This window comes from Rathayibacter sp. PhB1, from assembly GCF_004362935.1.
Taxonomy (GTDB): domain Bacteria; phylum Actinomycetota; class Actinomycetes; order Actinomycetales; family Microbacteriaceae; genus Rathayibacter; species Rathayibacter festucae.
The window spans coordinates 395736-452289 of the sequence record NZ_SNYD01000004.1 but is presented as its reverse complement, the minus strand read 5'-3'; the positions used below and the strand labels follow the sequence as shown (position 1 = coordinate 452289).

The window sequence follows — 56554 nt, the reverse complement described above, 5'->3', positions numbered from 1 at the left end:
CGCGGTCCGCGCGGTCTCCATCGAGGTCTCCGCGCAGGCGCTCACCCGCCACCGGATCGACGGCCTCGTCTTCGACGTCGTCGGCTTCACCAACCTGACGCACGACCACCTCGACGACTACACCGACATGGCGCACTACTTCGAGGCGAAGGCCGACCTGTTCGGTCCGGACCGCGCGCGCCGCGGCGTGGTGACCGTCGACAGCAGCTGGGGCCGCGAGCTCGTCGAGCGCAGCCGCATCCCCGTGACGACGCTCGCCAGCTCGCCCGTCGTCGGAGTCGCTCCGAGCACGCCGGCCGACTGGTCGATGACCGTCGTCGAGGGCACCGCCGACGGCACGACCTTCCGCCTCGAAGGGCCCGAGAACCGCTCGGTCGTCGTGAGCATCCCGCTGATCGGCTGGTACATGGCGGCCAACGCGGCGCTCGCGATCGTCATGCTCGTCGAGTCCGGCTTCGACCTCGAGGCGATCGCGCACACCCTCGAGGAGGGCGTGCTCGACGTCTACATCCCGGGGCGGGCCGAGCGCGTCTCCGGCGACCGCGGCCCCCGCGTCTACGTCGACTACGGCCACACCCCGGACGCGTTCTCGAACGCGCTCGAGGCGCTGCGGGCGCTGACGCCCGGCCGGCTGATCATGGTCTTCGGCGCCGACGGCGACCGCGACACCACGAAGCGCGCCGACATGGGGCGCATCGCCGCCGAGCTGTCCGACGTCGTGATCGTGACCGACTTCCACCCGCGCTGGGAGGACCCGGCGGCGATCCGCGCCGTCCTTCTCGCCGCGGCGACCGAGGCCGCGCCCGGCCGGGAGATCCACGAGATCCCCGACCCGCGGGCCGCCGTGCGGGCGGCCGTCGCCCTCGCGGACGAGGGCGATGCGATCCTCTACGCCGGACCCGGCCACGAGGACTATCAGGAGATTGCAGGAGTGCACATGCCGTATTCGGCCAGAGACGACGTCCGGCAGGCCCTGCGCGAGGCGGGCTGGCTCTAGATGATCGCCCTGACCCTCACCGAGATCGCCGCGGCCGTCTCCGGCCGGCTGCACCTCGCCGGCTCCTCCGCGAACGCGAGCACCGTCGTCGACGGCGCGACCGAGACCGATTCGCGCGAGATCGCGCCCGGCGGCATCTTCGTCGCCAAGCGCGGCGAGCACACCGACGGCCACCTCTTCGCTCCCGTCGCCGTCGAGCGCGGCGCCGCCCTGCTGATCGTCGAGCGGCCGCTCGACCTCGACGTGCCGCAGGTGCTCGTCGACGACTCCGTCGAGGCGCTGGGCGCCCTGGCGACCGAGGTCGTCCGCCGCGTGCGCGCGCTCGGAAACCTCACCGTCCTCGCGGTCACCGGCTCCAACGGCAAGACGACCACCAAGAACCTCCTCCGCACGATCCTCGAGCGCGAGGGCGAGACCGTCGCCCCGCAGGGCTCGTTCAACAACGAGGTCGGCGCGCCGATCACGATGCTGAAGGTGTCGCCCTCGACGCGCTTCCTGGTGGCCGAGATGGGCGCGAGCGCGGTCGGCGAGATCCGCCGCCTCGTCCGGATGGCGAAGCCCGACGTCGGGATCGTCCTCGCGGTGGGCCTCGCCCACGCCGGTGAGTTCGGCGGCATCGAGCGCACCCTCGAGGCGAAGACCGAGATGGTCGCCGACCTGACGGCCGACGACGTCGCGGTGCTCAACGCCGACGACGGCCGCGTCGCCTCGATGCAGGCGAGGACCGCCGCCCGGGTGCTGTGGTTCGGCCACGGCGAGCAGGCCGACGTCCGCGCCGTCGACATCGAGCCGACGGCCGAGGGCACGCGCTTCACCGTCGAGATCAGCGCGGGGGAGGGTCGCGAGGCCGCCCGCGCCGAGCTCTTCCTCCGCGTCCTCGGCGAGCACCACGTGATGAACGCGCTGGCGGCCACCGCGGCCGCGCTCTCCGTCGGCGTCCCGCTCGACGCGATCGTCGACGCGCTCGGCACCGTCACGCTCGCCGAGCGCTGGCGCATGCAGGTGCTCGGCGGCGCCGACGTCACGGTCGTCAACGACGCGTACAACGCCAGCCCCGACTCCACCGCCGCCGCCCTGCGGACCCTCGCCCAGATCGCGAAGCCGGAGGGGCGCACCGTCGCGGTCCTCGGCGAGATGAGCGAGCTGGGGGAGTGGGCCGACGAGGAGCACGACCGCGTGGGCCTGCTCGCCGTCCGGCTCAACATCGCGCAGATCGTGGTGGTCGGCGCGAAGGCGCGACGGATCCACGTCGCCGCCGAGCGCGAGGGCTCGTGGAGCGGCGAGTCCGTCTTCGTCGAGACCGCCGACGAGGCCTACGACCTGCTCGACGGCTATCTTCGGAGCGGCGACACCGTCCTGGTGAAGTCGTCCAACTCCGCCGGGCTGCGATTCCTCGGCGACCGACTGGGAGAGCGCCACCGATGAGAGCACTCCTTCTGGCCGGAGCCTTCTCCGGCGCCTTCACGCTGCTGCTGACGCCCCTGTTCATCCGGCTGTTCCACCGCCTGCAGTGGGGCCAGTTCATCCGCGAGGACGGACCAAAGTCGCACCACGTCAAGCACGGCACGGCGACGATGGGCGGCATCGTCATCATCATCGCCACCGTGGCGGGCTACTTCCTCGGCTCGCTCTTCGGCAACCGGGCGCTCGCGCCGTCGGCGCTGCTGGTGCTGTTCATGATGGTCGGGCTCGGCTTCGTCGGCTTCATCGACGACTTCCTGAAGACCCGCAATCAGCGCAGCCTCGGGCTCGGCGGCTGGGCCAAGATCGCCGGGCAGATCATCGTCGCGGCGGCGTTCGCGGTCATCGCGATCATGGTGCGCGACTCCAACGGACTGACGCCGGCCTCGACGTCGATCTCGTTCATCCGCGACCTGCCCTTCGACTTCGCCGCGCTCGGCTGGATCGGCATCGGGCTGTTCGTGCTCTGGATCTGCGTGATCGTGACCAGCACGTCCAACGGCGTCAACGTCGCGGACGGCCTCGACGGCCTCGCGACCGGCTCGTCGATCCTCGCGATCGGCTCCTACGTCATCATCGGCTTCTGGCAGTCCAACCAGTGGTGCTTCGATGCGCAGCTCAACCCCGAGGTGGCCGACAAGTGCTACCAGGTGAGCGATCCGTTCGACCTCGCGATCATCGCCGCGGCGATCTCCGGCGCGCTCGTGGGCTTCCTCTGGTGGAACACCTCGCCCGCGCAGATCTTCATGGGCGACACCGGCTCGCTGGGCCTCGGCGGCGCCCTCGCGGCTCTCGCGATCCTCACCCGCACCGAGCTGCTCGTCATCCTGATCGGCGGCCTGTTTGTCATCGTCACCGGCTCGGTGATCGTGCAGCGGATCTACTTCAAGCTCACCCGGGGCAAGCGCATCTTCCTGATGAGCCCGCTCCATCACCACTTCGAGCTCAAGGGCTGGGCCGAGATCACGGTGGTGGTCCGCTTCTGGATCATCGCCGGCATCTTCGTCGCGGCCGGCGTCGGGCTCTTCTACCTCGAATGGCTCTCCCTGGCATGACCGCTCCCGCCTCGTCCGCCCGCCCCGAGTCGCTGACCAGCTGGCACGCCGACTGGCGCGGCCTTCGCGTCGCCGTGCTCGGCCTCGGGGTCACCGGCTTCTCCGTCGCCGACACGCTGACCGAGCTGGGCGCCGAGGTGCTCGTCCTGGCCGACCGCGCCGACGAGGAGCGCGAGCGCCTGCTCGAGGTGATCGGGGCGCGCCTGCATCGGGCCGAGCGGCTCGACCGCGTCCCGGAGGAGCTGGCGTCGTTCGACCCCGAGCTCGTCGTCGTCTCGCCCGGCTTCGCGCCGACGCATCCGATCGTCGCGTGGGCGGGGGAGTCGGGCATCGCACTCTGGGGCGACGTCGAGCTCGCCTGGCGTGTGCGCGACAAGGTCGTCCGCGCCGACGGCAGCCCGGCCGACTGGGTGCTGGTCACCGGCACGAACGGCAAGACGACGACCGTGCAGCTCACCGCGACGATGCTCGTCGCCGGCGGGCTGCGCGCGGCCCCCTGCGGCAACATCGGCATCCCGGTGCTCGACGCGGTCCGCGACCCGCAGGGCTTCGACGTGCTGGTCGTCGAGCTCTCCAGCTACCAGCTGCACTACCTCGGTCGGATCGAGCCGCTCGCGAGCACCTGCCTGAACATCGCCGACGACCACCTCGACTGGCACGGCACCTTCGAGGCCTATCGCGCCGCGAAGGCGAAGGTGTACGCGAACACCCGGGTCGCCTGCGTCTACAACCGCGCCGACGCCGCCACCGAGCAGATGGTGGTCGACGCCGAGGTGATCGAGGGCGCGCGCGCGATCGGCTTCGGCCTCGGGGTCCCCGGGCCGAGCGACTTCGGCGTCGTCGACGGCATCCTCTGCGACCGCGCCTTCCTCGAGGACCGCGCGACGAGCGCGATCGAGATCGCGACCGTCGACGAGCTCGCCGCCCGCGGACTCGCCGCCCCGCACATCGTGCAGAACGTGCTGGCGGCCGCCGCGCTCTCGCGGGCCTGCGGCATCGAGCCCGCCGCCGTCCGCCGCGCCCTCGCGACCTTCGAGCTCGACGCGCACCGCATCCAGGTGGTCGCGGAGAGCTCCGGCGTGGTCTGGGTGAACGACTCCAAGGCCACCAATCCGCACGCCGCCGACGCCTCGCTCCGGGCCTACCCGTCCGTCGTCTGGCTCGTCGGCGGGCTGCTGAAGGGCGTCGACATCGACGCTCTCGTGGGCGCCCACGTCGGCCGCCTGCGCGGCGCCGTGGTCATCGGCGCGGACCGCGCGGAGGTCCTCGAGGCATTCCGGCGACACGCGCCCGCCCTCCCCGTGACCGAGGTGGTCCCGGATGACACTGGGGCGGTGATGCAGGCGGCCGTCGAGGCCGCCGCGGTGCTCGCCCGCACGGGCGACGTCGTCCTGCTCGCACCTGCTGCGGCGTCGATGGACCAGTTCCGCGACTACGCGGAGCGGGGCCGCTTCTTCGCGGCCGCCGTGGCGACGTATCTGGGAGGGGGAGCCGATGACCGCTCCGACGACGAACCGCAGCCCGGGCCGCTCGCGCACTGACCGCTCGCGCGCCGAGGCGACCGAGGGCGAACAGCACAGGGAGCGCGGCGGACTGCGCACCGCGCGGATCGTGCTCGCCCGCGTCCTCGCCTCGGGATCGCCGAACTTCTTCCTGCTCTTCGGCACGACGCTCTTCCTCGTGCTCTTCGGGCTGACGATGGTGCTCTCCTCCTCGTCGGTCACCTCCTACGTCCGGAGCGACGACTCCTTCGGCGGCTTCTTCCGCCAGGGCGGCTTCGCCCTGCTCGGCGTGCCGCTGATGCTCGTGGTGTCGCGGGTGCCGATCCGCTTCTGGAAGAAGGCCACACCGCTCCTGCTCGGGGCCGGCTGCGTCCTGCAGCTGCTCGTGCTGTTCTCGCCGCTCGGCTGGGAGGTCGGCGGCAACCGCAACTGGCTGCGGATCGGCGGCTTCACGATGCAGCCGTCCGAGATCATCAAGCTCGCGCTCGCGCTCTGGCTCGGCCTGCTGCTCGCCCGCCGCTACCGCGGCCCCAAGGACTGGAAGGACGCGCTGATGCCCGTCCTGATCGTCGCGGGCGGCTCGATCGGCCTCGTCCTCGGCGGCGGCGACCTCGGCACCGTCCTGATCCTCGCCGGCATCGTCCTGGCCGCGCTCTTCTACGCGAACGTGCAGATGAAGGTGCTGATCCCGATCGTGCTCGTCGGCGCGGTCGGCGCCGTGCTCTTCGCCGTCTCGAGCGAGAACCGGCTGACCCGGATCATGTCCTTCCTCGGCGACTGCTCGGGCTCGGAGCAGTACGAGACCTCCTGCTGGCAGCCCGTGCACGGCACCTGGGCGATGGCCTCCGGCGGCATCTTCGGCGTCGGCCTCGGCAACTCCAAGGCCAAGTGGTCCTGGCTGCCCGCGGCCGACAACGACTACATCTTCGCGATCATCGGCGAGGAGCTCGGCCTGATCGGGGCGATCGTGGTACTCGCGCTCTTCGTCGTCCTCGCGATCGCGTTCTTCCGCATCATCCACGCGTCCACCGACCCGTTCGTCCGCATCACCACGGGCGCGGTCATGGTCTGGCTGATCGGCCAGGCGTTCGTCAACATCGGGGTGGTGCTCGGGGTGCTCCCGGTGCTCGGAGTGCCGCTGCCGCTGATCTCCTCCGGAGGCACCGCCCTGCTCAGCTCGCTCCTCGCCATCGGCGTCGTGCTCTCCTTCGCACGCCACCAGACCTCGCCGAGCGACGGCGCCGCCGCGCGCGCCGCCAAGAAGGCCGCCGCCCGATGACCCGCTTCCTGCTCGCCGGCGGCGGCACCGCCGGCCACGTCAATCCGCTGCTCGCGACCGCGGACGAGATCCGCGCGCGGAACGCGGACGACGAGGTCCTCGTCCTCGGAACGGCCGAGGGACTCGAGGCCCGACTGGTCCCGCTCCGCGGCTACGAGCTGTCGGTGATCCCGCGCCTGCCGTTCCCGCGCCGTCCCAATCGCGCCGCCCTGCGCTTTCCGTCGGCCTTCCGCGCGACGATCGACGGCATCGTCCGCACCCTCCGCGAGCGCCGGATCGACGCGGTCGTCGGCTTCGGCGGCTACGCGGCCGCACCCGCCTACCTCGCCGCCCGGCGCGCCGGGATCCCGTTCGTGGTGCACGAGGCCAACGCCCGGCCGGGGCTCGCCAACCGGCTCGGCGCCCGTTTCACGCCGTACGTCGGCGTCGCCTTCGAGGGGACGCCGCTGCGGAACGCGCAGGTCGTCGGCATGCCGCTGCGCCGCGAGATCGCGCAGCTGGACCGCGCGGCCGTGCGCGACGAGGCGATGGCCGCCTTCGGTCTCGATCCCGCGCGCCGCACCCTTCTCGTCACCGGCGGCTCGCTCGGCGCCCGGCGGATCAACGCGACCGTGCACGCGAGTGCCGCCGCGCTCGTCGCGACCGGGTTCCAGGTGCTGCACATCACCGGCGACCGCGCCGAGATCACCGACCCCGGCGTCGCGGGGTACCACCTGCTGGCCTACTGCGACCGGATGGACCTCGCTCTCGCCGCCGCGGACGTCGCGGTCTCCCGCGCCGGAGCGGCCACCGTGAGCGAGCTCAGCGCGCTCGGCCTGCCCGCGGTGTACGTGCCCTACCCGGTCGGCAACGGCGAGCAGCGCTTCAACGCGCGCGGTGTCGTCGACGCGGGCGGCGCGCTCCTCGTCGAGGACGCGGCGTTCACCCCGGCGTGGGTCTCGAGCGACCTTGTGCCGCTCCTGCACGACGCTCCGCGCCTCGCCGAGACGGGCCGCCGTGCCGCGTCCGTCGGCGTGCGCGACGGCTCCGGCCGGCTGGTCGACCTCATCGGGTCCGGTCTCCGTCCGCACTGATCGCTCCGCGGTTAAACTGATCCCTTCGCCCGGCTTGCGGCACCCCGCACGCCGAGCCGACCACCCGAAAGCGAGAGCCCCGTGATCAAGCCCGACCTCGGCATCACCGTCCCCGACGAGCTCGGCTCGGTCCACTTCATCGGCATCGGCGGCTCGGGGATGAGCGGGATCGCGCGGCTGTTCCACCGCGCCGGTCACCGCGTCACCGGCTCCGACGTGCGCGAGTCGCACCCGATCGAGCAGCTCCGCGAGCTCGGCATCCCGGTCGCCATCGGGCACGACGCCGCGCACCTCGGCGATGCCGAGGCCGTCGTCGTCACGTCGGCACTCTGGCCGGACAACCCCGAGTACCTGCTGGCGAAGGAGCGCGGCCTGCCCGTCCTGCACCGCTCGCAGGCGCTCGCCTGGCTCGTCCGCGGCAAGCGCCTGGTCGCCGTCGCCGGCGCACACGGGAAGACCACCTCGACCGGCATGATCGTCACCGGTCTGCTCGGTCTCGACGCCGACCCCAGCTTCGTCAACGGCGGCATCATCGAGGGCCTCGGCACCTCCTCCGCGGCCGGCTCCGGCGAGGTCTTCGTCGTCGAGGCGGACGAGTCGGACGGCAGCTTCCTGCTCTACGACACCGCGGTGTCGCTCGTCACCAACGTCGACCCCGACCACCTCGACCACTACGGCTCGCTCGAGGCGTTCGAGGAGGCGTTCGTCACCTTCACCTCGAGCGCCCGGGAGCTGGTGGTCATCTCCTCCGACGACCCCGGCGCCGTCAGCGTCACCCGCCGCATCGACGGACCGAAGGTCCTGACCTTCGGCGAGGCGGAGGGCTCGAACGTCCGCGTCGTCGACCTCGAGCTGGTCGGCCCGGTCGGCTTCACCGTCGAGTACGAGGGCCGCCGCTACACGACGCGACTGCGCATCCCGGGCCGCCACAACGCGATCAACGCGGCGGGCGCCTTCGCCGTGCTCGTCGGCCTCGGCTTCGAACCGGCTCCGGCCCTCGCCGCGATCTCCGGGTTCGGCGGCACGGAGCGCCGCTTCGAGCTGCACGGCGCCGTGCGCGGCGTGAGCGTCTACGACGACTACGCGCACCACCCCACCGAGGTCGCCGCCGCCCTGTCGGCCGCGAGGACCGTCGTCGGCTCCGGCCGGATCATCGCCGTGCACCAGCCGCACCTCTACAGCCGCACCCGGCTCTTCGCCCGCGAGTTCGCCGAGGCGCTGGAGACCTACGCCGACGAGACGATCGTCCTCGACGTCTACGGCGCTCGCGAGGACCCCGAGCCCGGCGTCACCGGCGCGCTGGTGAGCGAGAAGTTCGCCGATCCCTCGCACGTCTCGTTCCTCGCCGACTGGCAGGAGGCGTCCCGTCGCACCGCGGAGATCGCGCGCGAGGGCGACTTCGTGATCACCCTCGGCTGCGGCGACGTCTACCGGATCATCCCGCAGCTGCTCGAGTCGCTCGGCGCGAGCGAGGTCGCGCCGGTCGCGCGATGAAGCGGCCGGACGGCGTGCGGCCGCCGAGCGGAGTGCGCTCAGCCCCCGCTCGTCCGGCGAGCCCTCCGCCGGTGGAGCCGCGTCCGTCCAGTCACGACGAGCACCCCACCGAGCCGATCCGGCTGACGACGCCGGCGTCGCTGCGGGTGCCGTCCGCTCCCCGGAGTGCGGCAGGGAAGCTGCAGGCCGAGCGGCTGAAGGCGGAGAAGGCGGCGGAGGCCGGGAGATCGGCGAAGGCGGCGATCGCCGCGCCCACGAAGTTCGCACCCACGGAGTCCGCACCCACGAAGTCCGCTTCCGCGGAGGCGAAGCCGGAGAAGGCGGGACCCGCGAAGGCGGAGCCCACCACGGCCGAGTCGGAGAGGACTCCGCCCGACACGGCGGCCGAGTCGCGGAGGACGCCGCTGTCCCGGCTCCGAGGACTCCCATTGCCCGGGTCGGAGGGCCGCGCGCTCGCGAAGGCGGCTCGGGAGCGCCGGCGCTTCGAGCGCGGCGAGGTCCGCCGCTTCACCAAGCGCGCGCGCCGCCGCCGCACCATCGCGCTGGTCACGGCCGGCTCGCTCGTCCTCCTCGCGCTGGTCGTCGCCGCGGCGGCCTACTCGCCGCTGATGGCCGTGAAGACGATCGAGATCACCGGCACCCAGCGCGTCAGCGCCCAGGACATCCAGGACTCGCTCGCCGACCAGGTCGGGGTGCCGCTCACGCTGGTGGACCGCGCCGCCGTCGGGCGGGTGCTCGGCAGCTACCCCCTGGTGCGCAGCTACTCCGTGCAGACGCGACCGCCGAGCACGCTGATCGTCAGCGTCGTCGAGCGGACCCCGGTCGGCGTGATCGCCGACGGTGCCGAGTTCGACCTCGTCGACCCGGCGGGCGTGGTGATCGAGACGGCGCCCGCCGCGCAGGAGGGCTACCCGCTGCTCAGCACGCCGACCGGCTCCGCCTCGGGAGCGGCGTTCCGCGCGACCGCACGGGTGCTGCTCACCCTGCCGGAGTCGCTCGAGAGCCAGGTCGCCTCGGCGGCCGCGACCACGGGGGACGACGTCTCCCTGACCCTCGCGGACGGCGCCGTCGTCTTCTGGGGCGGGTCGGACGACTCCGCGCTCAAGGCCGTCGTCCTGGAGAAGCTGATGGCGGCGACGGATCCCGCGGCGGTCGCCTCCTACGACGTCTCCTCGCCCGAGGCCGCCGTCGTCGCCCGGCGGTGAGCGGCGCGCCGGACGGATCCACACGGCTCTTTTCCGATTGCGGGCGTGTCTGTCGCAGCGCGGCGCGCACTCCGCCTACCGTCGAGCCCACACCCCAAATGCATACTCAGCATAACTTTAAGCCTCAACTACAGGTTTAAGGTTCAGCCCGGAGGCCGGACACGTGACTTCAAACCAGAACTACCTCGCCGTGATCAAGGTCGTCGGCATCGGCGGTGGCGGCGTCAACGCCGTCAACCGCATGATCGAGCTCGGCCTCCGCGGCGTCGAGTTCATCGCGATCAACACCGACGCGCAGGCGCTGCTGCTCAGCGACGCGGACGTCAAGCTCGACGTCGGCCGCGAGTTGACCCGCGGACTCGGCGCCGGCGCCGACCCCGAGGTCGGCCGCCGCGCCGCCGAGGACCACGCGGAGGAGATCGAGGAGGTGCTCGCGGGCGCCGACATGGTCTTCGTCACCGCGGGCGAGGGCGGCGGCACCGGCACCGGCGGCGCGCCCGTCGTGGCGCGCATCGCGAAGTCGATCGGCGCGCTCACCATCGGTGTCGTCACGAAGCCCTTCGGCTTCGAGGGCCGCCGCCGCCAGACCCAGGCCGAGGCGGGTGTCGCGACCCTGAAGAACGAGGTCGACACCCTCATCGTCGTCCCGAACGACCGCCTGCTCGAGATCAGCGACCGCGGCATCTCGATGCTCGAGGCCTTCGCCACGGCCGACCAGGTGCTGCTCGCCGGTGTCCAGGGCATCACCGACCTGATCACCACCCCCGGTCTGATCAACCTCGACTTCGCCGACGTCAAGTCGGTCATGCAGGGCGCCGGCTCCGCGCTGATGGGCATCGGCTCGTCGCGCGGGGCGGACCGGGCGATCAAGGCGGCCGAGCTGGCCGTCGCGTCCCCGCTGCTCGAGGCGAGCATCGACGGCGCGCACGGCGTGCTGCTCTCCATCCAGGGCGGATCGAACCTCGGCATCTTCGAGATCAACGACGCGGCGCGCCTGGTCCAGGAGGCCGTGCACCCCGAGGCGAACATCATCTTCGGCGCCGTGATCGACGACACCCTCGGCGACGAGGTGCGCGTCACCGTGATCGCGGCGGGCTTCGACGGCGGTGAGCCCGGCGCGACCGGTCCCGCGGCCGTCGCCGCGCCGCGCCCGCAGCAGAGCCTGCCCGTGGAGGCGTCGTCCGAGCCCGCCCCGGCCCCCGCCGCCGCTCCGTCGGCCGGGTCGATCTGGTCGAGCACCCCCGTCGCCGCGCCGGCTCCCGTCGCCGACCCGTCGTTCGACGACGACGAGAGCGACCTCGACATCCCCGACTTCCTCAAGTAGTCGCCGCCGTGGTGGATCGCGAGCTGGCCGAGCGCTGGGCCTCGGTGACCGAGCAGGTCGCCGACGCCGCCCGCTCGGCCGGTCGCGACCCGTCGGAGCTGACCACGATCGTGGTCACCAAGTACCACCCCGTCTCCCTCCTGCGTGACCTCCTCGAGCTCGGCGTCGCCGACTTCGGCGAGAACCGCCACCAGGAGGCGCAGGAGAAGGCGGCCGAGCTCGCCGGCACGCCCGCGCGCTGGCACTACATCGGCCAGCTGCAGAGCAAGAAGGCGCGGCAGGTGAAGCGCTACGCGAGCTCGATCCACTCGGTCGACCGGCTCGCCCTGGTGCCTCTCCTCGACGCCGGCCCGCCCGAGCCCGGGCAGGCGCCGCTCGACGTGTTCCTGCAGGTGAACCTGACCGACGACCCCGACCGCGGGGGAGCGGCAGCCGACGAGGTCGAGCCGCTCGCGGAGGCCCTCGCGGCCGCCCCGGGGCTGGCCCTGCGCGGCGTGATGGCCGTCGCTCCGCTGGGCGAGGAGCCCCGCCCGGCCTTCGCGCGGCTGCGCGCGATCTCGGAGCGCGTGCGGTCGATCGACCCCGGAGCGACCGACATCTCCGCCGGCATGTCGAACGACTTCGCCGAGGCGATCGCCGAGGGTGCGACACACCTGCGAATCGGGTCGGCAATCACCGGCAATCGGCCCGCCCGCCCGTAGCCTCGTCGTGACCCAGCTGTGGGTGCGACGACAACACGGAGGACACTGATGGCCAACCCGCTGAAGAAGACGATGGTGTACCTCGGACTCGCCGACGAAGAGGTCGAGTACGAGCGTGCCGAGACCGTCGAGGCGGCCCCCGCGACAGCGCACCGCGCCCCGGTCTCCCCGGTCCAGCCGGTTCCGCCGGTCGAGCCGACCCCGCAGCAGCCCCGCGCGACGGTCACCCCGCTCCGCAAGCCCACCCCCCAGACCCCGAAGGCGACGGCACACGCTGAGATGAACGAGATCCTCACCGTCCACCCCAAGCAGTACCGCGACGCTCAGGTGATCGCGGAGAACTTCCGCGACGGCATCCCCGTCATCATCAACCTCTCGCAGATGAGCGACGCCGACGCGCGCCGCCTGATCGACTTCGCCAGCGGCCTCTCGCAGGGCCTCTACGGCCGCATCGAGCGCGTCACGAGCAAGGTGTTCCTCCTCTCCCCGTCGCACATCACGGTCGCGGGCGATTCGGCCTCCGCCGAGAGCGACGCCGACGCGTCGTTCTTCGCGAAGTCCTGATCCCGGGAGCCCTGTCGTTCGGTGAGCTCCGTCATCTCGCTCTTCGCGAGCGTCCTCTACTTCGCGCTCCTGCTGTACTTCTTCGCCATGTGGGCGCGGTTCGTCCTGGATCTCGTCCGGGTGATCCGCCGCGAATGGCGCCCCCGCGGCGTGGGACTCGTGGCGGCCGAGACCGTCTACACGGTCACGGATCCGCCGATCTCCTTCTTCCGCCGCGTGATCAAGCCGGTCTCGATCGGCCCGATCGCCCTCGACTTCGGCTGGAGCCTCACCATGCTCTGCGTCATCGTGGGCATGTACATCGCCACCTGGCTCCAGCGCGTCTGAGGCCCGGCGGTGCACGGGTCGCCCGCGTCCCCTGTATCGTTGGCGTCGATCGGACGTGCTCCGCTGTGCCCGCACTGCGCCGCGCGCTCCCAGTTGCTAGCTTTAGTCGTTGCTAGCTCCAGCCGAACGTTCTTGAACGTGTACCTACTTGAAATCGAAGGTGGAAAGCCATGGCGCTCACTCCCGAAGATGTTGTCAACAAGCGGTTCCAGCCGACGAAGTTCCGCGAGGGATACGACCAGGACGAGGTCGACGACTTCCTCGACGAGGTCGTCGTGGAGCTCCGCCGCCTGAACCAGGAGAACGAGGAGCTGCGCCAGCGCCTCTCCTCCGGTGACTCGCGGCCGATGGACGCCCCCGTCGCGTCCACGCCGGCCCCCGCTCCCGTGGTCGACGAGACCCCGGCTCCCGAGCCGGAGCCCGAGCCCGAGCCGGAGCCCACCCCGGCTCCCGCCCAGGCCGCTCCCGCCGCCTCGCAGTCGGCTCCGGTCGACGAGGCCGAGAGCTCCAGCGGACTCCTGCAGCTCGCGCGCCGTCTCCACGAGGAGCACGTCCGCGAGGGTGCCGACAAGCGCGACGCTCTCGTCGCCGAGGGCCGTGCCACCGCCGCGCGCATCGTCGCCGAGGCCGAGGCCAAGCAGCGTGCCCAGGTCGCGAAGCTCGAGGAGGAGCGCGCGACGGTCGAGCACCGCATCGACGAGCTCCGCACCTTCGAGCGCGAGTACCGCCAGAAGCTGAAGAGCTACATCGAGGGCCAGCTCCGCGACCTCGACACCCAGCCGGTGTCGGCCGAGTCGTCCTCGTTCCCCGGCTTTGGGGCGTAGCACCACCGCAGCGAACGTCAGGCCGAGGGTGCTCGTCACCCTCGGCCTCGTTGCGCTCGCGGTGTTCGCGATCGACCAGACCGCGAAGCACCTCGTCAGCACCGGGCTCACGCTCGGTGAGGACGTGCACGTCCTCGGCGACGTGCTGATCCTGCACTACGTGAAGAACCCCGGAGCCGCGTTCTCGCTCGCGAGCGGCTCCACCTGGATCTTCTCGATCATCGCCGCGTGCGTGGTCGTCGCCGTGATCTGGTTCTCCCGGCGCATCCGCTCGACGGCGTGGGCGCTGTTCTTCGGGCTGCTGCTCGGCGGCACGCTCGGCAACCTGTTCGACCGGCTCTTCCGCGAGCCGTCGTTCGGTCTCGGCCACGTGGTCGACTTCCTCTACACGCCGTGGCTGCTGCCGGCGATCTACAACGTCGCCGACATCGCGATCTGCACGGCGATGGGGCTCTTCGTGATCCTCAGCCTGCGCGGCGTGAACCTCGACGGCACGCGCACCTCGCGCAAGGCCGAGCAGGCCGCCGCGGAGGACGGTGCGGACACCGACAGCACCGCGGCGATCGACTCCGAGCCACGCGGCGGCGCCTGATGGTGCAGTCCCGCGCGCTGCCCGTCCCCGACGGACTCGCCGGCCTCCGCGCCGACGCGGCCGTCGGCAAGCTCCTCGGCTTCTCGCGCACCTTCGCCGCCGAGGTCATCGACGCCGGCGGCGTCACCGCCGACGGCCGGGTCCTCGACAAGAGCGACCGCGTCGCCGCGGGTGCCTGGCTGAGCGTCGAGTGGAGTCCCCGCGAGGAGCCGCGCATCGTCCCGATCGCGGTCCCCGACCTGGGGATCGTCCACGACGACGATGACATCGTGGTGATCGACAAGCCCGTCGGGGTCGCGGCGCACCCGGCCGTCGGCTGGGAGGGCCCGACCGTGCTCGGCGCCCTCGCCGCGGCCGGCTTCACGATCTCGACCTCCGGCGCCGCTGAGCGGGCGGGCATCGTGCACCGGCTCGACGCCGGCACGAGCGGCCTGATGGTCGTCGCGAAGTCCGAGCGCGCGTACACCCACCTCAAGCGCGTCTTCCACGACCGGCTGGTCGAGAAGATCTACCACGCCGTCGTGCAGGGGCACCCCGATCCGCTGACCGGCACGATCGACGCGCCGCTCGGGCGTCACCCCTCCTCGGACTGGAAGTTCGCGATCCGCGCCGACGGCAAGCCCTCGGTCACGCACTACGAGACGATCGAGGCGTTCCCCTTCGCCTCGCTCCTCGAGATCCGGCTCGAGACCGGACGGACGCACCAGATCCGGGTGCACATGGCGGCCCAGCGCCACCCCTGCGTGGGCGACGCGATGTACGGCGCCGACCCCACGCTCTCCAAGCGCCTCGGCCTCACCCGGCAGTGGCTGGACGCCGTGCGGCTGGCCTTCACCCACCCGGGCACGGGGGAGTGGGTGCAGTTCGAGGCGACCTACCCGGACGACCTCGCGCACGCGCTGGACGTCCTCCGCGGGGAGTGACGCGGGTAGACTTTCGGTCTCCCTACCCGCAGTCCGTCGGAGGCGCATCCTTTGCCGAGTAACGATTCCTTCGTCCACCTGCACGTGCACAGCGAGTACTCGATGCTCGACGGTGCCGCCCGGGTCAAGCCGCTGATCGACGCGGCGGTGGAGGAGGGCATGCCGGCGATCGCCGTCACCGACCACGGCAACGTGTTCGGCGCCTTCGACTTCTGGCGCACCGCGACCGCGGCGGGGATCAAGCCGATCATCGGCACCGAGGCGTACATCACCCCCGGGACGCACCGCTCGGACAAGACCCGGATCCGCTGGGGCGACGGCAGCGGAGACGACGTCTCCGGCTCGGGCGCCTACACGCACATGACGCTGCTGAGCTCGACGACGACCGGCATGCACAACCTCTTCCGGCTGTCCTCGCGCGCCTCGATCGAGGGCTACTACTTCAAGCCCCGGATGGACCGGGAGATCCTCGCCGAGCACTCCGAGGGCCTCATCGCGACCACCGGCTGCCCGAGCGGCGAGGTGCAGACGCGCCTGCGCCTCGGGCAGTACAAGGAGGCGCGCCAGGCGGCCGCGGACTACCGCGACATCTTCGGCAAGGAGAACTACTTCGCCGAGATCATGGACCACGGCCTCGAGATCGAGCGCCGCGTCATCGGCGACGTGATCCGGCTGGCGAAGGACCTCGATCTGCCGCTGGTCGCCACGAACGACCTGCACTACACCCACGCGCACGACGCCACCTCGCACGCGGCGCTGCTCTGCGTGCAGTCCGGCACCACACTCGACGACCCCAAGCGCTTCAAGTTCGACGCGGACGAGTTCTACCTCAAGTCCCCGCGCGAGATGCGCCAGGTCTTCCGCGACCATCCCGAGGCCTGCGACAACACGCTGCTGATCGCCGAGCGCTGCGACGTGCAGTTCGACACCTCCGCGAACTACATGCCGCGCTTCCCCGTCCCCGAGGGCGAGACCGAGGACACCTGGTTCGTGAAGGAGGTCGAGGCCGGGCTGAACGAGCGCTATCCGGACGGGATCTCCCAGGAGGTGCGCGACCGCGCGGACTACGAGACCCGCGTCATCCTGCAGATGGGCTTCCCGGGCTACTTCCTCGTCGTCGCCGACTTCATCAACTGGTCCAAGCGCAACGGCATCCGCGTCGGCCCGGGCCGCGGCTCCGGAGCCGGCTCGATGGCCGCCTACGCGATGAAGATCACCGACCTCGATCCGCTGAAGCACGGCCTGATCTTCGAGCGCTTCCTCAACCCCGACCGCGTCTCGATGCCCGACTTCGACGTCGACTTCGACGACCGTCGCCGCGGCGAGGTCATCCGCTACGTCACCGACAAGTACGGCGACGAGCGCGTCGCGCAGATCGTCACCTACGGCACCATCAAGGCGAAGCAGGCGCTCAAGGACGCCTCGCGCGTGCTCGGCTTCCCGTTCGGGATGGGCGAGAAGCTCACCAAGGCGATGCCGCCCGCGATCATGGGCAAGGACATCCCGCTGACCGGGATCAACGACCCCGAGCACCCGCGCTATAAGGAGGCGCTCGACGTCCGGAACGTCATCGCCGAGGACCCGCAGGCCAAGCTCGTCTTCGAGACGGCCCTGGGCCTGGAGAACCTCAAGCGCCAGTGGGGCGTGCACGCGGCCGGCGTGATCATGTCGAGCGATCCGCTCAAGGACATCATCCCGATCATGAAGCGGGAGCAGGACGGCCAGATCGTCACGCAGTTCGACTACCCCGCGTGCGAGTCGCTCGGCCTGATCAAGATGGACTTCCTGGGGCTGCGGAACCTCACGATCATCGACGACGCGCTCGACAACATCCGCGCCAACCGCGGTCAGGACCTCGTCCTCGAGGACCTCGCGCTCGACGACCCGGCCGCCTACGAGCTGCTGGCCCGCGGCGACACGCTCGGCGTCTTCCAGCTCGACGGCGGGCCGATGCGCGGGCTCCTGCGCCTGATGAAGCCCGACAACTTCGAGGACATCTCCGCGGTCCTCGCGCTCTACCGGCCGGGCCCGATGGGCGCCGACTCGCACACCAACTACGCACTGCGGAAGAACGGCGTCCAGGAGATCACGCCGATCCACCCGGAGCTCGAGGAGCCGCTCGCCGAGGTGCTCGGCGGCACCTACGGGCTGATCGTCTACCAGGAGCAGGTGATGTCGATCGCGCAGAAGCTCGCGGGCTTCACGCTGGCGCAGGCCGACCTGCTCCGCCGCGCGATGGGCAAGAAGAAGAAGTCCGAGCTGGACAAGCAGTTCGAGGGCTTCTCCGGCGGCATGGCCGACAACGGCTACTCGATGGCCGCGGTGAAGACCCTCTGGGACATCCTGCTGCCCTTCTCCGACTACGCGTTCAACAAGGCGCACTCGGCCGCGTACGGCGTCATCTCCTACTGGACCGCCTACCTCAAGGCGCACTTCCCCGCGGAGTACATGGCGGCGCTGCTCACGAGCGTCGGCGACTCCAAGGACAAGATGGCCGCCTATCTCAACGAGTGCCGGCGGATGGGCATCAAGGTGCTGCCGCCGGACGTCAACGAGTCGATCGGCTTCTTCACCGCAGTGGGGCCCGACATCCGCTTCGGCCTCGGTGCCGTCCGCAACGTCGGCACCAATGTCGTCGAGGGCATCCGGGTCGCCCGGGAGGAGAAGGGGCGTTTCGAGTCGTTCCACGACTTCCTCCGCAAGGTGCCGCTCCCGGTCGCGAACAAGCGCACCATCGAGTCGCTGATCAAGGCGGGCGCGTTCGACTCGCTCGGCTCGACCCGGCGCGCGCTCGTCGAGGTGCACGAGGACGCGGTCGAGGCCGCCGTCGGCGAGAAGCGCAACGAGGCCAACGGCCAGGTCGGCTTCGACTTCGACAGCCTCTGGGACGAGCCGCAGGCCGCGATCCAGGTACCGACCCGGCCGGAGTGGGCCAAGCGGGACAAGCTCGCCTTCGAGCGCGACATGCTCGGCCTCTACGTCTCCGACCACCCGCTCGCCGGGCTCGAGACGGAGCTGGCCAAGCACTACAGCACGACGATCGCCGACCTCCTGGTCTCGGAGTCGATCGGCGACGGCGAGACGGTGGTCGTCGCCGGACTCGTCACGAGCGTGCAGCACCGGATGGCGAAGGCCTCCGGCAACCAGTACGGGATGATCCAGGTCGAGGACTTCGGCGGCGAGATCACCTGCATGTTCATGGGCAAGGCGTACCAGGAGTTCGCTCCGGCGCTGACGAACGACTCCATCGTCGTCGTGCGCGGCCGCGTCAGCATGCGCGACGACGGGATGAACCTGCACGCGTTCAGCCTCTTCGCCCCCGAGATGAGCCAGGACGGCGACTCCGGCCCGCTGACCGTCTCGATGCCGGAGTCGCGCGCGACGACCGACACCGTCTCGCAGCTCAGCGACGTGCTCATCCGCCACTCCGGCCGCACCGAGGTCCGCCTCAAGCTGATCAAGGGCGACACGGCCCGCGTCTTCGAGGTGCCCTTCCCGGTCAGGATCACGCCGGACCTCTTCGGCGAGCTGAAGTCCTTGCTGGGCCCCAACTGCCTGTACTAGGCCGCGCCGCACATGCTGGTCGAGCAGCCGCGGAGCAGCGTATCGAGACCCGGTGACCGGCGTGCGGGCGGTGGTGGATCTCGATACGCCCGCTGCGCGGGCTACTCGATCAGCATGAGCGCCATGCTGGTCGAGTAGCCGCGCAGCGGCGTATCGAGACCCGGCGTCGGCGGCGCGGGAGGCGCCCGCGGGGGAGCGGCGCGAGCGCGGCCGGTAGGCTGGGGCGGCCATGATTCAGACTCTCGATCTGCGGGGGCGACGTCCGTCCGCCGCCGAGCTCCTCGCCCTCGTTCCGCGCAATCCGGGCACCTCCGCCGCCGTCGGGCCCGTCGTCGCCGAGCTGATCGCCGACGTCCGCGCGCGCGGCGCCGAGGCGCTGCTCGAGCAGGCGGAGCGCCTCGACGGCGTCCGCCCGCCGCACCTGCGCGTGCCCGCCGAGGAGATCGCCGCGGCGGTCCGCGACCTCGACCCCGCGATCCGCGCGGCCCTCGAGGAGGCGATCGTCCGCGTCCGCAAGGCCAGCGCCGCGCAGATCCCGCCGGCCCGCACCACGGTGCTCGACGACGGCGCCACGGTCACCCAGCGCTGGCAGCCGGTCGGCCGCGCCGGCCTCTACGTCCCCGGCGGCAAGGCCGTCTACCCCTCCAGCGTGATCATGAACGCCGTGCCCGCCCAGGCCGCCGGCGTCGGCTCCGTCGCGATCGCCTCGCCGCCGCAGAAGGCGTTCGGCGGCTCCGTGCACCCGACGATCCTCGCCGCCGCCGGCCTCCTCGGCGTCGACGAGGTGTACGCGATGGGCGGCGCGGGAGCGGTCGCCGCCCTCGCCTACGGCGTCGACTCCCTCGGCCTCGACCCGGTCAGCATCATCACGGGCCCCGGCAACGTCTGGGTCACCACCGCCAAGCGCCAGGTGCTGGGCCAGGTCGGCATCGACTCCGAGGCCGGACCCACCGAGATCCTCGTCATCGCCGACTCCAGCGCCGACCCGCGCCTGATCGCCGCCGATCTGGTCAGCCAGGCCGAGCACGACGAGGCCGCCTCCGCCGTGCTCGTCACCGACGACCCGGCCCTCGCCGAGGCCGTCGGCCGCGAGATCGTCGAGCAGGCCGCGCGCACCCACCACTCCGAGCGCGTCGGCATCGCGCTCTCCGGTCCGCAGTCGGCCCTCGTGATCGTCGACGACCTCGAGATCGCCTGCGCCTTCAGCGACGCCTACGGCCCCGAGCACCTCGAGCTGCACACCGTCGATCCCGAGGCCACCGCCGAGCGGATCCACGACGCCGGCGCCGTCTTCCTCGGCCCGACCACCCCGGTCAGCCTCGGCGACTACCTGGCCGGCTCCAACCACGTGCTGCCGACCCTCGGGCAGGCGCGCTTCTCCTCCGGGCTCGGCGCGCACACCTTCCTCCGCCCGCAGCAGCTCGTCTCCTACGACCGCGCCGCCCTGCAGCGGGTCGCCCCGCACATCCGCGCGCTGAGCGACGCCGAGGCGCTCCCCGCGCACGGCGACGCCGTCGACGCCCGTTTCGCCTGACCTCGAGAGGCACCCGAGATGTTCTGCCCCTTCTGCCGGCACCCCGACTCCCGCGTGATCGACTCGCGCACCAGCGACGACGGCCTCTCCATCCGCCGCCGCCGCCAGTGCCCGTCCTGCGGCCGCCGCTTCTCCACCACCGAGACGGCGAGCCTCGTCGTGATCAAGCGCAGCGGAGTCGTGGAGCCGTTCAGCCGCGAGAAGATCGTCAGCGGAGTCCGGAAGGCCTGCCAGGGCCGCCCGGTGACCGACACCGACCTCGCCGTGCTCGCCCAGCGGGTCGAGGAGAACCTCCGCTCCACCGGCGCCTCGCAGATCGACGCGAACGACATCGGGCTCGCCATCCTCGTCCCCCTCCGCGAGCTGGACGAGGTCGCCTACCTGCGCTTCGCGAGCGTCTACCAGGCGTTCGACTCCCTCGACGACTTCGAGTCGGCGATCGCCCTGCTGCGCGCCGAGCGCCCCGCCGCCCTGCACACCGCCGACGAGCTGTGAGGGCCGCCGTGTACCCGCTGCTGTTCTCCACCGTGCTCAAGCGCCTCGATCCCGAGCGGGCGCACCACCTCGCCTTCCCGGTGATCCAGGCGCTCGGCCCGGTCGCCCCGCTCGTCCGCCGGCTCACCGTGCCGCGCACCGACCTCTCGGTCGAGGCGCTCGGCCTGCGCTTCCGGACGCCGTTCGGCGTGGCCGCCGGCTTCGACAAGGACGCGACCGCCGTGCTCGGTCTCGGCGCGCTCGGCTTCGGCCACGTCGAGGTGGGCACGCTGACCGCCCGCGCCCAGCCCGGCAACGACCGCCCGCGGCTCTTCCGGCTGATCGCCGACCGCGCGCTGGTCAACCGGATGGGCTTCAACAACCACGGCGCCCGCGCGGCGGCCGGTCGCCTCGCCCGCCTGCGCAGTGCCCGGGGCCGCCCCGTGATCGGCGTCAACATCGGCAAGAGCCGGGTGGTCGACGTCGACGACGCGGTCGAGGACTACCTGGTCAGCGCCCGGATGCTCGCGCCGCTCGCCGACTACCTGGTCGTCAACGTCAGCTCGCCGAACACCCCGGGCCTGCGCGGCCTGCAGGAGATCGACAAGCTCGAGCCGCTGCTCGCCGCGGTCGCCGAGGCGGCCGACACGACGCCACTGCTGGTCAAGATCGCTCCGGACCTCTCCGACGAGGAGGTCGTCCGCGTCGCCGAGCTCGCGGTGCGACTCGGCCTCGCCGGTGTCATCGCCACGAACACCACCCTGTCCCGCGGGGGGCTGCGCACCGACCGCGCCGTCGTCGAGCGTGCGGGGGCGGGCGGGCTCTCCGGCGCTCCGCTCGCCGCGCGCGCACTCGAGGTGCTGCGGGTCATCCGCGGCGTCGTCCCCGAAGAGTTCTGCGTCGTCTCCGTCGGGGGAGTGGACACCGCGGAGGACGTGCAGGAGCGGCTCGACGCCGGCGCGACGCTGGTGCAGGGCTACTCGGCGTTCGTCTTCCGCGGCCCGCTCTGGGGCCGTCGGATCAACCGCGGGCTCGCCAGGCTGCGCGCCGCGTAGTCCGACGCCGCCGGACCGGTCCGGCCTCTGCCGGCCCGGTTCGCGCCGCCGGGTCAGGCCGGGAACGCGCCGCGCTTGACCTGAGGCTTGGGCAGGCGCATCACGCGCAGCTGCAGGGCGCGCATCGCGGCGTACCACGGGATGCCCTTCTCGACCTTGTCGGCGCCGCCGAAGCGCTCGGCGAGCTTCTTCTTCAGGCGGCGGCCCAGCAGGATGCAGTCGAGGACGGCGAGCAGGAAGAACGCCCACAGGATGATCAGCGTGAGCGAGGCGAGCTCGGGCTGCGGGAAGAAGCTGATCAGCAGCACGACGACCATCACCGGGATGAGGAACTCGCCGAAGCTGAAGCGCGCGTCGACGTAGTCGCGGACGTACTTGCGCTGCGGGCCCTTGTCGCGGACCGGCAGGTAGCGCTGGTCGCCGGCGGCCATGCCGACGCGGGCCTGCTCGCGCAGCTCCGCGGTCTTCACGCGGGCGTCCCGCGCGGCCTGCTTGCGGTCGGTCACGACCAGCGGACGCTTGCGGGCGAGCTCCTGCTCGCGGCGCGTCGGGGTCGGCCGGCCCTTCCCGATGGCCGTCACGTCGGCGTCGTCGGGGGTGTCGGGTGCGATCGGGTGCTTGGCCACAGGGGAACGTCCTTGGAATCGAGGGTCTCTTAAGATTACCTCCATGGCTCACGACGCTCCGACTCCGTCCTCCACCCTGTCCGCCGCCGAGGAGGAGGTGCTCGCCGCCGTGCGCGACGACCTGCCCCGCTCGCTCGGCGAGCTGGGCCGGCTCGTCCGGATCCCCTCCGTCTCCTGGGACGGCTTCGACGCCACCCGCGTCGCCGCCAGCGCCGAGGCGATCGCCGAGCTCGCCCGGGAGACGGGTGTCTTCGACGAGGTCTCGATCCGCAGCTCCACCATCTACGACTCCGACCTCCTCGGTCAGCCCGCCGTCCTCGCGACGCGGGCCGCCCGCAACGGCGCACCCACCGTCCTGCTCTACGCCCACCACGACGTCCAGCCGCAGGGGGCGGAGGAGGCGTGGGAGACGCCGCCGTTCGAGCCGACGGTGCGCGGCGACCGCCTCTACGGCCGCGGTGCCGCGGACGACAAGGCGGGCGTGGTCTCGCACCTCGCCGCGGTCCGGGCCCTGCGCCGGGTGGCCGGAGACGACCACGACCTCGGCCTCGTGCTCTTCATCGAGGGCGAGGAGGAGTTCGGCTCCCGCTCGTTCCCGACCTTCCTCCGCGAGCACCACGACGCGCTGCGGGCCGACGTGATCGTGGTCGCCGACAGCGACAACTGGGACATCGACACCCCCTCGCTCACCGTGGGCCTGCGCGGCAACGTCACGCTGACCCTCACCGTCCGCACCCTCGACCACGCCTCGCACTCCGGCATGCTCGGCGGCGCGGTGCCCGACGCGATGCTCGCGACGATCCGCCTCCTCGACACGCTCTGGAACGAGGACGGCTCGGTCGCGGTCGCCGGGCTCACCGAGCACGACGGTGTGGTCCCCGAGACCACCGAGGAGGACCTGCGCCGCGACTCCGGCCTCCTCGACGGGGTCTCGCCGATCGGCTCCGGTCCCCTCCTCTCCCGGATCTGGTCGAAGCCGTCGATCACGGTCACCGGCATCGACGCACCCAGCGTGGTGGACGCCTCCAACACCCTCAGCCCGTCCGTGCGGGTCAAGATCAGCGCCCGCATCGCTCCCGGCCAGGAGGCGCAGGAGGGCTTCACCGCCCTCGAGCGGCACCTGCGGGCGCACGCTCCGTTCGGCGCCCACCTCGAGATCGCCGACGTCGACACGGGGGAGCCCTTCCTGGTCGACACCTCGGGCTGGGCCGTCGGCCTGGTCGAGCAGGCGATGGCCGACGCCTGGGGCCGCGCGCCGCTGGAGACCAGCGTCGGCGGCAGCATCCCCTTCATCGCCGACCTCGTGCGCGAGTTCCCGGACGCGCAGATCCTGGTCACCGGCGTCGAGGACCCGGACTCGCGCGCGCACAGCCCGAACGAGTCCCTCCACCTCGGCGTCTTCCAGCGCGCGGCGCAGACGGAGGCGCTGTTCCTGCTGCGCGCCGCCGAGCACCGGGCCTGAGCGATTCGGAATAGCCCGGCCCGCGCCCGGGTTGCCACCGTAGAATCGTCGGCAGCACGCCGTCCGATCCCGCCAGCTCTGTTCCCGCTCGGCTCCGTTCCGACCGATCCCACCGAGGAGTGACATGTCCGACACGACACTGACCGCCAGCACCACCACCGCGGCGCACGGCGTCTCGATGACCCCCGTCGCCGCCGCGAAGGTGAAGAGCCTCCTCGAGCAGGAGGGCCGCGACGACCTGCGCCTGCGCGTCGCCGTCCAGCCCGGCGGCTGCTCCGGCCTGATCTACCAGCTCTACTTCGACGAGCGCACGCTCGACGGCGACGCGGCGGTCGAGTTCGAGGGCGTCGGCCTCGTCGTCGACAAGATGAGCGTCCCCTACCTCGACGGCGCCTCGATCGACTTCGAGGACACCATCCAGAAGCAGGGCTTCACCATCGACAACCCCAACGCCGGCGGCAGCTGCGCCTGCGGCGACAGCTTCCACTGATCGACCGCGGCGACACGCCGCACGGCCCGCTCGAACGGCGCCCGACTCCTCGCTCCGGCGGGCGGCCGGGCGCCGTTCGCCGTTGCAGCACCACTTCGGCGAGAGGTCAAGAGCGGGTGCCGGTGCACTCCCTGCCGACGACGGCGGGTAGGCTAGGGCCGGTCTAATACAGTTTCGTGTGAACTGGTCCCCAGTCTTCCGAAAGGTCACCGGTGCGCTTCAATCGCCGTCTCCGCCGATGGGTCGCAGTACCCGTCGCAGGAGCTCTCGCCCTCGTCCTCGCGGGCTGCACGCAGGAGCAGCTGCAGGGCTGGCTCCCCACTGAACCCGGCACGACGAACCACGTCGACCGGGTCATCGGACTCTGGGTCACCTCCTGGATCGTCCTGCTCGCCGTGGGTGTCATCACCTGGGGCCTGACGATCTGGGCGGTCGTCGTCTACCGCCGCCGGAAGGGCCAGACCGGCCTCCCGGTGCAGCTGCGCTACAACATGCCGATCGAGATCTTCTACACGATCGTGCCGCTGATCCTCGTGATCGGCTTCTTCGCCTTCACCGCGCGCGACCAGGCCGCCATCGAGCAGGCCTACGACGACCCGGACGAGACCATCCAGGTGTACGGCAAGCAGTGGGCGTGGGACTTCAACTACGTCGACGAGGACGTCTACTCCGCGGGCATCCAGGGCCAGTACGAGGACAGCGCCGACGGCGCCGGCTCGCTGGTCGAGTCCGAGGTCCCGACGCTCTACCTGCCGGTGAACCAGAAGATCAAGATCCAGCTCGACGCCCGCGACGTCATCCACTCCTTCTGGGTCGTCGACTTCCTTTACAAGAAGGACATGATCCCCGGCAAGACGAACTACATGTACGTCACGCCGCTCAAGGAGGGGACCTACGCCGGCAAGTGCGCCGAGCTCTGCGGCGAGTACCACTCCGCGATGCTCTTCAACGTGAAGGTCGTCTCGCAGGGCGAGTACGACGACTACATCCAGTCGCTGCGCGACGCGGGCCAGACCGGCCAGCTCGGTGCCGAGTACGACCGCAACAGCAACCTGCCAGGCACCGGCGCGCCGGCCCGCACCGAGAACGAGGAGTAGAGGGAGCATGAGCACCGCCACAGCACCCGCCCCGTCCCGCTCATTCGGCACACCGCCGGTCGAGCGCAAGGCGAACGTCCTCGTTCGCTGGATGACGTCCACCGATCACAAGGTCATCGGGTACATGTACCTGATCACCTCGTTCATCTACTTCTGCATCGCGGGCGTGATGGCCCTGGTCATCCGCGCCCAGCTCTTCGAGCCCGGCCTCGCCGTGGTCGAGACCCGCGAGCAGTACAACCAGCTCTTCACCATGCACGGCACGATCATGCTGCTGATGTTCGCGACGCCGCTCTTCGCGGGCTTCGCCAACGTCCTCATGCCGCTGCAGATCGGCGCTCCGGACGTCGCGTTCCCGCGGCTCAACGCGTTCGCCTACTGGCTCTACAGCTTCGGCTCGCTGATCGCGGTCGCCGGCTTCATCACCCCGCAGGGCGCCGCGTCCTTCGGCTGGTTCGCCTACGCGCCACTCTCGAGCACGACGTTCTCGCCAGGGCTCGGTGGCAATCTCTGGGTCTTCGGCCTGGCGCTGTCCGGCTTCGGCACGATCCTCGGTGCGGTGAACTTCATCACCACGATCATCACGATGCGCGCCCCCGGCATGACGATGTTCCGCATGCCGATCTTCACCTGGAACATCCTGGTGACGTCGATCCTCGTGCTGCTGGCCTTCCCGGTCCTCGCCGCCGCGATGTTCGCCCTCGGCGCCGACCGCGTGTTCGACGCGCACATCTACGACGCGGCCAACGGCGGCGTGCTGCTCTGGCAGCACCTGTTCTGGTTCTTCGGCCACCCCGAGGTGTACATCATCGCGCTGCCGTTCTTCGGCATCGTCTCCGAGGTCTTCCCGGTCTTCAGCCGCAAGCCGATCTTCGGCTACAAGACGCTGATCTACGCGACCATCGCGATCGCCGCCCTGTCCGTGACCGTGTGGGCGCACCACATGTACGTCACCGGCTCGGTCCTGCTGCCGTTCTTCTCGCTGATGACGATGCTCATCGCGGTCCCGACCGGCGTGAAGATCTTCAACTGGATCGGCACCATGTGGCGTGGATCGGTGACGTTCGAGACCCCGATGATCTGGGCGATCGGCTTCCTGATCACCTTCACCTTCGGTGGCCTCACCGGCGTCATCCTCGCCTCGCCGCCGCTGGACTTCCACGTGTCCGACTCGTACTTCGTCGTGGCGCACTTCCACTACGTGGTGTTCGGCACCGTCGTGTTCGCGATGTTCTCGGGCTTCTACTTCTGGTGGCCCAAGTGGACCGGCAAGATGCTGAACGAGACCCTGGGCAAGTGGCACTTCTGGCTGCTGTTCATCGGCTTCCACACCACCTTCCTCATCCAGCACTGGCTCGGAGTCGTGGGCATGCCCCGCCGCTACGCGAGCTACCTGCCCGAGGACGGCTTCACCTGGATGAACCAGCTGTCGACGATCGGCGCGATGATCCTCGCGGTCTCGCTGATCCCGTTCTTCCTCAACGTGTACATCACGGCCCGCAAGGCGCCGAAGGTCACCGTGAACGACCCGTGGGGCTTCTCCCGCTCGCTCGAGTGGGCGACCTCCTGCCCGCCGCCCCGGCACAACTTCACCTCCATCCCGCGCATCCGCAGCGAGGCTCCGGCCTTCGACCTCAACCACCCCGAGGCCGGCATCCCCGTCGGCATCGGTCCGGCGAAGGACGCTCCGGACGCCCCCACGTACGACAAGTCCGAAGGCACGGTGAAGTAGGGCCATGCGCGCCAACGTCAATCTGTTCTGGCTGCTCGCCGGGTTCTTCCTCCTCGCGGACGTCACCTACATCCTCTGGTCGCTGATCGACACCGGCCAGGTCGAGTGGGTCGGCACCGTGGGCATCGCGCTCTCGTCGGTGCTGGGCGGCTTCATCGCCTTCTACGTCGGCCGGGTGCACAAGGCCCAGGGCGCCGAGCTGCCCGAGGACCGCCTCGACGCCGACATCGACGACGGCGACCCCGAGCTGGGCTTCTTCAGCCCGTGGAGCTGGTGGCCGCTGATCCTGGGCGGCTCCGCCGCACTGGCCTTCCTCGGCCTCGCGGTCGGCTTCTGGATCACCTACATCGCGGTCGGCCTCTTCCTGGTCGCCATCGCCGGCTGGGTGTACGAGTACTACCGCGGGTACTTCGCCCGCTAGGCGGACGGCACGGCTCCGAGGGCCGGGTGCAGGAGGTTTCGACCTCCGGCACCCGGCCCTTTCGCATGGGGCGGGTGAGCCTGCAGGGCGGGCGTACCCGCAGGAACGGAAGCCGGCCGCGAGCGGACGCTGTGTGGGCTCTGAGGGGCGTCCTGAGGCTGATCCAGGTCCGCTCGAGCCGGCGCTGGGTCACGAGTGGGCCCGCAACGGCCCTCAGGCGGCGGCCTGCGTCCTCTCCGGTGGAATCCGGAGGGGGAAGCTCTCTTCATGCTGGTCGAGTAGCCCCGCAGGGGCGTATCGAGACCTGGCTTCCTCAGCGGGGCGGGTCTGCAGGCTTGTGCTCTGAGCGTGGTGGATCTCGATACGCCCGCTTCTCGGGCTACTCGATCAGCATCATCGACTCCACGCGACGAGGGCGTTCGACAGAGGCACGCTGACGCGGTGGTCCAGTAGTCCCGCAGCGGCGGTTCGAGACCCGTCTCTCTCCGCAGTGCGGGTCTGCGGACTGAGTCTTCTGGCGTGGGTTGATCTCGATACGCGACCTGCGGTCGCTACTCGATCAGCATGAGCGTGGCGGTGCTGTTCTTGCTGGTCGAGTAGCCCCAGAGGGGCGTATCGAGACCCGGCGTCCTCAGGAAGGCGGGTCTGCAGAGTCGTGTTCTGACGGTGGTGGTTCTCGATACGCGACCTGCGGTCGCTACTCGATCAGCATGAGGGCGGCTGTGCTGTCCGTGCTGGTCGAGTAGCCCCAGAGGGGCGTATCGAGACCCGCCGTCCTGAGGAGGGCGGGTCTGCAGAGTCGTGTTCTGACGGTGGTGGATCTCGATACGCCCGCGGCGCGGGCTACTCGATCAGCATGAGCGCGGCGGTGCTGTTCTTGCTGGTCGAGGAGCCCCGCAGGGGCGTATCGAGACCCGGCGTCCTCAAGAGGGCGGGTCTGTGGAGTCGTGTTCTGACGGTGGTGGATCTCGATACGCCCGATGCACGGGCTACTCGATCAGCATGAGCGCGGCGGTGCTGTTCTTGCTGGTCGAGTAGCCCCGCAGGGGCGTATCGAGACCCGGCGTCCTCAAGAGGGCGGGTCTGTGGAGTCGTGTTCGAACAGTGGTGGATCTCGATACGCCCGCTGCGCGGGCTACTCGATCAGCATGAGGGCGGCCGTGCTGTCCATGCTGGTCGAGTAGCCCCGCAGGGGCGTATCGAGACCCGGGGTCCTCAGGAGGGCGGGTCTGCAGGCTCGTGTCCTGACGGTGGTGGATCTCGATACGCCCGCTGTCGCGGGCTACTCGATCAGCATGGAGGGGTGCCTCCGCTGTGTGAGGGCGCCGCTGGATCAGCGGGGGTCCGTGCTTCGGGAGGGATGGTCGAACAGGGGACGACGAAGGGCCCGGACGCTGTGTGTCCGGGCCCTTCGGGGGAGGAGTCAGTGCTCGCTGTGCGAGCTCTCGAGCTCCTTCTGGGTGACGGGGGTGATCCGGTCCTCGAAGAACCAGCGGGAGAGGCCGGCGCGCACGCGCTCCGGGGCGGTGATGCGGCCGCGGGAGTCCGGGCGGATCATGAGGGGCTCGTACTCCTCCTGGCCGACCAGCTTCCAGCGCTCGTACGCGTCGAGCTGCTGGTGCACCTCGATGAACTCGCCGCCGGGGAGGCGGACGATGCGGCCGGACTCGAAGCCGTGCAGGGCGATCTCGCGGTCCTTCTTCTGCAGGGCCAGGCAGATGCGCTTCGTGACGAAGTACGCGATGACCGGACCGGCGAAGAGGAGGAACTGCAGGGCGTGGATGACGCCCTCCATCGTGAGGTGGAAGTGCGTCGCGATGATGTCGGAGGACGCCGCAGCCCAGAGGACGGCGTAGAACGTGACTCCGGCGGCACCGATCGCGGTGCGGGTGGCGGCGTTGCGCGGGCGGTCGAGCAGGTGGTGCTCGCGCTTGTCACCGGTGATCCAGGCCTCGAGGAACGGGTAGAGCAGGACGACGACGATGAACAGACCGACCACGGAGAGCGGCAGGAGGATGTTGAACGAGATCGTGCCCAGGCCCGGGATCGCCCACTCGAGTCCCGGCGGGACCAGACGCAGGGCACCGTCGGCGAAGCCGATGTACCAGTCGGGCTGGGTGCCGGCGGAGACGGGGGAGGGGTCGTACGGGCCGTAGTTCCAGATCGGGTTGATCGTGAACAGCGAGGCGATGAGGACGACGACACCGAAGACGATGAAGAAGAATCCACCGGCCTTGGCCGCGTAGACCGGGAGCACCGGGTAGCCGACGACGTTCTGCTCGGTCTTGCCCGCACCGGGGAACTGGGTGTGCTTGTGGACGACCACGAACACGAGGTGCAGGGCGATGAACGCGAGCACCAGCGCCGGCAGCAGCAGGATGTGCAGCGTGTAGAGGCGGCCGACGATGTCGGTGCCGGGGAACTCGCCGCCGAAGAGGAGGAACGAGACCCAGGTGCCGACGATCGGGATGCCCTTGACCATGCCGTCGATGATGCGGAGGCCGTTGCCCGAGAGCAGGTCGTCCGGGAGGGAGTAGCCGGTGAAGCCCTCGGCCATCGCGAGGATGAAGAGGACGAAGCCGATGACCCAGTTGATCTCGCGCGGCTTGCGGAACGCACCGGTGAAGAAGATGCGGAGCATGTGCAGGCCGATCGAGGCCACGAACAGCAGGGCCGCCCAGTGGTGGATCTGGCGCATCAGCAGGCCGCCACGGATGTCGAACGAGATGTCGAGCGACGAGGCCATCGCCGCGGACATCTCGATGCCCTTGAGCGGCAGGTAGCTGCCCTCGTAGTGCGTCTCGACCATGGAGGCCTGGTAGAAGAAGGTGAGGAAGGTGCCCGAGAGCAGGATGATCACGAAGCTGTAGAGCGCGACCTCGCCGAGGAGGAACGACCAGTGGTCCGGGAAGATCTTGCGGCCGAACTCCTTGACGACCGCCGAGATGCTCGTGCGCTCGTCGATGTAGTTGGAGGCCTTGCCGACGTATCCCTTCTGCAGCTTGCCGCTGCCGAGGATGACGCCGTCGCCGGGCTCCGCGGGCGATGCCGCGGGGCGGGAAGGTGTGGTGGTGGACATGTGTGTCATCGCTCCCAGAAGGATGGTCCGACCGGCTCCGTGAAGTCGCTGCGGGCGACCAGGTATCCGTCGGCGTCGATGGTGATGGGGAGCTGCGGAAGCGGGCGCTTCGCAGGACCGAAGATGACCTCGGCCTCGCGCTTGATGTCGAACTGCGACTGGTGGCACGGGCACAGGAGGTGGTGGGTCTGCTGCTCGTACAGCGCCACGGGGCAGCCGACGTGCGTGCAGATCTTGGAGTAGGCGACGATGCCGTCGTAGTTCCAGGTCTCGCGACCCTCGCTGACGGTCAGGTCCTCGGGCTTCAGGCGCATCAGGAGGACGGCGGCCTTGGCCTTCTCCTCCAGCTTGCCCTCGACCTCGTCGAGTCCCTCGGGGATGACGTGGAAGGCGGAGCCCAGCGTGACGTCCGATGCGAGGATCGGCGCTCCGGAGGGGTCCAGGGTGAGCCGCGTGCCCTCGCGCCACATCGTGGTCTTGAGGAGGGCGACGGGGTTCTGGTCCTGCGGTCCGAGGCCTCGGAACAGGATCACGGCGGGCAGGGGGAAGACGATCAGCGAGCCGATGAGGCTGTTGCGGATCAGCGAGCGCCGGCCGAAGCCGGACTCCTTGTCGGACTGGTCGAAGATCTCGAGCGCGCGGGCACGGGTGTCCTCCGCGCTGCGGACGGGGTGGCGGATGTCGATGCCCTCGTGGTCGGACATCAGCTGCTTGCCCCAGTGGACGGCGGCGATGCCGATGCCCAGGAGCGCCAGCGACATGCCGAGGCCGATGAACAGCGTGTTCAGCCGGACCGACTCGATGCTCTCCGTGATCGGGAACGCCATGTAGGCGGCCACCGCGAAGATCGAGCCCGCGAAGGAGAGGTAGAAGAGCGTGTAGACCGTGCGCTCGGCCCGCTTCGCGACCTTGGGGTCGACGTCGGTCATCCGGGGGCGGTGCGGCGGGAGGCCCGGGTCCTGGACGCGGTCCCGCGTCACGACCGCGGTGCCGGCCGGAGCACTCCCGTGCCCGGTGGCCGACGAGGTGGCGAGGTCGGTGCCACCCTCATCGTGCTCTGCCATGGTTCTCCTTTTCACGCCGTGTCGACGCCGCTCGGCGTCGTGGGGGTCGAGCGCCCGCCAGGGCGCCGGTGTCTGCTAGTTGGATCGTGCGGTGATCCACACCGTCAGGGCGACGATGGAACCGAGTCCGAAGATCCAGAGGAAGAGGCCTTCGGCGACGGGGCCGAGGGAGCCCAGGGCGAATCCGCCCGGGGAGGGGTTGGCCTCGATGTACTTGAGGTAGGAGATGATGTCGCGCTTGTCTTCCGGCGAGATGTTGAGGTCGTTGAAGACCGGCATGTTCTGCGGGCCGGTGACCATCGCCTCGTAGATGTGCGCCTCGGTGACGCCGCCCAGCGGGGGAGCGAACTTGCCCTCGGTCAGCGCGCCGCCGGCTCCGGCGACGTTGTGGCACATCGCGCAGTTGATTCGGAAGAGCTCGGCGCCGTTGGCCGAGTCGCCCTGGGCGTCGAGGACCTCGCCGGTGGGGATGGCGGGGCCGGGCGCCAGCGAGGCGACGTAGGCCGCCAGCTCGGCGACCTGGTCATCGGTGAACTGCACCGGCTTCTCGAGGGCCTGCGGGCCGTGCATCTGCATCGGCATGCGGCCGGTGCCGACCTGGAAGTCGACCGAGGCGGCGCCGACGCCGATCAGCGACGGGGCGTTGTCGGTGCCCGCGGCGTCGAGGCCGTGGCAGGTGGCGCAGTTGGCGGCGAAGAGCTTCGAGCCCTCGTCGATCGTCTGCTGGCTGGTGGCCGAGGTCTCCGCGGAGGCGGAGGTCGCGACGCCGACGGCCGCGTAGGTGCCGCCGGTGAGGCCGAGGCCGATCGCGATCAGGGCCAGCGTGGCCAGGGGGTGACGGCGACCCTTCTTGGCGCGGCTCTTCGTCTTCGGGGAGGCCATCGAGGCAACCTTCCTGCGGGGTTCGGGAGTGTGGTGGGGCATGGAGGCGGCTGGCCTCACTTCAGGAAGTAGATGACGACGAAGAGGCCGACCCAGACGACGTCGACGAAGTGCCAGTAGTAGGACACGACGATCGCGCTGGTCGCCTCCTTGTGGCCGAAGTTCTTGACGGCGAAGGCGCGGCCGATGACGAGCAGGAAGGCGATGAGCCCGCCGGTCACGTGCAGGGCGTGGAAGCCGGTGGTGAGGTAGAACGCGGAGCCGTAGGCGTTGCTCGAGAGCGTGACGCCCTCCGAGACGAGGGTCGCGTACTCGAGGACCTGGCCGCAGACGAAGACAGCGCCGAGGGCGTAGGTGAGGAAGAACCACTCGACCATGCCCCACTTGAACGGGCTGAGCCCGGTGGACCGGGGCTGCAGGCGCTCGGCGGCGAAGACGCCGAACTGGCAGGTGAACGACGAGGCGACCAGGATCACCGTGTTGACGCTCGCGTAGGGGACGTTCAGGATGCTGGTCTCGGCCGACCACAGCTCCGGTGAGGTGCTGCGGAGGGTGAAGTAGATCGCGAACAGGCCCGCGAAGAACATGACCTCGCTGCCCAGCCAGACGATCGTTCCGACCGCGACCGGGTTGGGTCGGTTCACTGCGGGCACGGTGGCCGTGGGGGAGAGAGAGGTGCTCGTCACACAGACCATTATGGACGATCGCAAGGGGGGGAACTCGCACTTCCCGTGGGGCCTTCGTAGTCGCATAATCTGAGAGCCATGTCGGAAACCCTGTCCTGGCCGCTCATTCTCGGCTCCCTCCTCGACTCCTCCGATCTCTCGGTGTCGGAGGCGACCTGGGCCATGGAGCGGGTGATGCAGGGCGAGGCCACGCCGGCGCAGCTCGCGGGCCTGCTGATCGCGCTGCGCGCCAAGGGCGAGACGGTCGACGAGATCGTCGGCTTCCGCGACGCGATCCTCGAGCACGCGGTGCCGCTGGACGTGGATCCGATGGCCCTCGACATCGTCGGGACCGGCGGGGACCGCTTCGGCACGGTCAACATCTCCTCCACCGCGTCCATCATCGCGGCGGCCGCGGGCACGCCGGTCGTCAAGCACGGGAATCGTGCGGCGTCCTCCTCCTCGGGCTCCTCGGACGTGCTCGCGGCGCTCGGCGTCGATCTGACGCTCTCCGCCGACCGGGTGGCCGAGGTGTTCCGCCGGACGGGGATCGCCTTCGTCTTCGCCGCGATGTTCCACCCCGGCTTCCGCCACGCGGGGCCCGTGCGGGCCGAGCTCGGCGTGCCGACCGTCTTCAACTTCCTCGGGCCGCTCTGCAATCCGGCGCGGCCGGAGGCGTCCGCCGTCGGGGTCGCGCACCTGGACCGGGTCCCGCTCTTCGTCGGGGTGTTCCAGACCCGCGGCGCGACCGCGCTGGTCTTCCGCGGCGACGACGGGCTCGACGAGCTGACGACCACCGGTCACAGCCACATCTGGGAGGTCTCGCGCGGCTCGGTCGTCGAGCACGACCTCGACCCGCGCGACCTCGGCCTGCGCCGCGCGAGCATCGACCAGCTCCGCGGGCGCGACGCCGCCTACAACGCGCAGGTCGTCCGCTCGGTCCTGGCCGGCGAGGAGGGGCCGGTGCGGGACATCGTGCTGCTGAACGCGGCGGCGGGACTGATCGCGTTCGATCTGGCGCGCGACCCGGGGCTGATCCGGACGGCGATCCTCGACCGCCTCCGCTCGGCGCTCGACCGCGCCGCGCAGGCGGTCGACTCGGGTGCCGCGACGGCGAAGCTGGACCAGTGGGTCGAGGAGACCCGGCGCGGCGCCTGAGCCGCGCGGCCGGGCCTGCGCGAGCCGGGACGGCGGGCGTAACGTGGAGCCGCTGTCCGCGACGGAGCGGAGCGCCCTGGAGGAGACCTCGATGAAGAAGCTCATCAACGACCCGAAGAACGTCGTCGCGGAGTCCGTGGCCGGATTCGGCCTCGCGCACGCCGACCTGGTGCGGGTCGAGCCCGATCCGCTGTTCGTGGTGCGCGTCGACGCTCCTCGGCAGGGGAAGGTCGGCATCGTCAGCGGCGGCGGCAGCGGGCACGAGCCCCTGCACGCCGGCTTCGTCGGCGTCGGCATGCTCGATGCCGCGGTGCCCGGGCCGGTGTTCACCTCGCCCACTCCCGATCCCATCGTCGCCGCCACGAAGGCGGTCGACGGCGGTGCGGGCGTCCTGCACATCGTGAAGAACTACACCGGCGACGTGCTCAACTTCGAGACGGCGGCCGATCTGGCCCTCGCCGACGACGTGGAGGTCCGCTCGGTGATCGTCGACGACGACGTGGCCGTCAAGGACTCCCTCTACACGGCGGGGCGCCGCGGGGTGGCCGGGACGGTGATGGTGGAGAAGATCGCCGGAGCGGCCGCCGAGCGCGGCGACTCGCTGGACGAGGTGGCGGCGATCGCCGAGACGGTCGTCGCGAACGTCCGCTCGATGGGCGTCGCGCTGCGGCCCTGCACGGTGCCGCACGCGGGGGAGCCGAGCTTCGAGCTGGCCGAGGACGAGATCGAGATCGGCATCGGCATCCACGGCGAGCCCGGCCGCGAGCGGATCCCGCTCGAGCCGGCCGACCGGATCGTCGACCGCCTGCTCGCGCCGATCCTCGAGGACCTGCCCCTCTCCTCCGGCGACGACGTGCTCCTCTTCGTGAACGGACTGGGCGGCACCCCGCAGGTCGAGCTCTACCTCGTCTACCGGCGCGCCGCGGAGGTGCTGGCCGAGAAGGGCGTGACGGTGCGGCGCAGCCTGGTCGGCAGCTACGTCACCTCGCTGGAGATGCAGGGGGTCTCGATCACGCTGCTGAAGCTGGACGACGCGCTGACGGAGCTCTGGGACGCACCGGTGCAGACCGCGGCGCTGCGCTGGGGACGCTGAGCGGCCCCGAGCAGAGGGCGGGCGCCCGGCCCGGACAGCGGCGCGCACACGACGACACGACCGCACGACGACACGACGGTCGCAGAGGCGACACAGGAAAGAGGACGGATCGATGCAGGACGGACAGGGAGCACTGGGGCTCGACGCGGCATGGGCTGTGGCGTGGATCCGGGCCGCGGCGCAGGCGGTCTCGGAGCACCGGGTGGAGCTGATCACGCTCGACCGCGCGATCGGCGACGGCGACCACGGCGAGAACATGGACCGCGGCTTCCAGGCCGTGGTCGCGAAGCTCGACGCAGCTGCCGAGCTCGCGACTCCGGCCGAGGTGCTCAAGCTGGTGGCGACCACGCTGATCTCGACGGTGGGCGGAGCCTCCGGTCCGCTGTTCGGCACCGCGTTCCTCAAGGCGTCCGGCGCGGTCACCGGGCAGGAGTCGCTCGACGGTGCCGCGGTCGCGGCACTGCTCGCGGCGGCGCGCGACGGGATCGTGCTGCGCGGCAAGGCCGAGGTCGGCGACAAGACGATGGTGGACGCCTGGACGCCGGCGGTCGAGGCCGCGCAGGCCGCCTCGGCCGACGGCTCCTCGGCGGCCGCCGTGCTCGCCGCGGCAGCGGATGCGGCACAGGGCGGAGCGGAGTCGACCGACCCGCTCGTCGCGCGGAAGGGCCGAGCGAGCTACCTGGGCGAGCGGGCCGTCGGGCATCGCGATCCGGGCAGCGTGTCGAGTGTCCTGCTGCTGCGCGCCGCGGCCGAGGCGGCGGCGTGAGCGTCGGGCTCGTCCTCGTCTCGCACAGCGCGCGACTGGCCGAGGGACTCGTGGAGCTGGCGGCGCAGATGGCGCCCGACGTCGCGCTGGTCGCCGCGGGCGGCACGGACGACGGCGGGATCGGGACGAGCTTCGAGCGGATCACCGCGGCGCTGGCCGAGGCGGACTCCGGCGAAGGCGCCGTGGTGCTCTGCGACCTCGGCTCGGCGATCATGACAGCGGAGACCGCGGTGGAGTTCCTGGACGACGAGGCGCGGGAGCGGGTCCGGATCGCGGACGCGCCGCTCGTGGAGGGTGCCGTGGCGGCGGCCGTGGCGGCGGGCGCCGGTGCCGCGCTGGCGGACGTGCTCGCGGCGGCGGAGTCGGCGCGGGGCGCACTCCTCGCCGAGTCGCCCGCGGCGCCCGCCGAGTCGGCGAGCGTGCGGCGGACGGTGCGGCTGATCAACCCGAACGGGCTGCACGCCCGGCCGGCGGCCGACTTCGTCACCCTCGCCACCCGCTTCGACGCGCGGATCGACGTGAACGGCAAGGACGCGACGAGCCTGCTCGGCGTGATGTCGCTCGGGCTCGATCGCGGCGACGAGGTCGCGATCTCGGCGACCGGCGCCGAGGCGGAGGAGGCCGTGGGGCGGCTCGCCGACCTGGTCGAGTCGGGGTTCGGCGAGGTCTAGCCGCCCAGGGCTCAGGGAGTCGCGGAAGGCGCCTCCTACCCTGGAGGCATGCCTCTGCGCGGAACCCGACCCCCGTCCGTCCTGCTCCGGCGCGTCCTCGCCGTGCCGCGCGCCGTGCGCCGGGCCGATGCCCGCGCCGCCCGGAAGCTCAACGCGCGCCGTGCGGTGCCGCTCGTGGACGGAGCGCTGGTCGGGCTCTCGCGCGCCGCCGATCACGGGGTGCTCTGGTTCGGGCTCGGGGCGCTGCTGCTCCTGGCCGGCCGGCCCCGCGAGGCCGCACGGGGTGCGGCCTCCCTGGCGGTGGCGAGCGCCGCGGCGAATCTCGTCGGCAAGCAGCTCTTCGGCGGCGTCCGGCCGCTCGTGGTGGACGTGCCGGTGGGGCGGCGGCTCGCCCACGTGCCCACCTCGCCGAGCTTCCCCTCCGGGCACGCGGCGAGCGCCGCCGCCTTCGCCGCCGGGGTCGCGCTCGAGAACCCGCGGGTGGGACTGGCCGTCGCGCCGCTCGCCGCGGCCGTCTCCTTCTCGCGCCTGCACGTCGGGGTGCACTGGCTCTCCGACGTGGTCGGCGGAGCGGCGCTCGGCGCGGCCGTCGCGGGCCTCGGGAAGGTGCTGGTGCCGGCGCGCCCGCGGCACGTCCCCGTCTCGGAGCGGACGAGCCGGCCGCCGGTCGACGTGCGTCCGCTCGGCGACGGAGCCGGGCTGCTGGTGGTGCTCAACCCGAGCGCCGGGCGCGACTCGCACCGGCCGGATCCGGAGCCGCTGATCCTGCAGCGCTTCCCCGCGGCGCGGGTGCACCGGCTGAGCGAGGGCGAGGACCTGGGCGACGTGCTGCGTGCGGCGCGCGCCGGCGGCGCCCCGCCCGAGGTGCTGGGCGTCTACGGCGGCGACGGGACGATGGCGGTCGGCGCGGGGCTCGCGCGGGCCGAGGGGATGACGCTCCTGGTGCTGCCGGGCGGGACGATGAACCACTTCGCCAAGGCGCTGGGCCTGGTGACGATCCAGGACGCGCTCGACGCGGCGGCGCACGGCGAGCGCCGCGACGTCGACGTGGCCGAGGTGACGGCCGGGGAGGCCGAGCCGGTCACGGTGCTGAACACCGTCTCGATCGGGCTGTACCCGGAGTTCGTGGCCGCGCGGGAGAAGCGCGAGAAGGTGATCGGCAAGCCGCTCGCCGCGGTCCTCGCCGCCTTCGAGGTGGTGCGCTCGACCGATCCGTTCGAGCTGCGGCGCGACGGGCGGACGGAGCTGGTCTGGTCGTACTTCGTCGGGGTGAACCGGGAGCACCCGCGCACCGCGACGCCGCTCGCCCGCCGGCGCCTGGACGACGGGCAGCTCGACATCCGCGTGCTGCACTCGGGCCGGACGCCCCGGACCCGCGGCGCGGTGTCGCTGGCGCTCGGGCGGGGCGCGACGCCGGTGGTCGGGCGGGTGCCCGGCTGGCGCGCGCCGGTGGTCGAGTCGGCCAGCACCGCGGGCGTCGTGGTCGGCGCGCGGCGACCGGCCGGCGTGGACCCGGAGTGGGCGCACGACGGCGAGAGCGAGGTGTTCGACGGCGAGCCGGAGGGCTTCCACGAGGCGAGGGTCCGGATCGTGCCGCTGGCCCTGCGGGTCTACTCGGCGGCCGACGACCGCGGGCACGGCGAGGGCGGGGCCGGGAAGTAAAGCCCCCGGCGGATGTCCGCCGATCAGCCTGCGCGCCGCGGAGCGCGTGCCACCCTGGGGAGGGAGCCGGCCGGGCTCTCCTGCAGCCGGCCGCTCCGCCGACTGAAGGAGTCCGCCGTGCGACGCATCCACTACGCCGAGGGGAGCGTCCTCACCGGGGACGACATCGCGGACGCGGTGCTCGAGTACGCCCGGATGCTCGCCTCGACGGCGACCGCCGCCACGGTGGAGATCCCCGTCCGGCGCGGCGAGGGCGTGCTGACGGCCCGGCTGCTGCTCGGGCCGTCGAGCCAGATGCTGGTCGAGGACGAGCCCGAGGACGCCGCGGAGATCGTCGACGAGGCGCTGGTCGCGGACCTGGCCGACCGCGCCCGCCGGCTCGGACGGCCCGTGCCGATGGCGACCGACGACGACCTGGCGATCCCGCTGGACGTCCTCGACTACTGAGCGGAGTCCCGCGCTTCCGGGCGCCGGGCCGCCGGTCGGTTCGCGGCGGTCAGGGCCCGCTCGAGATCGTCGAGGGCGGGCACCTGGCCGGCGGTGATCTCCTCGCGGGCGCGCTCGAGCGGCAGCCACTCCGCGCGCTCGATCTCCGGGTAGGCGCGGAGCACTCCGGAGCCGCGCGGCCACTCGAGCTCGAAGGTGTTGCTCGCGACGAAGGCGATCTCGTCGGCGCACTCGGCGGCGAAGACGGTGACGGTCTTCCCGGAGCGCTGGCGGTAGGCGCCGAGGAGCGCGTAGTCGAGGACAGGGGCGGCGACGCCGATCTCCTCCTCGAACTCGCGCCGGGCGGCGTCGAGCGGCGCCTCCTCGGGCGTGTGCAGGCCCTTGGGGATCGACCAGGCCCGCGGGCGGCTCGTCCACAGCGGGCCGCCCATCCGGCCGAGGAACACCTCGCGCTCGCCGCCCCGCAGCCGGTGCAGGAGGATGCCCGCGCTCGTAAGTTCCGTCATCGCTGCGCTCATCCGCCCATCCTGCCGCCTGCCCGGGCCGCCGTGGAAGGATCGAGGGGCCGACCCGCGATCCGCCCGGAGTGACCCGCATGAGCAGCACCGAGACCAGCCGCACCGAGACCAGCCGCACCGAGACCAGCGGCGCCGTGACCAGCGGCGCCGAGACCGTCCGCACCGGGACCGGCATCGGAACGAGCACCGGGACGACCGGCCGTGCGCTCGTCCTCCGGAGGCTGCGCGAGGAGCTCGGCGCCCCGGTGACGACCGAGGGGCCGGACTTCGAGTCCGCGCACACCGACAAGTCCGGCTGGACCGCCGGCGGTCGCGCGCTCGCGCTGGTCCGCGCGCGCTCGGTCGCCGACGTGCAGGCGACGCTCCGGATCGCCACCGAGCACCGGGTGCCGGTCGTCCCGCGCGGCGCGGGGACGGGGCTCGCCGCGGGCGCCGTCGGCCGGGACGGCGCGATCGTCCTCTCGACGGCGGCCATGAACCGCATCCTCGAGATCTCGCTCGAGGACGAGCTCGCGGTCGTGGAGCCGGGCGTGCTCAATCAGGCGCTGTCCGACGCGGTCGCCGCGGACGGGCTGATCTTCTCGCCCGACCCGGCGAGCAAGGCGATCTCGAGCATCGGCGGCAACATCGCCACCAACGCGGGCGGGCTGCTCTGCGCGAAGTACGGGGTCACCCGCGAGGCGGTGCTCGGTCTGGCCGTCGTGCTGGCCGACGGGCGCCTGGTGCGGACCGGGCGGCGCAGCGTGAAGGGCGTCGCCGGCTACGACCTCACGGCGCTGCTCACCGGCTCGGAGGGGACGCTCGGCGTGATCGTCGAGGCGACGGTGAAGCTGCGGCCGATCCCCGCGGGCCGCGTGGTCACCGTCGGCGCGTACTTCCCGAGCGTCGTGGCGGCGGCGGCCGCCTCCGCCGCGATCACCGCCGCCCGCCTCCGACCGGCGGTGATGGAGCTGATGGACGAGGGAGCGCTCGCCGCGATCGGCCGCTACACGGGCGCGTCGCTCGACCGCGGCGCCGCCTACCTGCTCGTGCAGACGGACGGCGGGGGAGCGGAGGACGAGGCGCGCCGGATCCTCGCGATCGTCACCGGGGCCGGCGGGGACGCCGAGTCGACGGACGACCCGGTGGCGGGTGAGGCGCTGCTCGCGGTGCGGCGGGCCTTCCATCCCGCGCTCGAGGCCGAGGGCGAGGTGCTGATCGAGGACGTCTGCGTGCCGCGCTCGGCGCTGCCCGCGATGTTCGCCGCGATCCGCGGGATCGAGGAGCGCACCGGGCTGAGCATCCCGACCGTGGCCCACGCGGGCGACGGCAACCTGCACCCGAACTTCGTCGTGCCAGCAGGGTCCGACGGGGTCGGCGAGGAGGTCTGGGCGGCCGCGGGCGAGCTGTTCCGCACGGCGCTCGCGCTCGGCGGCACTCTCACGGGCGAGCACGGGGTGGGGCTGCTGAAGCGGCGCTGGCTCGCGGAGGAGCTCGGCGAGGACTCGATGGCGCTGCAGCGCGGGATCAAGGCGGTGTTCGATCCGCTGGGGATCATGAACCCGGGGGCGGTGTACTGAGGGCTCCCGCCCGGGGTCAGAGGAGCTCCTCGGCGAGCAGCCAGGCCGTCAGCACGATCGTGGCGGCCGACATCAGCCAGTAGAGGATCGTCTCGCGCCAGGAGCCGGCCGAGCCGAGCACGGGGATCGCGGCGTAGCCGCCGGACGTCCAGAGCCGCCGCAGCACGGGCGTGCGGCGCACCCAGCGCGGAGAGCGGATCCGCAGCGGCCAGAGCCAGTTGATCCCCTCGGTGGTGAGGGCGTCGCCGGCGACGTGCACGAGGTAGCCGAGGGTCGCGGCGACCTGCAGCCAAGCCCAGGTGCCGTCGGCGAGGGTGACCAGGAGGACGGTCACGACGAGCGCTCCGGCCCAGGCGATCGGCCAGGAGGGCGCCGCCCTGACCGCCTTCGCGGCGAAGGCGATCGCCGGCAGGGTGAGCACGGCGGCCAGCGAGACCGGGCCGACCAGCGGCACGGGGAAGCGCAGGGCGACCAGGAGCGGGATCAGGTACCAGACGACGGCGACGGCGAGCAGGGAGTGCATCCCGTGCCGGTGGCCGCCGCTGATGCGACCGGCGGTCGCGGTGAGGAGGGACGCACCGGGTGCCGAGCGCGAGATCGTCGCCCGGGCGTGGTCGGCGTCCGGGACGAGCGCCCAGCCGGCGGCGACGCCGAGGCCGACCAGCCGGAGGTCGAGCGGGAGGCCGGCGAGACCGAGCGGTGCGGCGAGGTCCGGGACGGCCGTGACGACGGACCAGGCGAGCGCGCCGGAGACGGCGTGGGAGCGACCCATCACGAGAGTGCCTCCGCTGCGGGCGAGTGCTCGGTCTCCGGTCGACACAGCGGGGGCCTCAGGCAGCGAATGCCGCCGATCACAGGGTGAAGCCGATGGGACCCAGGTCGCCGCTCTCGCGTCGGAAGTCGCTCAGCATCCCGGCAGTGCCCGCGATGCCGATGTCGGAGAAGAGGCAGCGCTCGAAGACGCTGTTCTCGAAGACCGTGACCCCGACGATCGACGTGCCGGGCGGACGTTCGTAGAGCATCGACTCCCGCTGCTCTCCGTACTCCCAGAACGGACTGTGGAGCGCGGTCCGGCCGAGGAAGGTGACGACGGCCGGCCCGAGGAACCGAACATCCGTCGCGTGGACGTTGCGAAGAACACTCGCGCCGTGCGCGAACTCCATCAGATGGAGCGTCCCGCCGACGATGGTCGTCCTGTCCTCGTCGATGAAGACGCGGCTGTCCGCCGCGAGCGCGTGCACCTCCAACCACTCCACGACCTGCTCGACGCTGAGCAGACTCACCGCGGCCCCGAGGACCAGCACCTCCCTCGCCACCACTTCCATCGGCTTCAGCGGCGCACCGTTGAGCTCGAGCAGCAGTGTCGCGGCGACGAACGCCGTCCGCTTGTTGCCGTCAGCGAAGTACTGCGTGCTCGCGATGCCGTGCAGGAGCGAGGCGGCCTTGAGCCAGATCGTCGGGAGGAGATCGAGTCCGCCGAAGGTCGACGACGCGCGTCCGACGGCGGCGTCGATGCCGGCCGGGTCGTCGCACCTGGCCTGACTGCCCTTGATCGTCGCGTTGATCGCGACGACCTGCTCGCTGGTGAGGTAGACGGTCACTCGCCGGCGAGACGCTCGAGGAGCTCGCTCTCTCGTGCGATGATCCGGGCGGCCAGTGCTGCCGCGACCTCGTCGGGCACGACCGTCTTGCCGTCCGCTTCGACGGTCGGAAGGTCCCGCAGGACCAGGGGCTGCTTCACTTCTTCCGCCGCACGCATGAGGGACAGTCTAGATCGGCGCTCCGCGACGGTGGTGGGAAGGCGCGTCCGGGGGCGCACGGTGCCTCCGGCACGGCCGTGACATGCTTCGCGATCGACATCGCCTCAAACGCGGGAACCCCCGGCGGACCGGGGGTTCTGGTGGTGGGCGATACCGGACTCGAACCGATGACCTCTTCCGTGTGAAGGAAGCGCGCTACCAACTGCGCCAATCGCCCTGACGGCCGTCTTGTGGACGACCCGAGAAACGATCGTAGCGGATCCGCGGCGCTCGGATGCACCGGGAACGGCGCGCCACGCCCGGGTGAACAGCGCATTGCGGGGCGGTTTCGCGCGGAAAGACGCGGGTCCGGCGTCGCGGTGCGCGAATCGGGCCGCCGTCGATTTGGAAGTTCGCGCGGCGTTCGGATACAGTCTTCTAGGTCGAGCCGGGCAGCGAAAGCGCCGGGGAGACAGGCAAGACAAGCAAGTGGCAGCAAGACCGTGTGGTAACACACACATCATGCGGATGTGGCGCAGTGGTAGCGCATCACCTTGCCAAGGTGAGGGTCGCGAGTTCGAATCTCGTCATCCGCTCGAAGAACCGGCCCCCGGGCCGGTTTTTCACCTGGTCGGCCCGAGGAGCTCACGCTCCGAGGGGCCGCCGACACCGAATCCCGTACACGGTGGATTGGCCGAGAGGCGAGGCAGCGGCCTGCAAAGCCGTATACACGGGTTCGAATCCCGTATCCACCTCGATCGTTCACCGAGCGAGGCGCTCCTCCGGGAGCAGCGGGCGATTGGCGCAGCGGTAGCGCGCTTCCCTGACACGGAAGAGGTCACTGGTTCGATCCCAGTATCGCCCACCACGACTACACCCCCGGCTCCGGCCGGGGGTGTCGTGCGTTAACGGGGCGGATCGTCGAGGACCACGTGCGTCGGCGGGTCCGCTCGGTCTAGCCTCGCAGGGTGTCAGCCTCGATCGCCGTCGGCCACGGCACCGTCCTCCGCCTGGTCACCCGGGAGGACGGTCCCGCGCTCGCCGAGGCGTACCGCCGAAACCGGCGCCGCCTCGCCCCCTGGGAGCCGCTGCGGTCGGCGCGGTTCTTCGAGTCAGGCGGGCAGACCGACGCGATCGCCGACGCGCTGCACGGGCACCGGTCCGGAGCGCTCCTCCCACTGGTGCTCGAGCGCGGCGACGAGCTCGTCGGGCGGGTGACCCTCTCGAACGTGGTGCGCGGCGCCTTCGACAGCGCGGATCTCGGCTACTGGGTCGACGCGGAGCTGGAGGGGCGCGGGGTGATGACCCGGGCGGTCGGGGCGACCCTCGGGCTCGCGCGCGACCAGCTGCGCCTGCACCGGGTTCAGGCGGGGACGCTGCTGCACAACGTCGGCTCGCAGACGGTGCTCGAGCGCAACGGCTTCGAGCGGATCGGCGTGGCCCGCCGCTACCTGCGGATCGCGGGGCAATGGCAGGACCACCTGCTCTTCCAGGTGCTGCTGGAGGACGGCGGGCCGACACCGCTCGTGCCGCCGCAGCCGTCGCCGATGCGGCTCGTCTAGGGTGAGCGCGCCGACGCTCGCTCGGCGCGGGCAGCCGGAGGGACGACGGACGATGAAGCGCACGATCGGCGGACGCGGGTTCGACTTCGAGCGGGAGGTCGCGGTGATGGCGGTCGTGAACCGCACGCCCGACTCCTTCTACGACAAGGGCTCCACCTTCGCGCTCGACCGCGCCGTCGACGCCGCGGTGCGAGCCGCCGAGCAGGGCGCCGACTGGGTCGACATCGGCGGCGTGCCGTTCGGCCGCGGGCCCGCCGTCTCGCTCCAGGAGGAGCTGGACCGGGTGGTGCCGGTGGTCGCAACCATCCACGGGCGCAGCGACGTGGTGATCTCCGTCGATACGACCCGCGCCGAGGTGGCCCGGGCGAGCATCGCCGAGGGCGCCTCCGTCGTCAACGACACCAGCGGGCTGCACGATCCCGGGATGCTCGCGGTGCTCGCGAGCTCCTCCGCCCAGCTCGTCGTCACCCACAGCGTCGGGGCGCCGCGCAGCGAGCCCGCGGCGCCGCAGTACGACGACGTCGTGGCGGAGGTGATCGAGCACCTGCGCGTGCGCGTGGAGCGCGCGCGGGCGGCGGGGATCCCCGACGAGAGGCTGATCGTGGACCCGGGGCACGACCTCAACAAGAACACGCTGCACACGCTGGAGCTGACGCGGCGGCTGGGCGAGCTGTCGGTCCTCGGGCTGCCGGTGCTCGCGGCGGTGTCGAACAAGGACTTCATCGGCGAGACCCTCGACCGGCCGCAGGGCGAGCGGCTCGAGGGGTCGCTGGCGGCGGCGGTGATCTGCATCCTGAACGGCGCGCGGATCGTGCGGATGCACGACGTGCGGCAGGCGGTGGACGCGGTGCGGCTGACGGAGGCGGTGCTCGGCTGGCGGCAGCCGGCGTATCTGCGGCACAACATCGCGGCCGACGAGACGGCGGATCGCGCGTGAGCACGGCGATCGACCGGCTCCGGCCAGCGCCCGCCCAGGACCTCGACGACGAGCAGCTGCTCGCGGCCTATGCGGACGGCGCGGGTGACGCGTGGCTGCGGGTGAACTTCGTCTCGAGCATCGACGGCGCGGTGACGCGCGAGGGCGTCTCGGGGGTGCTGGGCGGCGAGGCGGATCTGCGGGTCTTCGATCTGCTGCGGCGCCTGGCCGACGTGGTGCTGGTCGCGGCGGGCACGGTGCGGACCGAGGGCTACGGGCCGATGGTGCTCGGCGACGAGGCCGCGGCGGCGCGGACGGCGGCCGGGCTGCCTCCGCATCCGGTGTTCGCGATCGTGTCGGGGTCGCTGGACCTCGATCCCGGGTCGCGGATCTTCACCGAGGCGCCGGTGCGGCCGATCGTGGTGACGACCGGGGCGTCGCCGGAGCGGCGGCGCGCGGAGCTGGCCGAGGTCGCGGACGTGCTGGTCTGCGGCGAGGACGCGCTGGACGCGGGACGGATGCGCGCGGCACTCGTCGAGCGCGGGCTCGGCCGGATCCACTGCGAGGGCGGACCGGGCCTCCTCGGCACACTGCTGGCCGCGGACGCCCTCGACGAGCTGTGCCTGACGATCAGCCCGTCCCTCGAGTCGGGCGACGCCGGCCGCATCGCCCGGGGCGTCGCGACTCCGCGCGACCTGCGCCTGGCTCACGTGCTGGCTGCCGGCGACACCCTCCTCCTCCGCTACCTGCGCTGACCGTTCGCGAGATGCCACTTGTGCACGCGACACGCCGAGGAGAGCGTGCACACGTGGCATCTCGCGGGAGGGTGGAGGGATGAGCGGGCCGGATCTGAGCAGGCAGACGTCGATGGCGGGGGTGCGGGTGCCCGAGGTGGCGAGCGCGCTCAACGGGGGAGTCGCGCCGGAGCTGGTGTGGCGGAACCAGCTGGACGGTCTGACCTTCCGGGTGCGGGACGGGTACCTGAAGTGGAATCCGCGGGCGAGCGGCGTCGATCTCGGGCGGGAGGCGGCGCGGCTCAAGTGGCTCGCCGGACGGCATCCGGTGCCGCGGATCCTCGAGCGCGGCGAGGACGCCGAGGCGCAGTGGCTGCTGACGGCGCCGCTCGACGGCGCGAGCGCTGTCGCTCCGGAGTGGATCGCGCGGCCGGAGGAGGCGGTGCGGGCGATCGCGGCGGGACTGCGGGCGGTGCACGCGCTGCCCGTGGCCGAGGTGCCCGCGGCGCTGCGCGGGGACTCGTGGTTCGACCGGCGACCCGCGGCGCTCGGCGCGGCTCCGGCGATGGACGAGCCCGTCGTCGTGCACGGGGACGCCTGCGCGCCGAACACCCTGATCGGTGTCGACGGGCGCTGGTGCGCCTCCGTCGACGTCGGCGATCTCGGCGTGGGCGACCGCTGGGCCGACCTCGCGGTCGCGGTGGTCAGCCTCGGCTGGAACTACGGCGAGGGCTGGGGGCCGCTGCTGCTCCGCGAGTACGGGATCGAGCCGGACGAGGAGCGGGCGCGGTACTACCGGGAGCTGTGGGGGCTCGAGTCCTGAGCCGAGTGCGACTCGGGAGCTCGGCCATGGTGATCGAGTAGCCCGCGGAGCGGACGTATCGAGATCCGCCGGCATCGGAACAGGGGTCTGCAGTCTCGATACGCCCCTGCGGGCCTACTCGACCAGCATGGGGGGCGCTGCCGCGTCCTTTTCGGGGTCAGTCCTTCGCGGCCGCCTTCTCGGAGTCCTTGGCGGCGTCGTCGTCCTGGGACGGGCCCTTCTGGCCGCGGTTCTCGCTGGAGAGGCGCAGCCAGCGGCCGTCGCGGACGTCCTTCTCGTGCACGGCGGCCTTCTTGTCGCTCGCGGCGGTGTCGCGCGGGGGCAGCTGGATGGTCTCCTCCGCCTCGATGCCGGCCTGGAGCTCACGGCCGCGCTCGAGCTCGGCGTCGAACTCGGCGCCGAAGAGCAGGGCGATGTTGGTGATCCAGATCCAGAGCAGGAAGACGATCACGCCACCGAGCGAGCCGTAGGTCTTGTTGTAGTTGGAGAAGTTGGCGACGTAGAACGCGAAGCCGACCGAGGCGAGCAGCCAGATGGCGAGCGCCAGGATCGACCCGACGCTGATCCAGCGGAACTTCGGCTGGCGGATGTTCGGCGCCCAGTAGTAGAGGATCGCGATGGTCAGCACCGCGATGATCACCAGCACCGGCCACTTGGCGATGTTCCAGACCGACAGCGCGGCGGGGCCGAGACCGACGACGTCGCCGACGGCGCTGGCGACCGGGCCGCTCAGCACCAGGATGAGCGCGGCGACGACGATCAGGATCACGGTGACGACGGTGACGCCGAGCATGGTCGGGCGCAGCTTCCAGAACGGGCGGCCCTCGTCGATCTCGTAGACGCGGTTCATCGCGCGGCCGAAGGCGCCGACGTAGCCGGAGGCGGACCAGAGCGCGCCGACGAGACCGGTGACGAAGGCGACGCCGGCGGCCGGGGAGTTCACCAGAGACTGGATCGGGTCGCGGAGCAGGTCGACGACCTCGGCGGAGGCCAGGTTGCCGACCAGGTCGAGCACGGTCTGCGTGGTCGCCTGCGCCTGGCCGAAGAGGCCGAGGACGGAGACGATGGCGAGCAGCGCCGGGAACAGCGCCAGGACGGCGTAGTAGGTGAGCGCGGCGGCGAGGTCGGTGCACTGGTCGGCGCCGAACTCGCGTCCGGTCTTCTTCAGGACGTAGAACCAGGAGCGCTTGGTGATGTCGGTGACGTCGTCGGGCTTGCGCGCGTCGTCGGGCTCGGGCGCGGTCTTCTCGCGGGTCGTGCTCTTCTCGGCCATGCCGCCACGCTATTGCCCTGGGCGAGAGAACGGTGGCCCCTTGACGCCGAGCCGCCCGATCCGGGAGGGGAGCGCTCTCAGACAGCGCCGTCGACCCAGTGCCCGCGGGCCGTGCTCCCGCGCCGGCGCCTCGGACGGTGCCTCAGGCGGTGCCTCAGGCGCTGCGGCCCTGGCGGCTCGCGGCGAGGATCCCGAAGGCCAGGAAGGAGCAGGTCGCGGTGAGCACGATCAGCAGCGGGGCGTCCCAGCCGCCGCTGACGTCGTGCGCGAGGCCGACCACGGTCGGGGCGGTGGCCGCGACGGCGTAGCCGAGGCCCTGCACGGTGGCGGACAGCCGCGAGGCGTGCCGGTCGGAGCGGGAGAGGCGCACGAGCAGGACGAAGACGACGGTGATGCCGCCGCCCTGCGCCGCGCCGCCGAGGAGGCACCAGAGCGCCCAGAGCGACGGGGCGAGCAGCAGTCCGAGAGGAACAGTGCACCAGAGCGCGCCGATCAGGACGATGCTGCCGAGCGGCCGGACCCGGCGGACCACCAGCGGGACGCCGATCGCGCCGATGATCGCGGCGATCTGGAAGACGGAGGAGCTCGCTCCGGCCGCCTCGATCGAGAAGCCGTTGCGGTCGACCAGGAGCGAGGGCAGCCAGGCGGTGACGCCGTAGTAGGAGAAGGCCTGACTGGCGAAGCAGACCGCGAGCGCGAGCACGGTGGCGCTGCGCCAGATCCGGGGCGCCGGCTCCTGCGGTCCGCGCGCGGCCGGCGGGCGCGGGGCGGGGCGGAGAGCGCGGGCGGGTCCGCGGGCGAGCAGCCAGCCGGCGAGGGCCAGGACGTTGAGCACCAGCCAGGCGAGCAGTGCGCCGCGCCAGCCGAGGACGAGGGCGAGCGGCGCGGTGCCGAGCGAGGTGATGGTCGAGCCGATGTTGAGCGCGGCGGTGTAGACGCCGGTCGTGAGGTCGACGCGCTCGGGTGCGACGTCGCGGCGGATGACGACGGGGACCACGACGTTGCCGATGGTGATGAAGACGCCGATGAGGATCGTGCCGGCGACCACGGAGACCACGTCGCCGGCCGAGCGCAGGATCGTGCCGAGGGCGACGCCGAGCACGGTGACGGTCACCGCGGCGTCCGGCCCGACCCGGCGGATCACGAGCAGGGCCAGCGGCGTGGCCAGGGCGAAGCAGAGCACCGGGATGCTGGTGAGGACGCCCGCCTGGCCGGAGGAGAGTGCGAGGTCGCCGCGGATCGCGTCGATGACGGGAGCCACGGCCACGATCGGGCCGCGGAGGACCAGCGCGACCAGGGCGACGGCGACGACGAAGAGCCAGGGGGCGCTCCGCCGCGTCACGCCGGTCAGCTGGAGAGCCCGGCGGCGCGTGCCAGGAAGGACAGCACTCCGAAGACGATGCCGATGACACCGGTGATCAGGCCCGCGGTGGCGAAGCCGCGGCCGCCGAGCTGCGCGGAGGCGGCCCGGCCGCGGACGCCGAAGACGATCGCGAGGATCGACGGGACGAGCAGCGGGTTGATCACGATGCTGGCGATGCCGAGGACGAGGCTCGCGATCGCGAGGGAGTTGCGGCGCGCGGGGGCGGCGCCGTAGCCGGCGGCCGGGCCGTAGCCGGGGGCCGGGCTGTAGCCCGGGGTGACCGGGTACTGCGGGGCGGCTCCGTAGCCGGGGGCGGCCCCGTAGCCGGGCGCGGCTCCGTAACCGGGGGTGGCGGGCTGCTCGGGCTCGGGCGTCCCGTAGGCGGGAGCGGGCGGCACGGCGGGGCGCGAGCGATCCGTCCAGGCCGCTCCGTCCCAGTAGAGCTCGGCGCCGAGGTCGGCGGGGTGCGGGTACCAGCCGGGCGCGGGAAGAGGGGCGGAGTCGTCGGGCATGCGCTGATTCTAGGACGGCGGCGCGGAGCAGCGCGGCCGGGCGGCGGGACCGGGAGCGCGGTCCCGCCCGGTCGCCGCGGGGTGCGGGACCGCGGCGCACGGCAGGATGGACCCGTCGAGCGGGTTCGCCGCGCGGCCGCCGGAGGAGGAGCCATGGGCTGGAGCATCGTCGAGGTCGAGTGGGCGGACCCCCGGGCCGAGAGCCTGCGGTCGGCGCAGCGGGTCGAGCTGGACGAGCGCTACGGCTCGGACGACCACGAGCCGGGGACGCCGCCGTCCGCCGAGGACGTGCCGGTGTTCCTCGTCGCCGTCGACGAGGGCGGCGCCGCCGTGGCCTGCGGCGGGCTGCGCCCGCTGCCGGACTCGCTGCTCGGGCCGGACGTCGTCGAGGTGAAGCGGATGTTCGTCGACCGGGCCGCCCGCGGCTCCGGAGTCGCCGGGGCCGTGCTCGCCGCGCTGGAGGACAGGGCCCGCGAGCGCGGGACGGTCCGCCTGGTGCTGGAGACGGGCACGCTGCAGCCGGACGCGATCCGGTTCTACACGCGGCAGGGCTACGCGCCGATCCCGCTGTTCGGCTCGTACCTCGGCTCGGAGCACTCGGTCTGCTTCGGGCGCTCGCTGCGGCCGGCGCGCATCGAGGCGTCGGCGGACGTCGATCCGCGGGCCGAGGTCGGCGACGGGACGCTGGTCTGGCACCTGGCCCAGGTGCGCGAGCAGGCCCGGGTGGGCCGGGACTGCGTGATCGGCCGGGGCGCGTACCTCGGCCCGGGCGTCGTCGTGGGCGACCGCTGCAAGATCCAGAACCACGCGCTCGTCTACGAGCCGGCCGTGCTCGGCGACGGGGTGTTCGTCGGCCCCGCAGTGGTGTTCACGAACGACCTGCGGCCCCGCGCCGTCACTCCGGACGGGACGCTGAAGTCGGCGGACGACTGGCACGCCGTCGGGGTCGTGGTGGAGGAGGGCGCGGCGATCGGCGCCCGGGCCGTCTGCGTCGCTCCGGTGCGGATCGGCGCCTGGGCGATGGTCGCGGCCGGCGCCGTGGTGGCCGCCGACGTGCCGCCCTTCGCCCTCGTGGTCGGCGTGCCCGCCCGGCGGGTCGGCTGGGTCGGGCGGGCCGGTGCGCGACTCGAGGCGGCCGGAGACGGTGCGGACGGCGCTCTCTGGCGCTGCCCGGAGACCGGCGAGGAGTACGTCGAGCGCGACGGGGTGCTGAGCCGGGTCTGAGGCCCGCGCCTGCCCCGTACCGGGCCCGGCCCGCACGGCGTCCGGCGCCGCGGCTCGCTCAGCTGCGGTGCGGGGTGAGCCCGCTCCGGTCGGGGACGGGGTCGCGGTGCCGGACCAGGGCGGGCGGGGTGCCGTGCCCGGAGTGCGGGGCGGCGCGGAAGGCGGGCGGGGCGTCGTGCGCGGAGGTCACCGCGCTCGGCGCGGCGATCGGGAGGCGCGGAGACGGTGCCGCCGCCGTCGAGGTGCCGGCCGGGGCGCCCCGTCGTCCGGCGCGCCGGCCGTCGACGGCGCGGGCGATCGAGATCGCGCCGAAGAGCAGCACCACGCCGCCGACGGCGACCATGATCACCGCGCGGAGCCGGTCCGAGATCTGCTCGACGGCCTTGCCGGGCGTCTGCACCTCGAGCGCGGTGAAGAGGTAGCGGTCGTCCGCGCCGTTGATCGTCTGCATGCTGCGCAGCGTGTCGACGAGCCGGTCGCCGAGCGCCGTCGTCGTGGCGAGCGAGCCGTCGGCCGTCGGGGCGTCGGCGGTCACGCTCAGCAGCAGCCCCTGGCCGGCCCAGGCCGAGCGCTCGACCGCGAACTGGGTGCTGAGACCCTGCGCGGCGAGCGCGTCCGCGGTGTCGTCGCTGTTCATCACGGTGACGAGCACCTGGGCGGCGAGCGAGTTGTCCGAGGAGCGCAGGTACGGGTTGTCGGAGTTCAGGGCGGCGAGGGCCGGGTCGGCCTCCAGCTCCGCGGTGGAGGGCAGCTTCGGATTGACCAGCGCGTAGGTCGCGGTCGAGGCGTAGGTGCGCGGTGAGAGGACGAGGACGTACGCCATCGCGGCGACGGTGAGCACGAGGACGACGCCGGCGAGGAGCCGGTGGCGCCAGAGGGTGCGGAGAACGGAGACGGGGTCCATCAGGACAGCCTTTCTTGGACGTAATCGATCGCGCCGCGGGCGGGGACGGAGGCGTCCGTGCTCAGGGCGGAGGGGAGTCCGAGCTCGGCGCGGACCAGGAGCCAGCAGCTCCCGGACAGGCCGAGCACGAACGGGTACAGCAGGGCGAACACCGGGAAGCCCAGTGAGTCGAAGGTGGCGGAGGCGACCGCGGCGACCGTCGCGGAGGCGGCGACGCTCCCGGTCAGGGCGCGCAGGCGCGGGTCCCGGGCGAACTGGGCGGCGATCAGCCCGAAGAGGGCCGGGACGCCGAAGTAGGCGAGCACCGCGACGGCGCCGAGGAGGCCGAGCGTGATGGCGGCGCCGAGGTACTGGTTGTCGAGGATGAGCAGGGCGCTGTCCGGGAGGTAGGTGCCCGGGCCGGTGCCCAGCAGGGGCTGGTGCGCGACGAGGGCCGCCACGCGCGGGTAGTTGTCGAGGCGGTTCGTGATCGAGGAGTCGCTGGTGCCCGCGCCGATCGAGCCGGTGAGAGTGCCGAGCAGGCCCGGCGTGGTGACGAAGAACGCCGCGACGGCGACGGGCGCGATCACGTAGCCCCACCTCCGGGCGTAGGCGGGGAGGAAGACCGCGCAGACCACCGCGCCCACCACCAGGGAGAGCACCCCCGACCGCGAGACCGTCAGCGCCAGGGCGACGACCAGCAGCACGCAGGAGGCGGCGCGGAGGAACCGCGGAGACGTCCGGTCGTACAGCAGCCGCCAGACGGCGAGCGGCAGGAGCATCGCCGAGACGACCGCGAGCTCGATCGGGTGGAAGGTGGTGCCCGCGACCCGGGTGAGCCCGTCCCGGTCCTGGAACGGCGTGCTGCCGCCGTTGTCGACGAAGCCGACCATGACGCTCCGGATCCACTCGACCGGGTCGACGTGGGCGGTGAACTGGATGATCGCCACGATCGCGCAGAGCGACGCCGCGTTCACGAGGGAGCCGAGCAGCACCCGCGCGTCCTCGAGGGTGCGCACGCTCTGGGTGGTGACCAGGGCGATCCCGGCGGAGGCGAGCAGCAGCAGCAGCCAGCGGTCGGCGCTGAGCTGCCCCTCGCCGGTGCGCGGGATGGTGTCGTTCACGGCGTAGCGGACGTAGGACGCGATGCTCACGAGCAGCAGCAGGGTGAGCGCGGCCCGCCCCGGGTGGCGCATCGGGATCGGGTCGTGCAGCCCCAGCAGGGCCGACGCCGCCCACGCGCCGGTCAGCAGCAGCGCGAGCACCATCGCGACCGAGCCGGACGCGCCCAGGGGAGCGAGCACCTGATCCGCGGGGAAGAGGAACAGCGCGTAGGCGACCAGGCGCAGCAGCGTCGGGGGCCCGGTCCGCTCGATCATGACGGCCACGGGTCAGGCCCCCGACTGCGCGGAGGAGGCCCGGCGGGTGGTCTCGTCGCGGGTCCAGCCCGCCGTCTGCCGCTCCGGCAGCCGGCTGGCGAGGGCGAAGCAGAGGTAGACGGCGGCGTCGGCGAGCGCGAGCGGACCCCGGGCGGCCCGCAGCACCTGCACGGCGGTGCGGGACGAGCGGCGCTCGCCGCCGGGGGTCGCCGCCGCCAGCTGCGCGCTGCCGCGCTGGGTGCGGCGCAGGACGCCGAGCAGGCTGGTCGCGCTCCGGGGCACCTGCACCACCGCTGGGGCGGTGGCGACGACGGCGCGCTCGGCGACGGAGAACCGGCCGTCGACGAACTCGTCGTCGGCGATCAGCGCGGGGAAGGTCCCGATCCGCTCGTGTCCCGGGCCGCTGACGGCGTAGCCGCCGGCCCCCCAGAGCGCGGTGTGCAGCGAGGCCGTGCGCGAGCGGGCGCGGTAGTAGGCGCGGACCAGCGGGTCGGCTCCGGTCGCGTCGTAGACCGCGGTCGGCCGGGCGGCGAGCAGCCCGCCGCGGGTGACGGCGTCGAAGACGTTCCATACCGCGTCCGGCGTGACACCGACGTCCGCGTCGAGGTAGAGGCGCGGCCAGGTGGCGGCCGCCGCGTCGCCCGCGTTCAGGGCCGCGGTCTTGGACGCCTCGGCGATCTCGACCACGGTGACGCCGGCGAAGCTGCGCGCGATCTCGGCGGTGGCGTCGGTGCAGGCGTTGCAGACGACGATCACCTCGAGGGCGCCGCTCGCGGCCGCGGCGGCCAGCGGCGCCAGGGTGCGGGCGATCACCGCCTCCTCGTCGTGCGCGGGGACGACGACCGAGCCGCTCGGGTGCGGTGCGGCGAGCGGGCGGGCGAGCGCGCCGGAGGGGAGCGAGGCGAGCCGGGCGCCGACCGCGACCGCGAGGGCCGCGTGCCGGTGCTCGCGGCCTCGGGCGCCGGGGAGGGCGCTGCGGGCCGACTCCGCCGCCAGCACGACGAGACGGAAGGTGCTCGAGTACAGCGCGCCGTGGAACTTCTGCACGTAGCGCACCCGGTTCACGGCGAGCAGCGCGGCGAGGGCGGTGGAGGAGCCGGAGCCGCCGCCGTCGTGCACGACCTGCGCGGCGGGCTCGAACCAGGCCTCGGCGCCGAGGTCGCGGGCGCGGCGGAAGTAGTCCGTCTCCTCGGAGTAGAGGAAGAACCGCTCGTCCCAGTCGCCGAGGCGGGCGGCGACCAGCGCGTCGATCAGCATCGCGGCGCCGGTGGCCCAGTCGATCCGGTGGGCGTGCCGGTAGCTCTCCGGGTCGCTGTCGGTCTCGCTGGAGAACGCGGGGCGGTCGAGGACCTTGTCGCCGAGCAGTGCGTCGCCGAGGGCGCGCAGCCGGGTCGGCTCGCGGCGGAGCGAGCGCGACGGGGCGCCCGCGGCGTCGAGCAGGAGCGGCACGACGATGCCCGCGGAGGAGGAGTCCATCCGCGCCAGCAGCGTCGAGACGGCGCCGGGCAGCACGACCAGATCGGGGTTCAGCACGAGCAGCGCGCCCGCGTCGCCCGCGTGCCGCCGGGCGATGTTGATCGCGGCCGCGTAGCCGACGTTGGCCCCCGCATCGACGGCGACGACGTCGGGGTGCGCCGCCGCGAGGGCGAGCGAGCCGTCGTCGGAGGCGTTGTCGACGACGACCACGCGGATCCGGACGCCGGTCGCGGCCTCGGCGCGCAGGCTCGTCAGCAGGCGCTCCATCGTCGCGGCCGAGCGGTAGCTGATGACGAGGGCGGCGACGTCGGCGCGCTCGCCGGCTCCGACGAAGCGGGCGCTCCCGCCGGGCAGGACCACGGGCAGCACGGGGGACGGAGCGGCGGGCTGCGCGGCCCTGCCGAGCACGGGGCCGCGCTGCGGGGTGGTCGAGCTGTGCCGGCGCAGGCTCGCGTAGGCGAGCGGGCCCTCGACGAGGTAGCGGCGCGCGAGGCGGCGCGGCTCGAGGGCGAGGCGCCAGAGCCACTCCACGCCGCGGTCGGCGACCCACTGCGGCGCCCGGCGGACGGAGCCGCCGAGGAAGTCGACGGCCGCGCCGAAGGCCAGCAGCACGTGCGCGCCGGTGCGCGGGCCGTGCTCGTCGATCCAGAGCTCCTGGCGGGGCTTGCCGAGTCCGACGATGAGGAGGTCGACCCGCGCGCCGCGGATCGACTCGACCAGCGCGGCGTTGGCCGCGGGGTCGGCGAGCTCGGCCCGGGACGGCGACCAGAGTCCGGCCATCACCAGGTCGGGCCGCTCCTCGGAGAGCCGGGCGCGCAGCCGGGACTGCGCGGCCTCGGAGCCGCCGAGCACGCCGACGCGCACGCCGTCGGTCGCGGCGCGGTCCAGCAGCGGCCCGATCAGGTCGCTGCCGGCCAGGCGCGGCCAGGAGACGCCGGTGAGGCGCTCGGCCTGCTTGGCGATCGGGCTGCCGTCGATGAGGGAGAGCCACTCGACCGGGCGCGCCGGGACGTCCAGCGGCGCGTCGGTCCACTCGGTCTCGCCCTCGGCCACCGGGACCAGGACGAGGGTCGGCGCCTCGGCGACCGGCAGGGCGCGGCGCTCGAGCACGTGCTGCCAGCGTCCGCCGTGGCCGAAGTGGTTGACGTGGTCGACGTTCACGGAGAGGACGCCCAGCGGCGCGTCGTGCAGGGCGGCGGCGCGGTCCGCGATGGTGCGGACCGCCTCCTCGTGCCGGGCGAGATCGACGGGGCTGCCGCCGAGGACGACCCGGCGGTGGGTTTCGAGGGTCATGGGTCAGCTCTCCGATCGAGCGGGGGCGAGTGAGGGG

The 56554-nt window shown here is 72.2% G+C and carries 53 protein-coding genes, 4 tRNA genes and 1 pseudogene (2 of these 58 only partly in view); 40 read left to right on the top strand and 18 right to left on the bottom strand.

Annotated elements, in window-relative coordinates:
- The 7 genes from EDF17_RS12525 to murC form a co-directional block, all read left to right on the top strand.
- Positions 1-997 carry the 3' portion of a UDP-N-acetylmuramoyl-L-alanyl-D-glutamate--2,6-diaminopimelate ligase gene (locus EDF17_RS12525; protein ID WP_123446133.1) on the top strand. 566 nt of this gene lie to the left of the window's left edge, so the window shows 997 of its 1563 coding nt (coding positions 567-1563); its start codon lies beyond the left edge, outside the window; the stop codon is at positions 995-997.
- Positions 998-2422 (top strand): UDP-N-acetylmuramoyl-tripeptide--D-alanyl-D-alanine ligase, encoded by a 1425-nt coding sequence (gene murF, locus EDF17_RS12520; RefSeq protein WP_123446134.1) that lies wholly within the window; start codon positions 998-1000, stop codon positions 2420-2422.
- Complete coding sequence (gene mraY / locus EDF17_RS12515; RefSeq protein ID WP_123446135.1) at positions 2419-3513, top strand: phospho-N-acetylmuramoyl-pentapeptide-transferase; 1095 nt, start codon at positions 2419-2421, stop codon at positions 3511-3513. The genes murF and mraY overlap by 4 nt, the downstream gene beginning before the upstream one ends.
- Positions 3510-5054 carry a UDP-N-acetylmuramoyl-L-alanine--D-glutamate ligase gene (gene murD / locus EDF17_RS12510; RefSeq protein WP_123446136.1) on the top strand — a complete coding sequence of 515 codons (1545 nt, stop codon included), beginning with the start codon at positions 3510-3512 and terminating at the stop codon, positions 5052-5054. The genes mraY and murD overlap by 4 nt, the downstream gene beginning before the upstream one ends.
- Positions 5008-6294 (top strand): putative lipid II flippase FtsW, encoded by a 1287-nt coding sequence (gene ftsW, locus EDF17_RS12505; protein WP_123446137.1) that lies wholly within the window; start codon positions 5008-5010, stop codon positions 6292-6294. Before murD ends, ftsW begins: the two co-directional genes overlap by 47 nt.
- Positions 6291-7367, top strand: coding sequence for a UDP-N-acetylglucosamine--N-acetylmuramyl-(pentapeptide) pyrophosphoryl-undecaprenol N-acetylglucosamine transferase (locus EDF17_RS12500; RefSeq protein WP_123446138.1), 1077 nt, complete (start codon positions 6291-6293; stop codon positions 7365-7367). Before ftsW ends, EDF17_RS12500 begins: the two co-directional genes overlap by 4 nt.
- An 81-nt stretch (positions 7368-7448) precedes the next feature.
- Complete coding sequence (murC, locus tag EDF17_RS12495; RefSeq protein ID WP_123446139.1) at positions 7449-8861, top strand: UDP-N-acetylmuramate--L-alanine ligase; 1413 nt, start codon at positions 7449-7451, stop codon at positions 8859-8861.
- 91 nt (positions 8862-8952) lie between these two features.
- Here murC and EDF17_RS19895 read toward each other — a convergent pair whose 3' ends face one another.
- Positions 8953-9240 carry a hypothetical protein gene (locus tag EDF17_RS19895; protein WP_166649669.1) on the bottom strand — a complete coding sequence of 96 codons (288 nt, stop codon included), beginning with the start codon at positions 9238-9240 and terminating at the stop codon, positions 8953-8955.
- 49 nt (positions 9241-9289) lie between these two features.
- On the opposite strand from EDF17_RS19895, the gene EDF17_RS19890 reads away from it, so the two are divergent.
- The 12 genes from EDF17_RS19890 to EDF17_RS12435 all read left to right on the top strand — a co-directional run bounded on the left by EDF17_RS19890 (position 9290) and on the right by EDF17_RS12435 (position 21948).
- Positions 9290-10066 (top strand): FtsQ-type POTRA domain-containing protein, encoded by a 777-nt coding sequence (locus tag EDF17_RS19890; protein WP_166649668.1) that lies wholly within the window; start codon positions 9290-9292, stop codon positions 10064-10066.
- Between the two features lie 163 nt (positions 10067-10229).
- Complete coding sequence (gene ftsZ / locus EDF17_RS12485) at positions 10230-11390, top strand: cell division protein FtsZ (RefSeq protein ID WP_123446141.1); 1161 nt, start codon at positions 10230-10232, stop codon at positions 11388-11390.
- Between the two features lie 8 nt (positions 11391-11398).
- The gene (locus EDF17_RS12480; protein ID WP_243587144.1) at positions 11399-12091 is read left to right on the top strand and encodes a YggS family pyridoxal phosphate-dependent enzyme; all 693 of its coding nucleotides are present in this window, start codon (positions 11399-11401) and stop codon (positions 12089-12091) included.
- Between the two features lie 48 nt (positions 12092-12139).
- Entirely contained in the window at positions 12140-12655 is a 516-nt protein-coding gene (gene sepF / locus EDF17_RS12475; RefSeq protein ID WP_123446142.1) for a cell division protein SepF, read from the top strand.
- 21 nt (positions 12656-12676) lie between these two features.
- Positions 12677-12982, top strand: coding sequence for a YggT family protein (locus EDF17_RS12470; RefSeq protein ID WP_260300677.1), 306 nt, complete (start codon positions 12677-12679; stop codon positions 12980-12982).
- 170 nt (positions 12983-13152) lie between these two features.
- Positions 13153-13806, top strand: coding sequence for a DivIVA domain-containing protein (locus EDF17_RS12465; RefSeq protein ID WP_123446143.1), 654 nt, complete (start codon positions 13153-13155; stop codon positions 13804-13806).
- A 28-nt stretch (positions 13807-13834) separates the two neighbouring features.
- Positions 13835-14398, top strand: a complete 564-nt coding sequence (lspA, locus tag EDF17_RS12460) for a signal peptidase II (protein ID WP_123446144.1) — start codon at positions 13835-13837, stop codon at positions 14396-14398.
- A gap of 2 nt (positions 14399-14400) precedes the next feature.
- Positions 14401-15321 (top strand): RluA family pseudouridine synthase, encoded by a 921-nt coding sequence (locus EDF17_RS12455; protein ID WP_123446553.1) that lies wholly within the window; start codon positions 14401-14403, stop codon positions 15319-15321.
- A gap of 51 nt (positions 15322-15372) precedes the next feature.
- Positions 15373-18885: a DNA polymerase III subunit alpha gene (gene dnaE / locus EDF17_RS12450; RefSeq protein WP_123446145.1), complete on the top strand. Its 3513-nt coding sequence runs from the start codon at positions 15373-15375 to the stop codon at positions 18883-18885.
- 229 nt (positions 18886-19114) lie between these two features.
- Complete coding sequence (gene hisD, locus EDF17_RS12445; RefSeq protein ID WP_123446146.1) at positions 19115-20419, top strand: histidinol dehydrogenase; 1305 nt, start codon at positions 19115-19117, stop codon at positions 20417-20419.
- Positions 20420-20437: 18 nt separating this feature from the next.
- Entirely contained in the window at positions 20438-20914 is a 477-nt protein-coding gene (nrdR, locus tag EDF17_RS12440) for a transcriptional regulator NrdR (protein ID WP_123446147.1), read from the top strand.
- An 8-nt stretch (positions 20915-20922) separates the two neighbouring features.
- Positions 20923-21948, top strand: coding sequence for a quinone-dependent dihydroorotate dehydrogenase (locus tag EDF17_RS12435; protein ID WP_123446148.1), 1026 nt, complete (start codon positions 20923-20925; stop codon positions 21946-21948).
- Positions 21949-22001: 53 nt separating this feature from the next.
- Here the strand turns inward: EDF17_RS12435 and EDF17_RS12430 are convergent, their stop codons facing one another.
- The gene (locus tag EDF17_RS12430) at positions 22002-22574 is read right to left on the bottom strand and encodes a DUF3043 domain-containing protein (protein WP_243587142.1); all 573 of its coding nucleotides are present in this window, start codon (positions 22572-22574) and stop codon (positions 22002-22004) included.
- 43 nt (positions 22575-22617) lie between these two features.
- Here EDF17_RS12430 and EDF17_RS12425 point away from each other — a divergent pair, with 43 nt between their 5' ends.
- The 5 genes from EDF17_RS12425 (at position 22618) to EDF17_RS12405 (ending at position 27776) form a co-directional block, all read left to right on the top strand.
- Positions 22618-24036, top strand: a complete 1419-nt coding sequence (locus EDF17_RS12425; protein ID WP_123446150.1) for a dipeptidase — start codon at positions 22618-22620, stop codon at positions 24034-24036.
- Positions 24037-24160: 124 nt separating this feature from the next.
- Positions 24161-24526 carry an iron-sulfur cluster insertion protein ErpA gene (erpA, locus tag EDF17_RS12420; RefSeq protein ID WP_123446151.1) on the top strand — a complete coding sequence of 122 codons (366 nt, stop codon included), beginning with the start codon at positions 24161-24163 and terminating at the stop codon, positions 24524-24526.
- A 212-nt stretch (positions 24527-24738) separates the two neighbouring features.
- Entirely contained in the window at positions 24739-25623 is an 885-nt protein-coding gene (coxB, locus tag EDF17_RS12415) for a cytochrome c oxidase subunit II (RefSeq protein ID WP_123446152.1), read from the top strand.
- A 7-nt stretch (positions 25624-25630) separates the two neighbouring features.
- Positions 25631-27355, top strand: a complete 1725-nt coding sequence (gene ctaD / locus EDF17_RS12410; protein ID WP_123446153.1) for a cytochrome c oxidase subunit I — start codon at positions 25631-25633, stop codon at positions 27353-27355.
- A 4-nt stretch (positions 27356-27359) separates the two neighbouring features.
- Positions 27360-27776, top strand: a complete 417-nt coding sequence (locus EDF17_RS12405) for a cytochrome c oxidase subunit 4 (RefSeq protein ID WP_123446154.1) — start codon at positions 27360-27362, stop codon at positions 27774-27776.
- A 1423-nt stretch (positions 27777-29199) separates the two neighbouring features.
- Here the strand turns inward: EDF17_RS12405 and EDF17_RS12400 are convergent.
- The 4 genes from EDF17_RS12400 to EDF17_RS12385 all read right to left on the bottom strand — a co-directional run bounded on the left by EDF17_RS12400 (position 29200) and on the right by EDF17_RS12385 (position 33496).
- Positions 29200-30855, bottom strand: a complete 1656-nt coding sequence (locus EDF17_RS12400) for a cytochrome bc complex cytochrome b subunit (RefSeq protein WP_123446155.1) — start codon at positions 30853-30855, stop codon at positions 29200-29202.
- A 5-nt stretch (positions 30856-30860) separates the two neighbouring features.
- Complete coding sequence (locus tag EDF17_RS12395; RefSeq protein ID WP_123446156.1) at positions 30861-31919, bottom strand: Rieske 2Fe-2S domain-containing protein; 1059 nt, start codon at positions 31917-31919, stop codon at positions 30861-30863.
- Positions 31920-31994: 75 nt separating this feature from the next.
- Positions 31995-32801, bottom strand: a complete 807-nt coding sequence (locus EDF17_RS12390; protein WP_123446157.1) for a c-type cytochrome — start codon at positions 32799-32801, stop codon at positions 31995-31997.
- Positions 32802-32857: 56 nt separating this feature from the next.
- Complete coding sequence (locus tag EDF17_RS12385; RefSeq protein WP_123446158.1) at positions 32858-33496, bottom strand: heme-copper oxidase subunit III; 639 nt, start codon at positions 33494-33496, stop codon at positions 32858-32860.
- 69 nt (positions 33497-33565) lie between these two features.
- Between EDF17_RS12385 and trpD the strand changes: the two genes are divergently transcribed.
- The 6 genes from trpD (at position 33566) to EDF17_RS12355 (ending at position 39263) form a co-directional block, all read left to right on the top strand.
- Complete coding sequence (gene trpD, locus EDF17_RS12380) at positions 33566-34624, top strand: anthranilate phosphoribosyltransferase (RefSeq protein ID WP_123446159.1); 1059 nt, start codon at positions 33566-33568, stop codon at positions 34622-34624.
- A 91-nt stretch (positions 34625-34715) separates the two neighbouring features.
- Complete coding sequence (gene dhaK, locus EDF17_RS12375) at positions 34716-35717, top strand: dihydroxyacetone kinase subunit DhaK (RefSeq protein WP_123446554.1); 1002 nt, start codon at positions 34716-34718, stop codon at positions 35715-35717.
- A 112-nt stretch (positions 35718-35829) separates the two neighbouring features.
- Positions 35830-36483: a dihydroxyacetone kinase subunit DhaL gene (gene dhaL / locus EDF17_RS12370; RefSeq protein ID WP_185019968.1), complete on the top strand. Its 654-nt coding sequence runs from the start codon at positions 35830-35832 to the stop codon at positions 36481-36483.
- Positions 36480-37154 (top strand): dihydroxyacetone kinase phosphoryl donor subunit DhaM, encoded by a 675-nt coding sequence (gene dhaM, locus EDF17_RS12365; protein WP_123446160.1) that lies wholly within the window; start codon positions 36480-36482, stop codon positions 37152-37154. Before dhaL ends, dhaM begins: the two co-directional genes overlap by 4 nt.
- 48 nt (positions 37155-37202) lie before the next feature.
- Complete coding sequence (locus tag EDF17_RS12360; RefSeq protein ID WP_123446161.1) at positions 37203-38816, top strand: phosphatase PAP2 family protein; 1614 nt, start codon at positions 37203-37205, stop codon at positions 38814-38816.
- A 117-nt stretch (positions 38817-38933) separates the two neighbouring features.
- Positions 38934-39263 carry a hypothetical protein gene (locus tag EDF17_RS12355; RefSeq protein WP_123446162.1) on the top strand — a complete coding sequence of 110 codons (330 nt, stop codon included), beginning with the start codon at positions 38934-38936 and terminating at the stop codon, positions 39261-39263.
- Here EDF17_RS12355 and EDF17_RS12350 read toward each other — a convergent pair.
- Positions 39257-39781 (bottom strand): NUDIX domain-containing protein, encoded by a 525-nt coding sequence (locus EDF17_RS12350; RefSeq protein WP_243732875.1) that lies wholly within the window; start codon positions 39779-39781, stop codon positions 39257-39259. The genes EDF17_RS12355 and EDF17_RS12350 overlap by 7 nt on opposite strands.
- 77 nt (positions 39782-39858) lie before the next feature.
- On the opposite strand from EDF17_RS12350, the gene EDF17_RS12345 reads away from it, so the two are divergent.
- Positions 39859-41340: an FAD-linked oxidase C-terminal domain-containing protein gene (locus tag EDF17_RS12345; protein WP_123446163.1), complete on the top strand. Its 1482-nt coding sequence runs from the start codon at positions 39859-39861 to the stop codon at positions 41338-41340.
- 16 nt (positions 41341-41356) lie between these two features.
- Here EDF17_RS12345 and EDF17_RS12340 read toward each other — a convergent pair whose 3' ends face one another.
- From EDF17_RS12340 to EDF17_RS12330, 4 genes are all read right to left on the bottom strand, one after another.
- A complete protein-coding gene (locus EDF17_RS12340; protein WP_123446164.1) occupies positions 41357-42112 on the bottom strand; it encodes a metal-dependent hydrolase in 756 nt (251 codons plus the stop codon).
- Between the two features lie 79 nt (positions 42113-42191).
- Positions 42192-42941: a Fic family protein gene (locus tag EDF17_RS12335; RefSeq protein WP_123446165.1), complete on the bottom strand. Its 750-nt coding sequence runs from the start codon at positions 42939-42941 to the stop codon at positions 42192-42194.
- Positions 42938-43099, bottom strand: a complete 162-nt coding sequence (locus EDF17_RS19885; protein ID WP_164874492.1) for a hypothetical protein — start codon at positions 43097-43099, stop codon at positions 42938-42940. Before EDF17_RS19885 ends, EDF17_RS12335 begins: the two co-directional genes overlap by 4 nt.
- 142 nt (positions 43100-43241) lie before the next feature.
- A tRNA-Val gene (locus EDF17_RS12330) sits at positions 43242-43317 on the bottom strand.
- A gap of 286 nt (positions 43318-43603) precedes the next feature.
- Between EDF17_RS12330 and EDF17_RS12325 the strand changes: the two genes are divergently transcribed.
- The 7 genes from EDF17_RS12325 to EDF17_RS12295 all read left to right on the top strand — a co-directional run bounded on the left by EDF17_RS12325 (position 43604) and on the right by EDF17_RS12295 (position 47114).
- Positions 43604-43675 (top strand) — tRNA-Gly (locus EDF17_RS12325).
- An 88-nt stretch (positions 43676-43763) separates the two neighbouring features.
- Positions 43764-43834 (top strand) — tRNA-Cys (locus EDF17_RS12320).
- A 38-nt stretch (positions 43835-43872) separates the two neighbouring features.
- Positions 43873-43947: transfer RNA gene (locus tag EDF17_RS12315), tRNA-Val, on the top strand.
- A 100-nt stretch (positions 43948-44047) separates the two neighbouring features.
- Positions 44048-44641, top strand: coding sequence for a GNAT family N-acetyltransferase (locus EDF17_RS12310; protein WP_166649667.1), 594 nt, complete (start codon positions 44048-44050; stop codon positions 44639-44641).
- Between the two features lie 52 nt (positions 44642-44693).
- A complete protein-coding gene (gene folP, locus EDF17_RS12305) occupies positions 44694-45578 on the top strand; it encodes a dihydropteroate synthase (RefSeq protein WP_123446166.1) in 885 nt (294 codons plus the stop codon).
- On the top strand, positions 45575-46312 hold the full coding sequence (locus EDF17_RS12300; RefSeq protein WP_123446167.1) for a pyrimidine reductase family protein: 738 nt from the start codon (positions 45575-45577) through the stop codon (positions 46310-46312). Before folP ends, EDF17_RS12300 begins: the two co-directional genes overlap by 4 nt.
- A gap of 79 nt (positions 46313-46391) precedes the next feature.
- Positions 46392-47114, top strand: coding sequence for an aminoglycoside 3'-phosphotransferase (locus tag EDF17_RS12295; RefSeq protein ID WP_166649666.1), 723 nt, complete (start codon positions 46392-46394; stop codon positions 47112-47114).
- Between the two features lie 157 nt (positions 47115-47271).
- Here the strand turns inward: EDF17_RS12295 and EDF17_RS12290 are convergent, their stop codons facing one another.
- The 3 genes from EDF17_RS12290 to EDF17_RS20300 all read right to left on the bottom strand — a co-directional run bounded on the left by EDF17_RS12290 (position 47272) and on the right by EDF17_RS20300 (position 50262).
- Complete coding sequence (locus EDF17_RS12290; protein WP_123446169.1) at positions 47272-48387, bottom strand: YihY/virulence factor BrkB family protein; 1116 nt, start codon at positions 48385-48387, stop codon at positions 47272-47274.
- A 154-nt stretch (positions 48388-48541) separates the two neighbouring features.
- Positions 48542-49729, bottom strand: a complete 1188-nt coding sequence (locus tag EDF17_RS12285; protein ID WP_243732874.1) for an MFS transporter — start codon at positions 49727-49729, stop codon at positions 48542-48544.
- A gap of 5 nt (positions 49730-49734) precedes the next feature.
- A complete protein-coding gene (locus tag EDF17_RS20300) occupies positions 49735-50262 on the bottom strand; it encodes a DUF4190 domain-containing protein (protein ID WP_123446170.1) in 528 nt (175 codons plus the stop codon).
- Positions 50263-50415: 153 nt separating this feature from the next.
- On the opposite strand from EDF17_RS20300, the pseudogene EDF17_RS20155 reads away from it, so the two are divergent.
- Positions 50416-50808, top strand: a pseudogene (locus EDF17_RS20155) (GNAT family N-acetyltransferase); the annotation flags it as partial.
- 72 nt (positions 50809-50880) lie between these two features.
- The gene (locus EDF17_RS19880; protein WP_166649680.1) at positions 50881-51486 is read left to right on the top strand and encodes an acyltransferase; all 606 of its coding nucleotides are present in this window, start codon (positions 50881-50883) and stop codon (positions 51484-51486) included.
- A 58-nt stretch (positions 51487-51544) separates the two neighbouring features.
- On the opposite strand, the gene EDF17_RS12265 is transcribed toward EDF17_RS19880, so the two are convergent.
- The 4 genes in view from EDF17_RS12265 to EDF17_RS12250 are tightly spaced (at most 12 nt apart) and all read right to left on the bottom strand, a layout consistent with a single transcriptional unit that may run on beyond the window.
- Positions 51545-52390, bottom strand: a complete 846-nt coding sequence (locus tag EDF17_RS12265; RefSeq protein ID WP_123446172.1) for a chain-length determining protein — start codon at positions 52388-52390, stop codon at positions 51545-51547.
- Positions 52390-53748: an O-antigen ligase family protein gene (locus EDF17_RS12260; RefSeq protein ID WP_133672044.1), complete on the bottom strand. Its 1359-nt coding sequence runs from the start codon at positions 53746-53748 to the stop codon at positions 52390-52392. Before EDF17_RS12260 ends, EDF17_RS12265 begins: the two co-directional genes overlap by 1 nt.
- Positions 53749-53760: 12 nt before the next feature.
- A complete protein-coding gene (locus tag EDF17_RS12255) occupies positions 53761-56517 on the bottom strand; it encodes a WecB/TagA/CpsF family glycosyltransferase (RefSeq protein WP_123446174.1) in 2757 nt (918 codons plus the stop codon).
- Between the two features lie 3 nt (positions 56518-56520).
- On the bottom strand, positions 56521-56554 hold the 3' portion of the coding sequence (locus tag EDF17_RS12250) for a glycosyltransferase family 1 protein (protein WP_185019970.1). Its footprint extends 1241 nt past the window's final position; only the last 34 of its 1275 coding nucleotides appear in the window; the start codon falls outside the window, past its right edge — the gene reads right to left on this strand; the stop codon is at positions 56521-56523.

Bases quoted from the DNA above. Each gene is read 5' to 3' on its own strand.
- sepF (WP_123446142.1), top strand. From the start codon at position 12,140: ATGGCCAACCCGCTGAAGAAGACGATGGTGTACCTCGGACTCGCCGAC.
- ctaD (WP_123446153.1), top strand. From the start codon at position 25,631: ATGAGCACCGCCACAGCACCCGCCCCGTCCCGCTCATTCGGCACACCG.
- EDF17_RS12405 (WP_123446154.1), top strand. From the start codon at position 27,360: ATGCGCGCCAACGTCAATCTGTTCTGGCTGCTCGCCGGGTTCTTCCTC.
- murD (WP_123446136.1), top strand. From the start codon at position 3,510: ATGACCGCTCCCGCCTCGTCCGCCCGCCCCGAGTCGCTGACCAGCTGG.
- hisD (WP_123446146.1), top strand. From the start codon at position 19,115: ATGATTCAGACTCTCGATCTGCGGGGGCGACGTCCGTCCGCCGCCGAG.
- EDF17_RS12425 (WP_123446150.1), top strand. From the start codon at position 22,618: ATGGCTCACGACGCTCCGACTCCGTCCTCCACCCTGTCCGCCGCCGAG.
- mraY (WP_123446135.1), top strand. From the start codon at position 2,419: ATGAGAGCACTCCTTCTGGCCGGAGCCTTCTCCGGCGCCTTCACGCTG.
- folP (WP_123446166.1), top strand. From the start codon at position 44,694: ATGAAGCGCACGATCGGCGGACGCGGGTTCGACTTCGAGCGGGAGGTC.
- EDF17_RS12400 (WP_123446155.1), bottom strand. From the start codon at position 30,855: ATGTCCACCACCACACCTTCCCGCCCCGCGGCATCGCCCGCGGAGCCC.
- ftsW (WP_123446137.1), top strand. From the start codon at position 5,008: ATGACCGCTCCGACGACGAACCGCAGCCCGGGCCGCTCGCGCACTGAC.
- EDF17_RS12390 (WP_123446157.1), bottom strand. From the start codon at position 32,801: ATGGCCTCCCCGAAGACGAAGAGCCGCGCCAAGAAGGGTCGCCGTCAC.
- erpA (WP_123446151.1), top strand. From the start codon at position 24,161: ATGTCCGACACGACACTGACCGCCAGCACCACCACCGCGGCGCACGGC.
- EDF17_RS12500 (WP_123446138.1), top strand. From the start codon at position 6,291: ATGACCCGCTTCCTGCTCGCCGGCGGCGGCACCGCCGGCCACGTCAAT.
- EDF17_RS12290 (WP_123446169.1), bottom strand. From the start codon at position 48,387: ATGGCCGAGAAGAGCACGACCCGCGAGAAGACCGCGCCCGAGCCCGAC.
- EDF17_RS12360 (WP_123446161.1), top strand. From the start codon at position 37,203: ATGCCTCTGCGCGGAACCCGACCCCCGTCCGTCCTGCTCCGGCGCGTC.
- EDF17_RS12465 (WP_123446143.1), top strand. From the start codon at position 13,153: ATGGCGCTCACTCCCGAAGATGTTGTCAACAAGCGGTTCCAGCCGACG.
- dhaL (WP_185019968.1), top strand. From the start codon at position 35,830: ATGCAGGACGGACAGGGAGCACTGGGGCTCGACGCGGCATGGGCTGTG.
- EDF17_RS12395 (WP_123446156.1), bottom strand. From the start codon at position 31,919: ATGGCAGAGCACGATGAGGGTGGCACCGACCTCGCCACCTCGTCGGCC.
- EDF17_RS12265 (WP_123446172.1), bottom strand. From the start codon at position 52,390: ATGGACCCCGTCTCCGTTCTCCGCACCCTCTGGCGCCACCGGCTCCTC.
- EDF17_RS12260 (WP_133672044.1), bottom strand. From the start codon at position 53,748: ATGATCGAGCGGACCGGGCCCCCGACGCTGCTGCGCCTGGTCGCCTAC.
- dhaK (WP_123446554.1), top strand. From the start codon at position 34,716: ATGAAGAAGCTCATCAACGACCCGAAGAACGTCGTCGCGGAGTCCGTG.
- EDF17_RS12350 (WP_243732875.1), bottom strand. From the start codon at position 39,781: ATGAGCGCAGCGATGACGGAACTTACGAGCGCGGGCATCCTCCTGCAC.
- nrdR (WP_123446147.1), top strand. From the start codon at position 20,438: ATGTTCTGCCCCTTCTGCCGGCACCCCGACTCCCGCGTGATCGACTCG.
- murF (WP_123446134.1), top strand. From the start codon at position 998: ATGATCGCCCTGACCCTCACCGAGATCGCCGCGGCCGTCTCCGGCCGG.
- trpD (WP_123446159.1), top strand. From the start codon at position 33,566: ATGTCGGAAACCCTGTCCTGGCCGCTCATTCTCGGCTCCCTCCTCGAC.
- EDF17_RS19885 (WP_164874492.1), bottom strand. From the start codon at position 43,099: ATGCGTGCGGCGGAAGAAGTGAAGCAGCCCCTGGTCCTGCGGGACCTT.
- EDF17_RS12255 (WP_123446174.1), bottom strand. From the start codon at position 56,517: ATGACCCTCGAAACCCACCGCCGGGTCGTCCTCGGCGGCAGCCCCGTC.
- EDF17_RS12340 (WP_123446164.1), bottom strand. From the start codon at position 42,112: ATGGGTCGCTCCCACGCCGTCTCCGGCGCGCTCGCCTGGTCCGTCGTC.
- EDF17_RS12385 (WP_123446158.1), bottom strand. From the start codon at position 33,496: ATGGTCTGTGTGACGAGCACCTCTCTCTCCCCCACGGCCACCGTGCCC.
- EDF17_RS20300 (WP_123446170.1), bottom strand. From the start codon at position 50,262: ATGCCCGACGACTCCGCCCCTCTTCCCGCGCCCGGCTGGTACCCGCAC.
- EDF17_RS12345 (WP_123446163.1), top strand. From the start codon at position 39,859: ATGAGCAGCACCGAGACCAGCCGCACCGAGACCAGCCGCACCGAGACC.
- EDF17_RS12295 (WP_166649666.1), top strand. From the start codon at position 46,392: ATGAGCGGGCCGGATCTGAGCAGGCAGACGTCGATGGCGGGGGTGCGG.